The organism is Enterococcus sp. AZ177 (assembly GCF_050544585.1).
Classification (GTDB): domain Bacteria; phylum Bacillota; class Bacilli; order Lactobacillales; family Enterococcaceae; genus Enterococcus_L; species Enterococcus_L plantarum.
The window spans coordinates 2,589,240-2,646,910 of the sequence record NZ_CP172944.1 but is presented as its reverse complement, the minus strand read 5'-3'; the positions used below and the strand labels follow the sequence as shown (position 1 = coordinate 2,646,910).

Sequence of the window (57,671 nt, the reverse complement as noted above, 5' to 3'; positions counted from 1 at the left end):
TAAGGAAGCGGAGCTATTATGCAATACGTTATTTTTTATATAAAAAAGTCTGTTTAGAGGAGGAGATCGACATGACCGATGAAAATATTTGGAAAGCGCTAGACGATGATGTTTTGAAAGATAGTATTCGAAAACGACCAGGTATGTACATTGGTGGGATTGGTCAAACTGGCTTGGAAAGCATGGTCTTGCAAGTACTAGATCATTTATTGTACTTAGCAGTTGATCTAAAGCAGGCAGAACTTTCGATAGAACTTTCTAATACCCAATTTATTTTTTCTTTTTTCAGTAAAAAAGGGTTATTTTTAGATAAAATTCCAGAAGAACAGTACACCCCCCCGTATCTTTTTCTATCTGTAGTCAATGCCTTATCAGAACAGCTTGGTTTTGGTGTAGAGAAATTAGGCAAACGTACGATTCAAATTTATCAAAATGGGCAGTTGAACAAAAAAGCGTTGATTCCATCAGAAGACGAGGGACAACGGATCGAACTAGCTTTTACACCCGATGAACTGCTATTTGGCAATAAACCATTGTCTTATTTTATTTTATTCAATCGATGTCAAGAACTGGCGATGCTAAACAGTGGGTTGACCATTTCGTTGACTGACGGAAAAAAACAGAAAAACTTTTTCCATTATGAACAAGGACTTGTGGAATACATTTTTCAAAAGGATGATAGCATCACAAGAGGCGGTCAACCATTGATTATCAACACGATCAGTGAAGGGGTTTTGATTCAAGCCGTTATCTCCAAGAATGGCTCTACGAGCATTAAAGACAGTTTTGTCAACGGTCATTTACCATCTGATGGTGGCACACATCTTGAAGGGTTCATCCAAGGAACGGTAGATGCAATCAATCAATTTCTAGAAGAAACGAATCGTTTAAAGTATTTAACGATCGATAATTTTCCAGAACGCTATGACATGGTTCTTTCCGTCAGAGTCAAACGCCCTAGATACACTGGGGCCATCAAAAAGAAAATTAGAAATCCTGAGCTTTACAAAATTGTGAAAGAAGCTGTTTTTACTGAAGTATCAATCTTTTTAAAACGGCATCCGGCGTGGTACTTAAATTAAACGAATGGCTCATCATTGAAAGGTGCGGCGGTTATGAAAATTTTTATTGATGGTGATGGTTCACCAGTAAAAGAGACAACAATTGAAGTTGCACTAGCTTATTCGATCGACGTTGTCATTGTGACGAGTATCGATCATTATTCTTTAAAAGAGTATCCTCAAAATGTTTCTTTTGTCTATGTAGATAAAGGAGCTGATGCAGCAGATTATAAGATTGTTCAGTTGATTAAAATGGGTGATGTTTTAGTAACACAAGATTATGGGCTAGCTTCATTAGTTTTGCCGAAAGGTGCTCGAGTGATGCATCAATTAGGATATGAATATACAGGAGAAAATATGGACGGATTACTGGAACAACGTTATTTTAGTGCGAAAGTACGAAAAAGTGGTGGCCGTACGAAAGGGCCGAAAGCATTCACACAGGCAGATCGTGAAAAATTCAAAGCCAATCTTGTTGAGCTGATCAACGGATACATAGAATAGCAGGAAAAATACTCATCTTATTCGAAAGAACAAGAAAAAAAAATTCTTTGATTTCGTGATTTGTTTCTATTCGGACTAACGCTTTTATGCTAAAATATGAAAGAACTATTTTCAATTTATTTATTGGACGCAACAACCGTGTTAATTGAAGTTGAATATGTCCTTTTTACGTAAGAATATTTAGCATCAAGAGCTAGCCTTTGGGAAAAAAGAGAAAAACTGAATGCTACAAAAAAACTTCAGACATATATTCTTTTTCAAGGCAAAACGGGCTCTTTCAGCTTTAAAATTATCTAGCTTTACAGGCTAGCTCTTCGGAAAAAAGAGAAAATCTGATTGTGGCGAAAAGCACCACCTTCTTATTTTCCAATCAGAGCTACCAAGTCTGTTTAGCTTCAAAAATTAGGAGGAAAAGCATTTGAAGATTACATTGTTATATGGTGGTAGAAGTGAGGAACATGATGTTTCTATATTATCTGCCTATTCTGTTTTAAATGCGATCTACTATAATTATTATGAAGTTCAATTGGTTTTTATTAGTAAAGAGGGAGAATGGGTCAAAGGACCACTTCTATCAGAGAAGCCAGAAAGTCCAGATGTCCTGAAGCTAAATTGGTCTGAAAAAGGCGAAACAGATAAGTGGGGAGAATACAATGGACGTGTGATTTTACCGTGTGAAATCCAAGAAGAAGAGACGATTGTTTTCCCAGTGTTACATGGACCAAACGGTGAAGATGGGACGATTCAAGGCTTTCTAGAAACGATTGGTATGCCATATGTAGGAGCTGGCGTTTTAGCAAGTGCGAATGCAATGGACAAAATCATGACAAAATATCTACTGCAAACGGCAGGAATTCCTCAAGTGCCATTTGTTCCTGTCCTAAGAAGTGATTGGAAAGAAAATCCTAAAAAAGTCTTTGAACAGTGTGAAGGTTCATTGATTTATCCCGTTTTTGTTAAACCAGCTAACATGGGCTCAAGTGTAGGGATCAGCAAAGCTGAAAACCGTGAAGAACTACAAAATGCGTTGGAAGAAGCGTATCGTTATGATTCCAGAGCAATCGTCGAGCAAGGAATCGAGGCTCGTGAGATCGAGGTAGCGATTTTAGGTAATGAAGATGTTCGAACGACCTTGCCTGGTGAAATCGTCAAAGATGTTGATTTTTATGATTACAATTCTAAATACATCGACAATCAAATCACGATGCAAATTCCAGCTGAAGTGCCGGATGAAGTGCATCAAAAAGCACAAGAATTTGCTAAAAAAGCGTATACTATTTTAGATGGTAGTGGGTTAAGTCGATGCGATTTCTTTTTGACTAGTAAAAATGAATTATTTTTAAACGAATTAAATACGATGCCTGGTTTTACTGAGTTTAGTATGTATCCCTTGTTATGGGAAAATATGGGCTTAAAATACAGTGATTTGATCGAAGAATTAATTCAATTAGCTTTAAATCGTTTCAAACAAAGACAAAGTTTTTACGAAAGATAACACACCAAAAAAGGGAGGAGACAAAACATTGGAAGTTTTGTTTCAGCCCTTTTATGTATGAGTTCAATCTAAGTAGAAGCCTTGAATGGTGAAGAAACTATAGTTTACGTTTAAAAAGGAGAGAAACCGATGAAATTAACTTTTTGGGAAGCCGCTGAAGCGACAAAAGCTACGAATGATTGGCAACAATGGTCAGATTTTGAATTGACTGGAATTGAATTTGACAGCAGATTAATAACCCAAGGCAATCTTTTTGTTCCACTAAAAGGTGAAAATGATGGTCATTCCTTCGTTACCAGTGCAATAGATAACGGAGCAAAAGCTGCTTTTTGGAGTTCTTTAGAAACGGCGCCAGAACAATTTCCGATTTTAAAAGTCACAGATACCTTGAAAGCCATGCAAGACCTAGCTGCTTACTATCTAAAGAAAATGAAGCCTACGGTGATTGCGATTACGGGGAGCAATGGTAAAACCACGACCAAAGATATGACAGAAGCTGTTCTGGCTCAACAGTTCAAGACATATAAAACGCAAGGCAATTATAATAATGATATCGGGTTACCGTACACTATTTTACATATGCCAGATGAAACAGAAAAACTGATTCTAGAGATGGGCATGGATCATGCAAATGAAATCGATTTTCTATCAAGGTTAGCCCAGCCAGATGTGGCTGCAATTACAATGATTGGCGAGGCGCATATTGAAAATCTCGGTTCAAGAGCAGGGATCGCAAAAGCGAAAATGGAAATCACTGCAGGACTTGCAGGTAAAGGCTTGTTAATTATTCCAGCAGAGGAACCCTTACTAGTACCGTTAACAGTAGGATTCACTCAAACAATCCAAACATTTGGTTTGGAACAAGCGGATTGCAAAGCAGCAATTGTTGAAGCACAAAAAGACTATACATCGTTTAAGATCAACGGCTCAAACACTGTATTTACTATTCCTGTTCCAGGCAAATATAACGTTGGAAATGCATTGATTGCTATTTGTATCGGGCAATGGTTTGATATGGCGGAAGAAAAAATCCAAGCAGGTTTGGCTGATTTTCAATTAACCAAAAATCGGACCGAATGGTTGAAAAGTAAGACAGGGATCGAGATTTTAAGCGATGTTTATAACGCCAACCCAACAGCAATGAACTTAGTATTAGACAGTTTTAGCCAGATGCCTACACAAGGAAAACGAGTGGCAGTATTAGGTGATATGCTTGAATTAGGGCCAGATTCTGCAGCAATGCATATGTCTGTGAACGAGCATTTGGATCCAAACGAAATTACAGAAGTTGTCCTGTATGGCGCTGAAATGCGTGCCTTATATGATACACTTGCAAAAAAATATCAAAAAAAACAGCTTCATTACTTCAAAAAAGAAGAAAAAGAAGCATTGACAACTACGTTAAAATCAATTCTTGAACCCAAAGATATGGTCGTATTGAAAGCAAGCAATGGCATGGGATTAAAGGAAGTCGTGTCAAAACTTATTAAAATTTAGCAAGCTTTCATAAAACTTGCTGAAAATGTAAAACTATGCTAGAATAACCTATTGCCGAAAGATCGAAGTAGATAAAACGAAAGTACCTATTGAAGATACTTTTCTATCATATAAAGATTAAAAAAGCTGAACGAACTCGTTTGGCTTTTCTAGTGCCTGTAGCTTCATAAGGTGGATTTTTCGGTAACACTAATGAGAAAATAAACGAAACCTATGTAGAAGGTTTATTGACTCCATGAACATTTTCAAAATTAGTGAAAGTCAAATCACCTGTAACATCAATTTTAGAAGAATCTATTTCTTCTGCAACAAACACTATTTAGGAGGATATCATTTGAAATTTAAAGAACTAGGTTTAGAAACAGATTTATTAGCAGCAATCGAGCGCTCAGGATTTGAAGAAGCAACACCGATTCAGGAGGAAACAATCCCTCTAGCATTGCAAGGAAAAGACGTCATTGGACAAGCACAAACAGGAACTGGTAAAACAGCTGCTTTTGGGTTACCAATGTTACAAAAAATCGATACAAGCAAACGTATGTTGCAAGGAATCGTGATTGCACCAACTCGTGAGTTAGCAATCCAAACACAAGAAGAGTTATATCGTTTAGGCCGCGATAAAAAAATCCGTGTACAAGCCGTTTACGGTGGAGCAGATATCGGCCGTCAAATTCGTGGATTAAAAGAAAATCCACATGTTGTTGTCGGAACACCTGGACGTTTATTGGATCATATCAATCGTCGTACTCTAAAACTAGATACAATTGAAACGTTAGTTTTAGATGAAGCAGATGAAATGTTGAATATGGGATTCTTAGAAGATATCGAAAAAATCATCTCAAAAATTCCATCAACTCGTCAAACATTGCTATTTTCAGCAACAATGCCGCCAGCTATTAAAAATATCGGCGTGAAATTCATGAAAGAACCAGAACACGTGAAGATCAAAGCAAAAGAAATGACTGCTGATTTGATCGATCAATATTACGTACGTTCAAAAGATTTCGAAAAATTCGATGTAATGACGCGCTTATTAGACGTTCAAACACCAGAATTGACAATCGTATTTGGTCGTACAAAACGTCGTGTAGATGAATTAGCTCGTGGTTTAGAAGCGCGCGGATACAAAGCTGAAGGAATCCATGGTGATTTATCACAACAAAAACGTATGAGCGTTTTACGTTCATTTAAAAATGGAAACTTAGATATTTTAGTTGCGACAGACGTAGCAGCTCGTGGACTAGATATTTCAGGTGTTACGCATGTTTACAACTACGATATTCCACAAGATCCAGAGAGTTATGTTCACCGTATCGGCCGTACAGGTCGTGCTGGTAAAGGCGGAATGTCAGTAACTTTTGTGACACCAAACGAAATGGGTTACTTACATGTTATCGAAGAATTAACGAAAAAACGTATGACACCGTTACGTCCACCAAATGAACAAGAAGCCTTTAAAGGACAATTAGGTGCAGCAATCGAAACGGTTGAAGAAAAAATGGCAGAAAATGGTCTAGAAAATTATTTGCCTGCAGCTAAAGACCTTTTAGAAAAATATTCTGCTGAAGATTTAGCAGCATTATTACTAAAAACTATTTCTAAAGATCCATCAGATGCTGTGCCGGTAAAAATTACACCAGAGCGTCCATTACCATCAACTAAAAAAGGCTTCAACAAAAATAATCGTAGCGGTGGCGGTGGCAACAGCCGTAATCGTAATAAAAATGGCGGTGGCGGTTACCGTGGAAACAAAAATAACAAAGGTACTGGCGGCAGCGGAAACGGCGGCGGCTATAATAAGAGCAAAGACAATCGTTCAGCAAAACGTCACAACGATAAAAAACGTAGCTTTGTTATTAGAGATAACTCAAATTAATAAATTCAAAAAAAGTATAAATAAAAATAATCAACGTTCAATTTAACTGTTTATTGGATTTTAAGAGGGTAGAACAAAGCTTAAATGCTCTGTTCTACCCTCTTTTATTGAATTCTAGCTTTAAGAGCTAACACTGCATGTTATTTCAATGTTAATAGTCCCTAAAAAGTTGTGGTTCTGAGGATTAAAGAAGTTTGAAAAAAGAAAAAAATAGGAGTGGTAAAAAGAATCATAGTCAACTTTTCCTGTTTTTTTGGTAGTGAGGAGCGAGCTCTTTCAGCTTTTTATTAATTTTTACATTATTATGTGGAAAAATTGCTAAAATTTGATAGAATAAGAGTAATTTATAAAATAAAAAAAGAGGGCTCGGAAGAATGATTAAAGGAATTGGTATAGATATGGTAGAACTCTCAAGAATTGAAAAAATTATCGAAAACAAAACGTCCTTTGTAAGAAGAGTTTTGACTAATGATGAGCTCGCTCTTTTTCAAACATTACCTCATAAACGTCAAGTAGAGTTTTTAGCAGGTAGATTTGCTTGCAAAGAAGCTTTTTCTAAGGCGTGGGGGACAGGGATTGGAAGTGTTGGGTTAAAGGATGTTGAAGTGTTAAAAGAAGAGAATGGTGCGCCAAAAGTTACTAAATCTCCTCATGAAGGCAATGTATTTGTTTCAATTTCTCATACAGACACTTTTGCGGTTGCCCAAATCATTTTGGAAGTTGTATAAAGTGAAGCTGGATTTATCTATTAAATTTGAATAAAGGTTATGACAATGCGTTTGATCAGGTTTTGTTTCGACCTTAAAAGAAAGAAGGACACATATGGCTGTAGGATGGCATCGTCCCACAAAGTTAGTGATCGATACACAAGCAATTAAAGAAAATGTTGGCAACGAAGTAAAACGAATGCCGCAAGGAACAGAATTATTTGCAGTAGTTAAAGCAAATGGCTATGGTCATGGAGCTGTTCAAACGGCCAGAGCGGCTATTGAGGGAGGCGCTACGGGATTTTGTGTAGCAATCTTAGATGAAGCGATAGAACTGCGTGAAGCAGGCATTACAGAACCAATACTGATTTTAAGTGTCGTTGACGTTTCTTACATAGACTTGCTGTTGAAATATGATTTATCTGTCACGGTAGCAACTCAAGAATGGTTGGAACAAGCGATTGAGCAATTGAAGTATATAGAAACACCAACACCATTGAAAATACATATAAAAGTGGATACAGGCATGGGGCGCATTGGATTTACTACGCCAGAAGCGGTAAAGCAAACAGTTGATTTAGTTCGATCAACAAATGTGCTTATTTGGGAAGGATTATTTACCCATTTTTCTACAGCAGATGAAAAAGATATACGCTATTTTGAAAAACAAACACATCGTTTTCAAACAATTTTGGCAGTACTTGTTGACTTACCAAAATATGTTCATGTTAGCAATAGTGCGACAGCTTTGTGGCATCCTGAAAATGTGGGAAATATGATTCGTTTTGGTATAGCAATGTATGGATTGAATCCGTCGGGACATGCGTTACCAGAAACTTACCCATTAAAACCCGCACTGAGTTTGGTTTCAAAACTGATTCAGGTCAAAGAACTTTCAGCTGGAGAAGGAATTGGTTACGGTAATACCTATACCACAACCGAAAAGGAATGGATCGGCACAGTACCAATTGGTTATGCAGATGGTTGGCTGCGTCATCTACAGGGCTTTTCAGTGTTAGTGAATGGTGAGCGATGTGAAATCGTTGGTAGGATTTGTATGGATCAATGCATGATTCGTTTGCCAAAGCAAACAGCAATAGGGACGCAAGTTACATTGATTGGGCACGATCATGGAGAAGAGATTACGATGCAAATGGTCGCAGATAAACTAGAAACGATCCATTATGAAGTAGCATGCACATTTTCTGAACGTATGCCAAGGGAGTATAAATAGAATAGGAGGTTTAAAATGGTCAAAAGGGGTGACATATATTTTGCAGACTTATCCCCTGTTGTAGGATCGGAACAAGGGGGAGTACGTCCAGTACTAGTCATACAAAATAATTTAGGCAATCATTTTAGCCCAACGATCATTGTCGCTGCAATCACAGCGAAGATGGCTAAGCCAAAATTACCAACACATATAGGGATTAATTCTGAAGAAACTGGAATCGAACGTGATTCGGTCATTTTACTAGAGCAGATCCGTACTATTGATAAAATACGTTTGAAAGAAAAAGTTTGCCATTTAGGTATAGAAATCATGGACTCTGTTGACCGCGCGTTAGGTGTTAGTGTAGGGATCGTAGAAGCAGAGCTAGAAGAAGAAAATCTTGGTACATATCGCTAAATGTATTAGGTATTTTAATGGAGAACATAGGACATATCCTGTTTTGTTAATGTCGGGATAGTCATGTAGGACATTGTAATTCTAAAAAGAATCACCTTGTTTTTTACTTATACATTGTTATTTTTTGTTATTTGTTACTAAATACTAAAAATACTAATATCAGCAGCTGGAAACGAAAAATCAATCAATTAGAATCAATTTCCTTTATCTTAAATACTAAAAAAATAATAATTTGACATAATTGTTTCGTCTTGTATTAACGTTTTTTTGCATTATTATAAAAAAACGTTGGCAATGAGGGTGCGTAATGTTACAATAAACTATATATAATTGGGTGGAAAGTGGATAACTTTCAAAAAATAGATATAGTTAGTGTTTTTTTATTAAGGGTAAAGGAGTTTATATTTGATGACGATTTTCATGTTTGTATTAGTAGTAATACTGTTTCTTATTTTCAGTTATCAGCTGTATGTACGATTTCAACTGGAGACCTTAGATTCTGATAGTCCAAAAATGAAGCGCAAGATCAATTTTTATAAGTATCAAGAGAATAATCGCTCATTACTATTTTTGATGATTGGCGCTCTTGTTTTTTGCTTAGTACTCTTTGGGATACTTTATAATCAAGATGCTTTAAGAAAAGATAATAAAAATTTAGAGTTGAAGATTGACGAGATCAAAGACGCCAGAGGAGGAGCTTCTGGCGCTGAAATTGAGAGTTATAAAGAAAATGCGTTGAAATTGACCGAATTTCCTTGGAGAAAAGTGGTAGAAAGCAGAGATGCTCAAGCACTTGATAATTATGAACTTCAACTTCTAAGAGATTGGCAGCCCTTTTTTGGAGAAGCGAATGTGGCGATCATGATTAGTCAAAAAACGGAAACATTGACCGTGTCAGTTTTTCCAACAGCATTGACATTTAGTGATTTCCAAACAGCTGAAAAAAATATTGAAACCTTTATCAAAGAGTTACAGCCAGTAAAAGAGATAACAATGATTGATTTTAACTTTACATATCGAGATCAAACGAACAAGCTATCTAAAAAATCAATCGTTTATACAAGAGGAACTACAGACAGTAACTTAGAAAAAATAGTATTAGACAAGTAGAGTAGAGAAATAAAAGACGAGGTGTAAACACATGGCAAAGAGACGGTTAATTAAAAAAATTAACGAGGTTTCCGATGACGAATTAACACAAGAAGTAGATTTTAATTCGGTAGAAGAAAAACAACTAAATTCAGTAACGACGAACACTAATAGCAACTTACTAGCGGAACAAGAACAAGAGATTACACGCTTAAGAGAATTGATCAAAGAATACAGATTGCAAGAATCTGAATTCGAACAAAATAAAGAAGAAAATTTCCGACTATCTCAACAGAATAAGCAATTAGTTTTAAAGGTTGAAAATAGCCAAGAAGAACTTGAATCATTAAAAGAGAAAAATGACGATTTAGCGACACAGCTCAATCAAAAAGAAACAGAGATTTTTGAGCTGGAAGATGCAAATGAGACTGCGGATTCTACAGAAGAAATTACTCGTTTAAACGCACAAATCGAAGAATTAGAAAAAGAAAATAGTCGTAAGCAAGAACAAATTGCATACTTAGAAACAGCGCTTGTTGAGAAAGATAAAGCGTTGGAAACTCAAATTTTCGAAAAAGAAAAAGAAATACAACAATTACAAGCTGATTTAAGTGCCCGAGGAACAATCGGAGAAAAACAAGAAGCATTGGAGACGGTGAAGATGGAACTAGAATCATTGAATGAAAAACTTCAAACTACGGATAAAGAAAATCAAGAATTGACACAAAAACTTGCTGATCTTCAAGAACAAATGCGCCGTTTACAACAAGAAAACCAAGAATTAAAAGACAAGGAAATCACTTTAGCAACAGATAGTGATGTTTCTGTTGACAACAGTCGCGTGGATGAATTGAAAAAAGAATTGGAAACAGTTCTAAAAGAAAAAAGCGAGTTGGAAACAAGTCTAGGGCGTATCCAAGGGTTGAATGATAAATATTCTATCCAAAAAAATGTCTTTGAATCCGAATTAGCTGGTTTAAGAACGATTTACAAAGAAAAAGAAGAAGAATTAGAAACCTTAAATGCTGAACTTGAAACAATGCGTAGCATGTCTGCAACTGGAGAAGCGACAGGGAACCAATTAGCTGAACTATTGCAAGCAAAACAACAAATCAATGATTTATTGTTGAAAAATCAATCCTTACAAGAAGAGGCGTTGAAATCACAACAAGAGATCGGTGAAGTAATGGTTTCAGCCAAGAAAGAAGCAAATCGCATTATCAGTGAAGCGCAAGTTGAAGCGAAACACATGGTCAACTCAGCAGAACTTGAAATGTTGAATATTGGCAACCGTGCGAAAAATATTTCAAATGAAGTAGAAGAATCTAAAAATGAAGTAATGACGATTTACCGTGAATTAGAGGAACGTTTAAGCAAACTATCACGTTTGGATAAATCTGGAAACTAAACAATCACAAAACGAATGAAGGGAAGAACAATATGAAAAAACAAATCAATAAAAAAAATTCTATTCTGTTGATTTTTTCTGCAATATTGTTTAGTACTGTTATTTACTTTATGTCTAGTTCAATGGTTTTAGGAGCCTCAGCAGGTGGCGGTATGGAATCTGTACCAGTAACAGCAGACGGTGGAACAGCAATTGCGCCGCCCCCAACACCTGTAGTTCCACAAGCGGAACCAAAGAAAGAAACGACATCTGAAAATACCGTTGCTGAAGACAAGGAAAAAGAGGCACCTAAAGAAGTCTATATTGTAAAAAACGGTCAGACTTTATGGGAAATTGCTCAAGATTCAGGCTTATCGATCCAAACATTAATGAATAAAAATCAGCTTAGTAGTAGCATCATTGTTGAGGGACAGGAATTAGTATTCGATCAATAGTAAGCTTTAGGTGGGTGGAGCAAAACTTTTTAGAGTTTTGCCTCGCTCACTTTTTTCAATTTAAGAGTAGTCCTATTGTTGGGTTTTTATATGGAAAAATACATAGCAGTCTGTTATTCTTAACTAAGAGTATTAATTGGTATGATTGAGGTGCATCATGGATGAAATAAAAGAACGTTTTGAACGACTGATACGACAATTAAAAAGACAATTTAATAAAAACAAAAAAACAAAAAATAAAAGTAAAAACAAGAATAGAAAACATCCCCAGCCAGGACTAAAAAAGAAACGTCCTCGCCCTACAGAACAAGTGGAACCTAAAAGTGAAAAACCAAGAGTAAGACCAAGGCCAAAAGAAGAAATAGTCGGAATTTCAAAACCAATCAATAAAAAGAGGAAAAAGAGAAAGTTAACGAAAGAAGAAATTGAAAGACTAAGAAAGAAAAAAAGACAAGATAGTATCATTGAAATCATCAAGTTCATGTTACCCGTTGTAGTATTTGCAATCTTTGTTTTCTTCTTTATTTTAAATACTTCACCTCATATGGTTGATGGGGATTCAATGAAACCGACATTGCTAAATGGTGATCGGGTCATTGTACGTCGAACAAAAGAGCCTAGAAGATACGAAATCATCACATTTAAACCACCCGTAAAAAGCGAGTTTCAGTATGTGAAACGTGTCATCGGTATGCCAGGAGACTTAGTTTGGACTGAAGGTAGTGATTTATTTATTAATCATCAAGCGGAATCGTTACCAAAAGTTTCGGAATTATCTGCCGCAAGTGAACTGCCTGATGGAACAATCAAAGTCAATCTCTCTGAAGACAGTTTGGACCAGATGTCAAAATTGAAAAAAATTCCTAAAGGACATTATTTTGTATTAGGAGACAATCGAAATAATTCCAGTGATAGCAGAACATTTGGTTTAGTTGATGGTCTTGCAATCGAAGGAGTTGTTTCCTTTAGATTTGCACCGTTTAATAATGTCGGTTGGATAAAATAAAAAAAACGATAATATTTTATCGTTTTTTTATTTTCATTATTATAAAGAAAAAATATGATTTTGGTTGATGATTATCGTTATTAAAATAAATAAAAAGAAACAGAAATAAAATTTTTTTATTGCAATTTAATTACTATTCTCATTAAATTTAGTAGGTATAAAGAAAACAGAGAACATCAAGGGTCTGTTCTCTGCTATAATTTCAATTAGTGATAGAAATAATTATCTCGTATCAATCAGCTGAATAATCAATTTTTCAATTTCAGTCATATCATAACTATTACCAATATCAGAAAAAATATAGATAAGTTCTTGTTTTTCAGAAATCATGTCACTATAAATATTTGAAAGTAGGATGTCATAATGGCTATCCTCTTTAAAAGCTTCCGCCTTGATTGGGTATTTATGCCCTAAAACATTTGTTAAATGTTGGATAACTAATTCACCAATAAAAGGATTTAATGAATGATAAACACCAATCGAAATTTTCTCTTCATTTAATTCAGCAATGTGATTCAATATGATCGTATAATGAATTTCAGTGAATTTATTTTTGTAACTGTCTTTTTCACCATCTTGATCAAACTTTTTAGTCGCAATATCCATCAATTCAAAAACTTCATTACCGGAAAATGGATGACGATGCGCATTGACGATAGACTTTATGGTCCAACTATCAAAAGGCAAAATAAACCCATCGAAATAATATAGTTGAGAATGAAGCTGGAACAATAGATTTTCAATATACAATAATCGAGCGGATGACGCATAACTCGATAAATATCCTTGTTGCTTTAGATATTTTAAGATCACTTTGTTCATATAGTTTAAATAAGAACTTTGTCTACGTTGTTGTTCTGCTAATCTGAAAGCAAAAGAAGAATTAGGAGAAAAATTGTGCATAGAACAAAAGAAGTCATAAAACATGTATGCTTCATAAATAGTATATGGACGGTCGATTTTTTTCATATATGTATGTAAAGACAAATTGATCTCTTCAAATAACGGTCGGTCAGGATAATCGTAGTTTGGACTAATGACCGGATTAAATTCAGTCGTCTGTCGTCTAAAAGATATTTTCATCCATAATTTGATTTGTAGCACCTCGGTTGGATCAAAGACTAGATTAAGAGACTCTTTTAAAATATCTACAAAACCAAGATATTGATTAGCCGTTTCTTTTTCTAAACTTGATTTGTCTTCAAAAAGAAACCAGAAGAAACTAAAGAAAAAATAGCGAATCTGTTTTTCTTCACCGATTAATTTTCCGCGTTTGATTTGAAGTCGAAATTCCTTTAGCAGTTCATTTAATTCAGTAATTTTGCGATAATAAGTCGCTGAGCTGATTGCGTAGTTCAGCTGAAAATAATCACAGGTCAATTCCCCTTTATTGAACAGTTGATTGATCATTTGAAATTTAATTGATTTTTCTAGAAAAAGTACAACAACCTTCTTCAATGGGAATGTCGGTTGTTTTTTTAAAAAGATATTTTCACCTTGTAATGTTATTTCAACTTGCTCGCTTACTTGATTCTCTTCCAGAAAACTTTGGAGGAATGACAGATACTCATTCAATGTTGGTAAGCTAATTTGAAATTCGTTGACTAGCTCGTTTTTTGTTGCCTTGCCTTGATTGTTGTATAAAAATAATAATATATCATTCATATAATCGAAGGGCTTTTCTAAAAAATCTCGTTTTAGCATAATAGACACCTCACTTTAAGCATACTTGATTCATAAGAAAATGGCAATACGCATTGTATAAAAAGAAAGTAACTCTTTATTATTATTTCAAAAAAACGAAATTATATATATAATGAAGTGTAATAATTTTTTTAATTTATAATTATGTAATTGCAATGATGGTTTATTCAATTGAAGGGAGAAGAACCATAGTGAAAGTAGTAATTATCGGAGCCTCACATGGAGGGCTTCAAGCTGCGGTAACGATAAAGAAGTTAAATCCTCAAACAGAGGTTGTTTTAATTGAAAAAAGAGGTGAGCTTAGCTTTGTTTCAAGTGGGATTGTTTTGAAATTAAATCAATTAGTCAATGATTTGGACAACGTGAGATACCTTACCTCTGAAGAATTAGAAGAACAAGGTGTAGATGTCTTACTAAACGCAACAGTGACTACAATCGATCCTGATAAAAAAACCATTGCCTACTTGGATACCTCTAAAAAATCACATGAAATCAACTACGAGAAGTTAATCCTTGCAACTGGATCAAATCAATTTTCCACGAACCTAACATTACCAAGTAAAGACAAGGTTACTGTTTTTAAAAGCTATTCAAGCTCTAAGGAAGTGTTGGAAAAATTAGAACATGCAAAATCTATTTCGATTGTTGGTGGTGGATATATCGGTGTAGAATTGTGCGATGCTTTGAGAGGGCAAGGCAAAGAAATTCACTTGATTGAAAGTGCTGATTCAGTTCTATTTCGTTATTTAGATAAGGATCTATCTTCATTGATTGAACAAAAAATTCGAGACTCTGGCGTTAAACTTCATTTAAATGAGAGTGTTATTGGCTTTTCAGACACAGACAAAGAGTTGTTTGTCACGAAAACAACAAATGAAGAAATCAGAAATGATTATGTGATCGTAGCTGTCAATGCTCGACCAGATACTACATTAGTAAAGGATTTTCTAGATTTGAATGCAAACGGAACGATTCGTGTTAATGAGCAGATGCAGACAAGTGATCCTGATATTTTTGCTTTGGGTGATGTTATTTCTTATCCTGTCCACAATAGTTATCGTAAATCTTTTATTCCTTTAGTCAATAATGTTGTTCGCAGCGCAACAGTAGCTGCAATGAACGTAATAGGGTATCCGATGAAATATAATAAAACACAAAAAACAACCGCTGCTAACATTTTCGACTGCTACGTTGCAAGCACTGGATTAACCGAAATAGAAGCCAAATTTGAAGGCATCGAAGTTGAAAGTATCTTTTTGACAGTACCATGCCAATTGCCTTACCTTGAATTGCAGGAGGACGTGCATATCAAAATGGTTTTTGAAAAAGGGTCGCACAAATTAATTGGCGCTCAATTGATGTCAGAAAAAGATATTACGCAATCAATCAACACGTTATCTTTGGCCATCAACCAAGGAATAACACTTGAAGAATTAGTTACGATGGATTTTTATTTTAACCCAAGCATCAATCAACCGATGGGGATCATTAGTCGGGCAGCCTATGAATTTTTGATTGAAAAGTATAAGATTGAATAAATTTGAAGTAAGGTACTTTAATTTCTACTATTATTGCTATAATACTTAGAGAATGTGAGGAAGAGAAAGATTCAACTCATATTCCATGAGTAGAGTAAGGTCTGTTGATTAGACTTTACTCTTTTTTTATAAAAATGAGCTGTTACTTTTTTTGCTTTCCTAAAACGGATAAATTCTATAAAAAAGTCTGTAATGAATGACCGTAGGCATAATATTCGTTGATTTCTTTTTTCTTGTTGATTTATATGCAATTGGAAAAAATGGTTTAATAACCTTATTAAGAGGGCAAACGGTTGAGTAAATATTGAAAATTAGCAATATCTGCATAAGGAATTATTTTGCGTTTTGTGATTTTTTCGTTTCACAAAAAGTGAAAAATACAATTGTGTCTATATGTGTGCTTTGTTATACTTATCCGTATAAATTTAACAAGGAGTGAAAATATGGGGATAAAAAGCAGTCTATCTATAGCAGGGAATGTATCCGCTTCTTTTAGTCAATCAGCCAATGCTTTAAACAACATAAAAGGACCAACCAATATCGCGACGAGAACGAACGTGATGGGCAATGCGAAGGCGAAAGAAACAGCGACTAATTTTGGAAACGATATTAAAAAACTCTCAGCTAGTATTGTAGCTACTGGGAAAAATATACACTCTGTTGCAAAGGATTTTTCCGAAATCGACTTAAAAGCATCACATCAATTTCAAGCGAACACATCGCCAATGAGTAGGTGGTTCTAATGACAGAGGTGAGTGACCAAGCAACACTTAAAACGATTCAAGCAGAACAAGAGTTAGTCACAAGAGAAATCCGGACAATAGGTAAACAACTGGAGGACCTTCACTCTATCCATCAAGAAGAACAGCGCTTATATTCTGAAGTGGTTGCAACTTCTTCGCCGGAAGAACGACACTATTTTCAAGATAGAGGTCTGGATAGTCGAGATCAATCAACTAAAGCGCAACAGCGTCTAGCAGATAAAGAAAGAGAATTAAACAAAACGAAAAAGCAGTTGTTGGAAGCGGAAGAAGAAACCTATCGGAAACAACGGAATGCGCTATTGGAGGAAGAAAAGGAGAAGCAGTAAATGGGGTTGAAATTTTATGTTGGTGAAATGCAGGCGCAAGCAAGTGATGCTTCACGAATGAACCAAGAAGCAAATCAAGCGATCGCTTCGCTTCAAAAAAGTATCGCGCAATTTTTATTCGCACCGTTATCAGGAAAAGCCTATGACTCGGCGAAGCGTTATTTCAATGTGGTCTATACACCAATCTGTCGTTCTGTTACTATGACAGGAGAAGCAATGGCAAGTACCCACAAACGACTGATCAACGAGTATCAAAGTTCTGTTTCAAGTATCGATACAGACGAAGACCAAATCATGAGTCAAATCAACCGATTCGAACAGTTGAAACAACAGTTAGAGCATCAGATGACCGTGTCAAAAGAGGTCCAGCCAAGTTTAGAACGTCGCTATATCAACGCTTGTGAGAGTATTGCTAAAAAAAGAGAACAATTAGAGCAGTTTCATGCTTTTAACGCCCGCTCGGCCAGTTTCTTTTCAGAATACGAAGCTTGCCAACAAGAGCTGTCTCGAGGGATAGCACAAGTCAGTGGATGTAAAGCTTGGAATGGGGCTTCGGGGACATTTGACCTTGGGAAATTAGATATGACCTGGGCCACTTCGATCAATGAACGGTGGAAAAATCGCGCTGAAGCAATCGAAAACAAACGAGCAAAAGAATTTGCGGAAGGGATGAAAGGTCGTTACCATTGTCGTGTCCAACTTGCCACAGGCGCTTACGTATGGATGTGGGTGACCGATCCAAGTAAAGTCACACAAGCAGACGTTCAATTCAATGAAAAATATAAAGAATACCTAGATATATTGACGAAGCCAGAAAAAGGTTTGGTTGACGAGTATTTTCAAACAATTACAGAAGAATTGAAAACAGGGATCAATCAAAAAACAGGGAAACCATTAACGGATTTAGAAAAAGCACAACGTTGGTCGACCATCGCAAGTGCGATCGCAGCCGTAGCAATTGGTGCTTATTATGGAGGAAAAGGGTTTACTGGCAAAGGGACAAACGCACCTAAGACGCCTACTTTAAAGGGAAATAAAGGCGGTAAGAATTATACACTGGATCGAGGGAAGAATAAAGGGAAAACTGGGTATAAGAAACCTAGTGGGGCTAGAAATGTTATTAAAAATAACTTAGGTAAAGAAATAGATATAACCCCTTCTAAAGTTCATACTAAGGTGAATAAAAACCCGGGACCATTTGGTGAACCTAATAGTAGTGTAGATATTTTAGATTCTAAAGGAGAACTTACTACAAGACGATTTTATGATGAAACAGGAAAAGCTATACGTGATGTTGATATGACAAATCATGGTAATCCTAAAAGACATCCTGAGTACCCTCATGAACATAAGTGGAAGTACGATCCTAATGGAAAACCTACTAGAGAATAAAAAATATATATGGAATGTGGAGGTTCGTAAATTATGGACTATAAAGAAATGGAAGAAAGCGTAGGTTATGGAGAAGAATACAATTTTTATTATAAGGATAAAGAATTTTGGATTAGTCAAAATTCTGACGGGAATTACTTAACTGAAGTTGGTGGAGAAACTCAAGAGTTTAAAAACTCAGAAGATTTGTTGAAGAATGCACGAATAAATGGGAAGTCTATTAGTGAGATTTGGGAAGAAATAAAAGATCAGTTTTAAAATAAAAAGGCACTTTATCACGAGACTGTTAATCAAGCGATAAGGCCTAAACTCACTAATCAGGTTGCTGATAGCTAATAATATAAAAAAGTGTAATGTATTTGTTTAAAAATACGTTACACTTTTTGATGTTTGACAATTAAAAAATATCCCAGTCTCTTTTCTGAAATTTATGAACTAAATCACTAATCTCTGTTAGTTCATTTTTAGTCAAGTTAGGTAGGCTTTGAATAATTTCATACTCTTCCTCTGAAGTGATAGTATATTTGGTATCCACACCATTTTTAAAGTTCAATTTTGTATTATCTGAATCATCTAAAAAATAAAGTGTTGGTAAACAGAGCAAAAAATTAGAAGGTACTTGCAGTTTTTTCTCCATAGCTTTTAATTCGTCAAATTTTGGAATAGTAATACCTTCATATTCATACATGTCAAGCATATGCCCTAGTTGCTTTTCTTTGTTTACCGATTCTATATAATTTCTTATTAATGAAATAAATTTCACTTCATCGTCATAAGAAAAGTTATTTTTTTTCACTTCATTCACAATATTTTGAACGTTAGAATCGGCTAAAACAACTGCGGTAGAATACACATCATTTTACAGATGGAATCGGTTGTTGGTGGAATGGGATTGTCAAAGGAACAAAAGGGCTCAATACCGAAGGTTTTTTACTCTTAGAAACAGGCAAAGGCATTTTACTAGTTTTAGAATCTACGATAGGATTTGTAGGAGAGGGGATCAGTTCATTAGCGATTGGGAGTATACAAGTTGGTCAGCTATTAGGTGGAGGACTCGCTGCAGGGATCAATAATCGAAGAGGCGTAAAATCACCAGATTGGATTGGAAAAGATTGGTCAGGAGCTGTTAAGAATGTTCAGGCATTAACTCCTGAAGCCATTTTTGAAATGAGTAAAGCAGCGATAGGCGCAATGGCTGATGACTTTAAACGTGGAGATATCTATGATATGACGACAGATATTTTGACAGTGGGCACCATGTTATCAGCAGTAAACGGATTGAAAAACACGGCAAAGAATGTTACAACTAAGTTGAAAGCGCCAAAAGTAGGATCGGTCGTGGACGATGTAGCTAGGAAAGCTAGTGGAGCTAATATTCCTAAACTTTCTAGTTTGTCCGAAGCAGAAAAACTTAAAATTGCTAATCAATATAAGCAGACTGCACCAGTAGGTATTCCTGACAGTGCAAAATGAATGCTGGTTATGAACAAATTACTTATAAGTGGAATGATGGTCAATTTAAGTATGAAGTAAGGTGGCATACAAGAACTCCAGGAGCACCTGTAGAACAAGGTAATACATGGGTTGTTCAAAGAACAGTACCTGGAAATGGAGGAAACAAGCCACAAACATTCTTTAAAATTGGTGATAATGAATGGGTAGAAGGATATAAATGGTATGATGCTATAAATGCTAGAAAAGCAGGAAATGCTACTCCAGAACAAATAAAAATTTTAGATAAGGGTCATTGGAAGGAATGAATTAAATGATTGATAGTAGGTTTTATGAAGGTTTTCAGGGCGAAGCAGAGTTTACCTTTGTTGCTGATAATAATAAACTTGTAATTTGGAATGGCTATTTCGAGACTATTTTAGATAACTTATTAGATTGCAATGTAGAAAAAGAGGGAATTATGAATGAATATTTTAATCATGAAGGATGGTATGATGATTCACCATGGCTGATAAAAGATAATTCTCTTACTATTAATCAATTAAAACGTTTTGATATTAACAAAATTAATCAAACTTCAATGAAAGAAGATCTAGAAGAAGTAGTTCAAACGATTATTTCATTTTTAGAAATTAATCGTTTGAGTAAAATCTATATTGAATACGAATAATCAAAAAACAAAAAAGGCACTCAATCACAAGACTGGTAATCAAGTGATTGAGCCTTGACTAGTAAGGAACAATCTCACTAATCAAGTTGCCAATAGCTAACAAAAAGCTAGCTGTATTTATTGGACAAAAATTCAAGAGACTTTTCTAATCTTTTTGACTATTCTTTGATATACAAATCAACTAAGTTGTCGACTACGGAAACGGTATGAGTGGGTGAAAAACTACTGATCCGTTTTTTTCATATATCAAAAAATTGAAGTAGTAAAAAATATTCAAACAGAAAATAAATAAAAAGTTAAAGGGATAAACCATATAGTTATTTATACAGTATGCATTTAACCTCGAAAAATTAATTAGATATGACCTGGGCCACTTCGATCAATGAACGGTCGTTACCATTGTCGTGTCCAACTTGCCACAGGCGCTTATGTATGGATGTGGGTGACTGATCCAAGTAAAGTCACACAAGCAGACGTTCAATTCAATGAAAAATACAAAGAATACCTAGATATTTTGACGAAACCAGAAAAGGATTTGGTTGACGAGTGTTTTCAAACAATTACAGAAGAATTGAATACAGGGATCAACCAAAAAACAGGGAAGCCATTAACGGATTTAGAAAAAGCGCAACGATGGTCGGCCATCGCAAGTGCGATCGTAGCCCTAGCAATTGATGTCCATTCTAGTATAATGAACGTAGTTAGCTAAGATAGATTTTTTAAATTTCTTTCACATGATTCAAAAAATAGAAAGCAAATCACTTCTACTTATTGTTATTTAAGCTTATAATAAACTAAAATTCTAGGAGGCATAGCCGATGAAAGCAGACGAAAAAAAAGTTTATGACTTCATAATGGATCGAACGAAAGCTGGTCATCAAGAAGACATGAAACAGTTGCTAGCAGAACTGATGGAAAGAAGATCAACAGACAAGCTCGATAAAATGTACCTGATGAGTGTGGTTCCTAGAGCTCTTTCTTATTTAGACCATGATGCAGTTAATGAAGTAAAAAAAGTAGTGTCAGAGTTTACAGCAAAACGATAAGTTAAAAAATAAAGGCAAGCTGATTCAGGTGGATGAGTTTGTCTTTTTTTTAGGTGTAGGAAATTCCAGATGAAGAAATCAGAATCGAAAAATATCTTAATTCAATCGCATGCAGAAATACATAGAAGAAATCTCTACGACAGTTCAAGAAACCTGTCGTAGAAATAGACAAAAATTGGATTTTTCATTTGTTATTGATAAAATAATTATGCTAAAGTAAATCAGTCATTAAAAAGAGTGGGTGAGCAGGATGAAACATATAAAAAATACATTGAAGTTATTTAAATTAGATTGGCAACGCATTTTTAAAAACCCAATCGCTACATTTTTGATTATTGCACTGATGATTATTCCATCACTTTATGCATGGTTCAATATTGAAGCTTTATGGGATCCTTATGCAAACACAGGAGAGTTACCAATTGCAGTATACAGTGATGATCAAGCAGCATCATTCAAAGGTAAAAAAGTCAATATTGGTGAGGAAGTCTTAAAAAATCTTCATAAAAACAAACAATTGGGTTGGCGGTTCGTCGATTCTAAAGAAGAACTAGACAAGGGCGTACGATCAGGTAAATATTATGCTGGTATTTATCTACCCAAAGATTTCTCCAAAGATTTGTTAAGTTTTACGACAGGGGAAATCACTAAGCCTAAAATAGACTATTCAATCAATGAGAAGATCAACGCAATTGCACCAAAAATTGCGGAAAAGGGCGCGACTTCTTTACAAGCACAAATCACTGATGAATTTACTAAAACAGCTAGTGGGACATTGGTCAAGGTTTTTAATGATATTGGCTACAACTTAGATTCTAATTTAGTCAGTATCACAAAAGTAAAAAACATGATTCTTTCAACAGATGAAAACATGGCTCAAATCGATAAATACACACAAGAAGTTGTAGCATTACACGGGAAAATGCCAGAACTAAAAACAAAATTGGCGAAAGCAAATGAGTTTGTTGAATATTTGCCAGAAGTCGATGCATTAGGAGCGAAATTAGTTGATTTAAATAATAAGATACCGACAATCAAAGAACAAGCGAAAGTTATTTTAACGTTGCAAGAAAAAATTCCGGAAATTCAAAATGCTGGTAAACAATTAGCGATGATCGATGATGATTTTGCTTCTGTTGAACAAACGATGAATGAAGGGATCGAAGAAGCGAAACAAGGCTTAACGATTATTCAACAAGTTCAAACTGCACTACCAGACATTGAAAAACTTGGAAATCAAGCAGATCAATTAGCGACTGCCACGAGTGAAGGGGCAACGAAATTGCAAGAGGCACTACCAGGCATTACAAGTAGTATGAAAGTGACCTTACAAGCAATTGGAACAATCAGTTCTAGCGTTTCATCTGTTGTCGAGCAACTACGAGACAATCGTTTGACACCTGACGAGCGCGAAATGCTGAAACAACAATTGTCAGCTAGTCTAGGAAAACAGCAAGTGGTTGTTCAACAATTGATCCAAACGTTGACACAGATTCAAGAATCCGCTGGAAATCAAGAGTTACAGCCTACTATTGATAAGTTAACAACAATTAGTAATATGATTTCAGATTTAAAAGTCAAAGTGGATAATTTAGATGTAAATGCTATTACAGATGCTGACTTAGAAGCGATTCAAAATGCAGCCAATGAAATTGCTACAACCGCATCAAGTATTGATGTTGAGGCGGTTTCAACGATGGTCAATGATATCTTAACGAAACTGATCGCAACAATTAGTACCGCTCAAGGACTCCTTGATAAGGCAAAACAAATAGACTTTGCTTCATTATTAAACGCAACACAAGGTACTGTTTCAAATGCAATCGGCATTTTAGAAAAATACCAAGCAGAGTTACCTGCAATTAAACAAGAAGTTCATGATGCCAATGTTTTATTGAACGGCCATATGGATACAATCGTAAATGGGATCAACAAAGGTGCCGACCTTTACAATAACGAATTGCCTGTAATAGAAGATAAACTTGGATTAGCAGCAAATTTCATTCAAAATGATTATCTAGGAATCAGAAATAATATCACAGATACATTGAATACGGTCAATGACAAAATGCCGGATTTAGAGTCTGCATTAGATAAAGCCAATGACTTAGTTCAAAACGATTGGCCAACCATCAAAACTGGGGTGCGTAAAGCCGCTGAAGCAATCCGAAAAGGTGAAAAGGATGTAGACCTTGGTCAAGTGATAAAACTGTTTAAACTTGACGCCAATGCTGAAAGTGACTTCTTCTCGAAACCCGTAGAAATATCTGAAGATAAAATCTATCCTATTGCAAATAATGGCTCAGCGAGTACACCGTTTTATACAGCTTTGTGTTTATGGGTCGGCGCAGTGTTGTTTTCAAGCGTTGCAACAACCGATTTTTATTTAGACGAAAAGGACCGCACGAAATATTCTAAACGAGAACAATTTTCTGCAAGAATGTTGACATTCTTAGTCATGGGATTAGCACAAGCGTTGATTGTGACGTTAGGAAATTATTTCTTATTGGGTGTAGATGTAAGACAACCTTTTTATAGTGTCTTGTTTGCCTTATTGATCGCTTTCGCCTTTATGATGATTGTTTACGTTTTAGTAGCGCTGTTCGGAAACGTAGGAAAAGGAGCTGCGATCATTATATTAGTACTGTCTATTTCTGGCGGTGGCGGGAATTATCCAATACAAGTGTCTGGTAAATTCTTCCAGTTTATTAATCCGTTTTTACCATTTACCTATGCGGTGAATTTATTGCGAGAATCGGCAGGAGGAATTTACTGGCCAAACGCGTGGAAAGCAATTATCATTTTAAGTGGTATTGCGATCGTTTTCTGTGTATTAGGGATTTTCTTATATCCGTATGTCGAGGAAAAAACGAAGAAATTAGAGAAGGTCTCTCATGAGAGTCGTATCTTCCACTAAAATAGTGTAGTTATTTATAACAAAAGAGTGAGGCAACTTTGGAATAAGTTTGCTTCACTCTTTTGCTATTTTGTGATAAACAGGACATAATAGAGACAAGCTTCCTCTTTTCAAGGTGCCCCTAACAAAAAAGAAAAGACCTCCAAGCATTCAAATCGGGGCTTTCTAAACAATAAAAAGTCGCTAATAAAAGTCGTTTTTCACTATACAAATTTTTGAAATCATTTTATAGTTTTGAAATATGCTAAAAACGAGGTAGGGATTATGATGATAAATTTTTTAATTGGTCGTTTTGAAAAAAAGCAACAAAAAAGTTCAGATATTCGAACAGCATTTGGGATTTTTGCTGGAATCGTAGGATTATTATCTAACATGCTACTCTTTGTCAGTAAATTTTTGATAGGGTTGATTTCCGGTAGTGTGTCGATCATGGCAGATGCAATGAACAACTTGTCAGATACAGTATCATCTGTTTTGACCTTAGTCGGTTTTTATATTTCTGGTAAGCCAGCAGATGAAGAACATCCATATGGTCATGAACGATTCGAATACATCAGTGGTATGTTGGTTTCTTTACTGATTACATTTGTCGGTTTTCAATTTTTTATGACATCGATCGATCGGATCAAAAATCCGCAAAGTATTACAGTTACTCCAGTAATTTTGATTATTTTAGTTTTATCGATATTGATCAAAGTGTGGCAAAGTGTTTTTTATCAGCGTGTTGCTAAAAAAATTGACTCCAATACACTAGTTGCAACGGCTAAAGATAGTTTAAATGATGTATTTACGACGATTGCTGTATTAGTTTCAGCTACAGTTGAAGGAGTGACGGGATTAAAGATCGATGGAATCGTGGGATTGGTCATTGCTTGCTACATTATTTTTAGTGGCCTTCAGTTGATTCGAGAATTTGTAAATGAGTTGATGGGGTTACGCCCTAATCAAGCAGCAATCGATGAAATGAAGCTGTATTTATCATCTGTTTCAGAAATTGTAGGATACCATGATTTATTGATTCATCAGTATGGACCAAGTAAAATGTTTGCTTCCGTACATATTGAAATCGATGATCGTTGGGATTTAACAAAGGCTCATGAAACAATCGACGAGATCGAAAATAAATTTAAAAAGCAGTTGGGTGTAGAACTCGTTTGTCATATCGATCCGGTAAATTTACATGATCAAAGGCAACAGTTTATTCATCAAGAGCTGAAAAAGGTTATTAAAGGAATTAGTGACGAGTTAAAGGGACATGATATTCGTTTAGTGGATCATGGTGGAAAACCGCGCATTTTATTCGACTTAGTTGTCCCAAATCATTTTAAAGGAACCGATCAAGAATTAAAGATTCGTCTACAAGAGCAAGTCTATAGAAATATTGGCGATTATATAGTAGAAATAACGTTTGATCACAATTACCTATTGTAGAGGTCTCTATAATGACGAAAAAAAGAATATATTTATAATTTTTCTCAAAAATTATATAAATATAGTTATTTTATATAAAAAAATGAGAAAAACAAAAGCTCCTAACATGTTAATATAGATGAGGACTTGTTAGGGGGAAATAGAAAAATGGATACAAATTTATTGATGGTTCTATATTTTTTAGTGATAGTGATTGTTGTTTTAACATTAGTGATTATCAGAGACAAACAATTATTACAGAATTTGTTAGAAAAAAAAGAGAGAAAACAAGAAAAAATTACGGATTTGAAATTAGAAAAAGTTCGTTTAAAGCATATAATAAAAATGCAAGATGAAACAATTTCTCATATGTTGATGTCAAATACGCAGTATTCTAAACCAGTGGGACTGGGGTATCTGAATCGAGATGCTTCAGAAGAATCTGCTATTCAAGAATGGCACTTGGATGAATATGAAAGTATGAACCGAGAGTATTATCAATAAAACAGTGACGAAGAGCTGACGTAAAATGTTGTGAGGCGGATGGGACAGAAGCGCTTATTTCCGAAGGGATTGCTTCTTCTCCCACCATTTATTCGTATTTAGGGTGTGATACAAAAGTGATTTTTACTTTTGTATCACACCCTTTTTACTATGGCAAAATAGGATAGTAAATTTAAAATACCAAGTAGTTCAAGCGTATCTTCTTAATGAAGGAGGGACTCCTTTGGCAACGAAGTTGGTAATTGAAAAAATTTTAACAATATAAAAAGGGCGGATTTCTCCACACCTAAAACAGTCTAACTTTTAGAGCACACAACAAAATAGTTATCACTCAGTCGCTTTTTTACTTTTAAAGTCTGTACGAATATTGTTTAGACGTTTTTAGTAAGGTTTAAGAAATGGTTTGTTCTTTTTCTATTAACGCCGAGAAAAGAATGGAAGACGAACTATTTTTTTTAAAATAACACTCTTGTTATAATGAAGAAAATCAACGGACTGAGCGTTTCTTTAATGGATAAAGAAAGAGTGATAAATTTTTTAATAGTTTAACATGAAAATAATTGACAATCCCAATTTATGAGCGTAGCATATGTCATTGTTTGTGGAAAAAAATACAAATTTTTCCTACTAATAGGTTATAAAAAAATAGAGAAGGAGAGGGGAAAAAGTGGACTATTTAAAACGATTGTTCATCGGAAAACCATTGAAATCTACTGAAAATGATGAACATAAATTAAGTCGATTTGCAGCATTGGCTTTGTTGTCATCAGATGCATTGTCTTCAATTGCTTATGGTACAGAACAAATAGTTGTTGTACTTGTTACACTGTCTGCTGCTGCTATATGGTATTCACTACCGATTGCTGCTTTTGTTATTATTTTACTTATATCATTAACGTTATCTTATCGGCAAATCATTCATGCGTATCCTCATGGCGGTGGAGCTTACGTTGTTAGTAGTGAAAATTTGGGAAAAAATGCAGGTCTAGTGGCTGGTGGGTCACTGTTAGTTGACTACATGTTAACGGTTGCTGTTTCGGTTTCTGCAGGAGCTGAGGCGATCATTTCGGCGGTACCGGCTTTATACGGTCACCAAGTTGCAATTTCGATTGTCATTGTTTTGTTGATTATGTTGATGAATTTACGGGGATTGAGAGAATCCGCTAGTTTTTTGATGTTGCCTGTTTATAGTTTTATTGCCGTGATTACACTGCTCATTGCAACAGGTTTAGTTAAAATCTTTACAGGTGCCGTACCATTACATGCGACCGCAATTCCAGGAACCGTTGTACCAGGTATCACGATTGCGTTGATTTTACGAGCATTCTCATCTGGTTCATCTTCTTTAACGGGGGTTGAAGCAATTAGCAATGCCGTGCCATTTTTCAAAAAACCTCGAGCAAAAAATGCGGCTGGAACATTAACATTGATGGCGGCAATTTTAGGATTTTTCTTTGTCGGCATCACGTTCATAAACTATTGGTATGGAATCGTCCCACAAACTGAAGTAACTGTGCTAGCTCAAATCGGGAAAGCGGTTTTTGGACAGAATATTCTTTATTATGTACTGCAATTTTCTACAGCGTTGATTTTAGCTGTTGCTGCTAATACGGGATTTTCGGCTTTTCCAGTACTCGCATACAATCTAGCAAAAGATAAATTTATGCCCCATATGTATATGGATCGGGGAGATCGTTTGGGTTACTCAAATGGGATTTTGACTTTGGCAGCTGGATCGGTTGTTTTGTTATTGATTTTTCAAGGGTCGACGGAACGATTGATTCCGCTGTATTCCATTGGTGTGCTTATTCCGTTTGCCTTATCTCAGACAGGGATGGTTCTTAAATGGCGGAAAGAGACTGAAAAATGGTTATCAAAATCGATTGCTAATATTGTCGGTGCGTTTATTTCTTATGCGATTATCGTTATTTTATTCATGTATCGTTTAGGCGATATCTGGCCATTCTTTATTATTATGCCTGTTTTGATTTTTGTTTTTTACAGTATCCATGCTCATTATCAAAATGTAGCTGAACAATTGCGCTTAGAGGAAACTGTGAAGCAACAGGAATTTTATGGCAATACAGTCATCGTTTTAGTTGGGAATGCGACTCAGGCAAATGTGGGAGCTGTAAATTATGCTCGTTCGATCGGTGATTATGTGGTTGCGATGCATGTGTCATTAGATGAAAATATCGCAAAAGAAAAGGAAATTGAAGCAGAATTTAAGCGACATTTTCCTGATATTCGTTTTTCTGTCGTTCATTCATCTTATCGGTCGATTACGAACCCTATTCTTCGTTATGTTGATTTGGTGAGTAAAAATTCAGCGAAGCGACAGTATACGACGACGGTGTTGATCCCGCAATTTGTCCCTAATCGACGTTGGCAAAATATTTTGCATAATCAGACGAGTTTACGTTTACGTCTACGGTTATCTTGGCGAGAAAATATCGTTGTCGCAACGTATAGTTATCATTTGAAGAAATAGAAACAGAGCAAGTAAGAATAGTTAACATTCTTACTTGCTCTGTTTGTCAAATTCTAGGAATGTTTACTCGCTGGATCTAATCGGCGTTCGATCATGCCTAATATCCAGTCTGTAATGATAGCCATTAAAGCCGTTGGCAATGCTCCAACAAGGATAATTGCGGTACCATCTGTGGCATTTGTTCCACGAATAATAATATCGCCAAGACCGCCGGCACCTACAAAAGCACCAATTGCTGTGATTCCGATCGCCACAACTAAAGCATTACGAATCCCTGCCATAATTACAGAAACGGAGAGTGGCAATTCCACCATATAAAGTCGTTGCCATTTTGTCATCCCCATGCCTTTACCGACATCTAAAATATTTCGATCAACTTGAATCATCCCAGTATAGGTATTCTTAATGATCGGTAAAAGAGAATAGAGAAAGACTGTAACAATAACGGTATTCACTCCAAGGCCAAGACCTAGCATCAAAATAGAGAGCATTGCTAGGGAAGGAACTGTTTGAATTAAGTTTGCGATACTCACGACCCAACCAGCCATTTTTCTTCTTCGAGCAATGAAAATACCAATTGGGATTCCTACGATTGCAGCAAATAATACACCGTAGATGGAAATTAAGAAATGCCGAACAAATTGACTCAAAACATAACTACCGTTTTGCTCAAAGTAATAGAAAAACTGTTGTAGTAAATTCATATCTTGTAGATTCTGCATTATTTCCCACCTCCTTCAGATTCGAAGAAATGGTGTTCTTTTAAGAAGTTTTCCGCAACTGTTGCTGGTTCCATTAAATCGTTGTCTGCTTGATAATTTAGTTTTTGCATTGTTTCTGTCGAAATTTTTCCTGAAAGTTTAGCAATGACATCGTTCAATTCAGGATGTTTTTCTAAGAGTTCATCCGTTGCAACGGCACAGGCATCGTAAGGTGGGAAGAAGTGAAGGTCATCTTCTAAAATAACTAAATCATAACTGCCAATCCGGCCATCTGTTGAATACCCTAAAACAACGTCCATCTTATTAGCCGCAACAGCATCATAAACTAAACCGATTTGCATAGGAAAAACACGTTTGAAGTCAAAGCCATATGTTTCAGTAAATCCTTTATACCCATCGCCTTTACGGTCGATCCAAGAGGTGTCAACGCCAGCGGTCAATTGATCACCAACTTTTTTTAGGTCGCTGATGGTTTTTAAATTGTATTTTTTTGCTGTTTCTTGTGTGACCATAAATGCATAGGTATTAGCAAACCCATAAGAATTAAACCATTTTTGTTGGAATCTTTTTTGAAACTCTTTTTGCACGACATCAAACGCTTTTTTAGGATCTTTGATTGGGTCCATGTTTAAGGTAGTCGTCAAATCGGTTCCGGTATAACGAGCTGCTGAAATTTGAGCATCTCCGTTCATCATTGCTTGATGATTGATCGTAGTTGTTGCTAAATTGTTGATGATCGTCGTTTTTTCATCTGTATAATGTTCAATCATGCCAGCAACTAAACTTGCTAGTATTTGCGCTTCTGATGTAATTCCACCAGTAATGGAAATCGTAGAATCATCGGAATTAGAAGCAAGCCCAGGTAAAGAACAACCAGATAAAAGCAATGCGCTAAAAAATGTTATGAGTAATAATTTTAATTTACGTTTCATCATTCTGCCTCCCTTAATGCTTTAGGAGTTAATTTCTTCTCTAACAGACCCAATAATAAGTCTGCAGCTAAAGCTAAAATAGTAACAGGAATGGTTCCCGCAAAAATCAAATCAGGTTGATAATTATTTAATCCGCTGAAAATGAAGTCTCCGAGACCACCAGCACCAATGTAAGAAGCGAGCGTTGCCCATGCAATGACATACACTGCAGCTAGGCGAATTCCGGCCATGATCGTTGGCATAGCGATAGGTAACTCAACCATGAAAATCGATTGCACATTTGTCATGCCCATTCCTTTGGCAGCATCTTTATAATCAGAACTTACTTCTTTGATCCCAATATACGTATTTCTTAAAATAGGTAATAGAGAGTAGATAAGTAACGCAATGATTGCTGGAATTTTACCAACACCAAAGATCGGAATCATCAATGCAAGTAGTGCCAATGAAGGAACGGTCTGTAAGGCACTTGTTAAACCAATGACAATGGCAGCCGTTCTTTTTGTTCTCGTCAACAAGATTCCAATTGGGACAGCAAACAAAATTCCTAAGATAAGTGCAACACCAGAAATAAAAATATGTTCACCGATTTTAGTGACAAGTTCATTTCCTCTTTCTAAAAGAAACTGATTCATTTTGCTACACCTCCGCTTGAGGTTGTTTGACATCAGTTGATTCTGTTTCACTTGTAAATGGAGTGGTTTCTTCTGTTTCTTCTTCACCCCAGATAACATCATACACAATGTCTACTAAAGAAGCTCTAGTTAGAATTCCAACGACTTTTTGTCGGTCATCAACAACGGGAACATATTTTAGTCCACGTTTTAAAATTCGTTGCAGGGTATCGCGTAATAATGAGGATTTTTTTACAAAGAATACTTTAGGATTCATGATATCGCTGACACTTGTCGCGGTATTTCTACGGCGGTCAATCGTTTCAACGTCAACAAAGCCTTTTAAGACGCCTGCGCCATCTACCACTAAGAGTGTATCAACACGTTTTTCTCTCATTAGTTTGATTGCTTCTGACAATGATTTTTCCGGGGTGATCGTGATAGCGTTATTTAGCATGACTTCACCAACTGTGGTGATATCTGGTTTAGCCTGGATCAAGCGATCTTCACCGATCAACTCTTCGACAAATTCATTGGCTGGATGACGTAAGATATTGTCTGGTGTATCAAATTGAATGACTTTCCCTTCGCTCATGATGGCAATTCGATTCGATAATTTTAATGCTTCATCCATATCGTGGGTAACAAACACAATGGTTTTTCCTAAACGTTCTTGTAAATCTTTAACTAAATCTTGTAAAGAGTCTCTTGTGATTGGATCTAAAGCTCCAAAAGGTTCATCCATCAAGATAATATCCTGATTCGCTGCAAGAGCGCGGACAACACCGATTCGTTGTTGCTGACCTCCGGATAGCTCATTGGGATAACGATCTAGCATTTCTCTAGGGAGTTCAACTAAATCAATCATTTTTTCTGCGATTTTATTTCGTTCTTCTAGGTCAACTTTTAATAACTTCGGTACAAGAACGATATTTTCTCTAATCGTCATGTGTGGCATCAAGCCGATATTTTGAATGACATAGCCAATTTTTCTGCGTAATTCTACTGGATTGATTGTTTGAATATCTTCACCATTGATCATGATTTTTCCTTTTGAAGGATCAGTCATTCGATTGATCATCCGCATAGAGGTTGTTTTACCACTTCCGCTAGTTCCGATAAAGCAGATAAACTCCCCTTTATTAAAAGACAGATTGACGTCATCTACAGCGATTTTACCGCCTTTGTAAATTTTTGAAACATGTTGAAATTCGATCAACTTTCTCACCCCAAATTCTTTTTTCTGTGTCTCATTCTTTAAATGATTGCAGTGTTTCCTAACAAACGTTTCTACTACTAGTATGCTACAAAATAACGATTTGGACAAATCAGATGTTTTTTTTGTCATTTTAAATTAAAATTTGTGAGAAAATTATTCGATTTTACCAACGAATTTGGGAGTAAAGAATAGTGAGCGTGATTAGGGAACTATTATTCTATTGACAATAGTAAGGAACCTTAGTATATTGATGATGAGCATCTACTGTTTTATGAATAATAGAGTAGGGAAGGAGCATGAAATTTAAAGAAATAGTTTAAGATAGTTGGTGTGTAGGGTCATTTAATAGTAGTTAACCTGTAAAAATGGTTCGATTGCGTATGATTATGTTAGTGGGTAACGTTACGGTTACCTTTAAGATGCAGAACTTTTCACGTAAGCGTTACTATTATCATAAGGTAGATCTGATTTACTCAAAAATAGAAAAGATACAAAAAAAGACAGTAATTAATAGCATAAAAGGAGTTTATTAAGCACATGAAAATTAAGAGAATAGTTATAATCTTCGCTTTAATAGTTGTTATTTTGACTGGATGCGCAAAGGATGCAGATCCGAAAGATGTTGCCACAACTTTTATCAATAATGTCATTTATGATACAGATAATGAAGAGGCAGAAAAGTACTTCTATCAATTAGATGCGCCTAGTCAGAACGATCTGATTCAGGATTTCTCTGAATTATTCGATGTTTCAAAAGAACAAGCAAAGGACTTGGTAGAAATTTATCAAGAACGATTGGATGAAGAAACCAGCTTTTCTGTAAAAATGAAAGACAGTTCCTCAAATAAGTATAAAGCACAAGTAAAAGTGACGGGTTTAGATCAGAAAGCGTTTAATCAGACTTTGGATAAGAAGACAGATGAAGAATTAGTAAAGTGGTTAAGAGATAAAGGGTATGACACGGTCAAACATATAGAAGACATAGACAAAATTTCTGATGAAAAGCAATTAAAAGGCATTTTAAATGAATTAAACGAACTAACAGAGAAAGACCATAATCAACTTCAATTTGAGGCACTAAAAGAAGCGTTTAAAGAATTGAAAGCATCCAAAGAAACGAAGACGATTTATTTAGAATTGGAGCCGGATAAGAAAGAAAAAAAATATTGGATCATTGTAGATGAAGAGAAACGATACGGAGAACTATTGGATGCTTTTCAAGGATAATTTGATAAAAAATATAGTGATTAAGGGGAAATTAGAATGAAAAAATTTATAGTATTTTGTTTGGCTCTTTTTATCGTTGGTGTGGGAATGTCTCAGACAATCAATACCGCGAATGCTACATTTTCAAAAGATGAGGCAGTTAAGGAACGTTTTGCTTTAAAAAGAGAACATCTTGCTGAAGTCGTATCAAAAAAGATTACTCATGTTGAAAATTCAATTAAGAAAAAGTTAGAGGCAAAAGAAACAAAACGAGCCCAAAAAAAGCAACAAGAGGACGCGAAAAAAGTAGAAGAGGAACAAGCTGCTAATCAGAAAGCTCTGAAAGAGACAGAAAAAGAATCAGCGGCAAGTCAACAAGCAGTAGAGGAGACATCACCTCTATCGCCAGAAAATACAGAAGGAACCGAGGCCGTTTCTGGTGCGTCAGCTAATGGACAAGAAATAGGACGGAGAAACAGAGAGTGGGGCGAGCAGTTAAGCGATCCTAATTTGACACCGGAAGAACGTCAAGGTATCATTCAAGAGAAAAAGAATTACAACCGCTATAACCACTGATAGAAGGCCAAACCTTTTTTGTTCTAAAGCATAAATCATTTTGTAGCAGGACTGATTTTCAACGTTTTGAGAAGCTAGACTTTACTTATTAAGGAGAACGTTTTTTTCTAGAAGAATCGTAAAGATTGGCATCTTACTAACTGGTGTTGTAATCGGTTTATTTCAGTGGATACTTATAAGAGATAGCGGGTAATTTTGTCAATCAAAACTGTGATAAGGGGATTGAGCGATGAGGGCTTCTAGCCAGTTTAAAAAAGGTGCTTTAGAAATGTGTGTGCTTCATCTTATTCAAAAAGAAGATAGATATGGATATGAATTAACACAACGAGTGAATCAGTTTATACCTATTACTGAAGGCGCGCTTTATCCCGTTTTACGTCGATTAGTCAAGGAATCCTATTGTGATATCTATACAAAAGAATCACCCGATGGTCCATCCAGAAAATACTATAAAATGACTGACAAAGGAAAAGAATACTTGAAACTTTTAGAAAGTGATTGGGATGATTTCGTTGAACAAGTAAGTAAACTAAGGGAGGCAGAATAGTACAGACGATGGAAGACTATTTAAACCAACTAAAGGCTGCTTTTGCTGAAGAAGATATAGAACAGTTCAATGAGTTAAAAGAAGATTTATTGGAACAATTAGCTATTTGTTTAGAAGAGGGACAGACAGAGGCTGAGGTAGTATCTAGACTTGCGCCACCGGAAGAGATTGCCGCAGATTTTTATGCGGATCTCAGTTTATCTGCGGCAATCAATGCTAAAACTTCTGTTGTACCAAGAGAAGCAATTCAAGAGGTATTCATTCAAACACAGAAAAAAAGAATACACAAATGTGTAAAAACAGTATTGAATTTTTTCAAACCATTTATACTACTCATCCTATTAGCAACTCTTTCTTTCTTCTTGATATATCTATTTAAAGAGCTGAATGAAGAACAAAATCTTGCCGGAATTCCAACGATTTTGAGTCTACTATTGTTGGCAATTATTTTGCAAGTAGTTAAAAGTTGGATTTTAAAAAAACGTCGGTTGATCAATGGTTTATCGAGTGGATTGCTGGGATTGAGTTTATTGATGCTTCTGTTTTTTTCTGTAACCAATCAATTGCTGTACAGAGGTAGACCTTACTATAAGGAGATTCGTTTATCTTCTGAAAAACATGCTGCCTTTCGTTTTGATTCAGATGCGGATGTTGAGTTTACGACTGTAGAAGTATCTAGTGCGGAAAAGCCAAGCTTGATGGTCAAGGGGCGTTTTAAAGAAAGTGATATCCAAAAAATTGAACGTGGTTCATATGAAAATAAAATAAATTTGACTTTGGATCAAGAAAATATGTTTGATGTCTTTACTAAAACTGGACGATCTGAAGTGATTTTTTTCATTCCAAAAGGGGCAATTCTTGATGATTTTCATTTAGGCTTAAGCCGTGGAGATTTGCGTTTGTTGGATATTCAAACAAAGAATTTTGATTTAGAATTAATTACAGGTGATGTCTATGTGAAAAATATTATTGCAGATACGGGGACTATACGTAGTGCGTATGGTGATGTGATCATAGAAGAATCTGCAATGAATTTGAAAGTAAACAGTGATTCTGGCAAAACAATTATCACGGGCATGTTAGGTGATCTGAGCATTGAAGGGAATAAAGGACTGTCTATTTTAAAATTCCTACGCTCAGATAATGTTGTCCTAAACAATCGATCGGGCCGTACGATTTTAGAAGATTCTGAAACAAAGAAACTGAACGCTACTGCCACAAATGGCCAAGTCATTGTTAAGAGAACAAAAGGTGAGCTCATGATAAGCAATGAAACTGGTAAAATCATTTCAGAAGAAAATCAAGGTACATTAGCACTTGAAAATGGATCAGGTACCACGATTGCTATCCAGGAAAGCAAAGTAAATGCAACTGTATCTAGCCAGTCGGGCTTTATCAAATGGCTGCAAGGCCCCAGTCAACCCGTAACTATTAAAGCAAATACAGATACTGGTGAGATGAGGAATGATTTTGCTGATCTGCAAGATAACACAAACTATTTAATTGATGTAAAATCAAAAAGCGGAGATGTCAAAATTTTAGAAAAAGTTGAATAACATTTTCAGTAGCTTCAAATCTTATAGAAATATAGAGTCTAGAGGGAAACTATTTTTTAGTTTTAGCTCTAGACTTTTTATTTAGTTTCATTGATAGTAAAAAGAGCCCTATCAATTAACTTATCACCAAAGAAGAAATGAACTTCATAGCCAGATAACCTAAAAAATGGTAGAATAGCCAAGACAAATCAAGTAGAAAGAGTGACAAATATGCTTAGTACAGAAGATTTTGATTTTGATTTACCAGAAGAACTGATTGCCCAAACGCCTTTAAAAGATCGAACAAGTTCAAGACTTTTAGTTTTAAATCGAGAAACCAAGGAAATAGAAGATAAACATTTTCACGAGATCATTGATGAATTAACTCCTGGTGACGCACTGGTCATGAATGATACAAGAGTGCTGCCGGCTCGCTTATATGGTGAAAAACCTGAAACAGGTGGGCATTTAGAAGTACTTCTTTTGACCAATACAGATGGAGACACATGGGAAACACTGATAAAACCAGCCAAACGCGCAAAAGTTGGCACCAAAATCAGCTTTGGCGATGGTCGTCTGACGGCAACTGTTGTGGAAGAATTAGAACATGGTGGTCGGATTGTGACGTTTAAGTATGAAGGAATCTTTTTAGAAATTTTAGAATCTCTTGGAGAAATGCCTTTGCCGCCGTACATTAAAGAGCGTTTAGAAGATCCAGATCGGTATCAAACCGTCTATGCCAAAGAAAATGGGTCTGCAGCAGCCCCTACAGCAGGTTTGCACTTTACGCAGGAACTACTTGCTAAAATTCAGTCAAAGGGCGTGAAGCTTGTTTATTTGACCTTACACGTCGGATTAGGAACTTTCCGTCCCGTTAGTGTGGATAATATTTCAGAACATGAAATGCATAGTGAATTTTATCGTTTAACAGAAGAAGCCGCCGCTCAACTGAATAACGTTCGTAAAAACGGAGGGAAAATTGTTGCAGTAGGAACAACATCGATTCGTACGTTAGAAACAATCGGAACCAAGTTTGATGGACAAATCAAAGCAGATAGTGGCTGGACAGATATTTTTATTACGCCAGGATATGAATTTAAAGTCGTACAAGCTTTCTCAACGAATTTTCATTTGCCTAAGTCAACCTTAGTAATGTTAGTCAGTGCATTCGCTGGTAAAGAATTAACACTTGCGGCGTATCAGCATGCAATTGATGAACGTTATCGGTTCTTTAGTTTTGGAGACGCAATGTTTGTGAAGTGATACAAAATAAACGTCTAACAAAAAACTCATTCTATCTCTAAGTGAAGTGAGTAGGAAATAAGTGCAATCTGGTTCGCAGATTGTGCTTGTCCTATTTGTTCAAACTTAGAAATGAATGAGTTTTTTATTTTTTGGATTCGAGGTAGTAGCAATTATAAACCGCTTAAAAGTAATGTTTGGGACAATTCTTTTTTACGGACTGATCTTGGTAAGAAACAACGAATTTCATCTTCGTTGAAACCAATCTGTAATCTTTTTTCATCAATCATAATTGGACGACGAAGTAGTCCAGGATTATTTTGGATAAGTTCTAATAATACGTGCAAAGGGAGCTCATTAATATCTGTATCTAACTTTTGGAAGACTTTAGAACGAATCGAAATGATATCTTCTGTTCCTTCTTCCGTAAGGATTAATATATTTTTTAGTTCATCTAATGTAATAGGAGTAGTGCCAAAATTCTTTTCTTCAAATGGAATATCATGATCGATCAGCCATCTCCGTGCTTTTCTACATGATGTACAGCTATTTGTTGTATACAATTTTAACATAAATTTCAGATCCTTTCGAAAATATTGGTACATACCTCTTAATAACTATAATATACTAAAAGTAAAAGATTCACAAAATAAATGCTTACGAAATAGCTGTTTGTTTTTATCAAAAGGTAAATATAAATGAAAATTCACAAACTTTTGTTATTTTTTTGGGTCATTTCAATACCAATTGTGACATTAAGAAATCGGGCTTGTTATGTAAAGGCTTTATTTTAATGAGCGATTAAAAATGTCGCTATTCCTTTGACAAAGAAATACTGGATTTCGAGAGGTTAATTGTTGGAAATCATCATTTTTATGTTGTTAGAATTAATAATGAAATAAACTTATGATAGTATTTTTCCTACTTTTTTATTATGATTATAAAGAAGACAGAAAATGTCAAAGGAGAGGGATCGCTGATGGAAGAATTAACCTATAGTTACGCTACAACAATATCAGAAAGAATCCAGTGTTGGAAAGACTTAGATATAGAATCCGAGGATTATTTAAAACAGTGGCAAGCACGTAAAAGTTTATTGAAAATAGCCGATTATGATAAAATAGTTCAACATTATCATGTAGATAAACGAACGTTTGGCATGGGACTATTACCTTTTACTGAAGAACGTGCGACATTATTAATGCCGACTGTTGAAAAAAGTGAGTGGTTCCAACTTCACAGACAGCTATTTTCAGTTGAAATCCCAATAAAAGAAATGACATTAGTCACTGCATTGCGTTTTCATTTGCATTATTACGAAGAACATATCCGAACTATTTTACAAAAATTTCCGTCGCTTCACATACCAGAAAAAGTAGTGACAGAGCTAGTCGATCAATTATCCAATGAGTTCTTTTTTATTGCGCAAAAAACATTAGTCTGGGATGTCCATCAGATGATTGAAGAATATCAGCTTCAAGCTGAATCTAAAGAAGCTGAGTTCACTAAATACATCGAAGAATTTCTTGGTGATAAGGAACGAACCTATCTTTTTTTTGGAGAATATCCTACACTGGCTAGAATTCTTGCGGTCAGGTTGACTTTTGCGTGTGAAGTAATCGAGGAGTTTATCTCTTCTGTAAACGCTTCATCAGACTCTTTAACTGAAACGTTTGCTATCTCTACGCCGATGGAACTCACTAAAATTGAACTCGGACAAGGAGATAGTCATAATCGTGGGAGAACAGTGATCCAGTTTCAAGTGCAAGGTACACCGCTGATTTTTAAGTTTAAGAATCTAGAAATAGGAGAGCGTTTTAATGCTTTATTGACCTATCTTGAAAGCTTAGATTCAACGTTGTCCTTTTATAAAATCAAGCGAATCATTCGCCCGACATTTACCATTGAGGAAAAAGTCGCATATCAGGAATGTAAAAATGAAGGGAATGTGACTGATTTTTATCAAGAGTATGGCCAGTTACTGGCAATCGTCTATTGGTTAGGGGCAACGGATTTACATATGGAAAACGTGATTGCTCATGGGCCACATCCTGTGTTGATCGATGTTGAGACGTTGATTCGGCCTGAAATGTTCAGCTTGACTCAACCAATATCGAAACAAACGCGAATAGAAAAACAATCTGTACTTGTATCAGGTTTACTACCGCAAAAAAAACAATGGAAACGTGAATTGGAAATGGACGCGTTATCTGGTACCAAGCAAAAATTACCAAAAAAGGTCAGAAGATTGAGAAATGATCGTTCTAGCGATATTGCTTTTCAATTAGAAGAAGCCTATATGGACGGCGCCCAGAATATTCCGCGTCTAGCTGGAAAAGAAGTTGATTATCTACTTTACCGTCAGGTGATCCAAACGTCGTTTGAAAAAATGAATCAACTATTACTAAAAAACAAAGCTAAATTTATTGAACAAGTCAAAACATTATTGGCAAATACAACGATCCGACTCATATACAGAGATACACAACAGTATGGGAATTTATTGAATTTTACTTTACACACAGATTGTATGTCTAATTATATTGAACGTGAAAAGGTCATTGAAAGTCTATGGAGGAGCAAAATTGTTCCAGAACCATTGATTCCTTTCGAAATAAACGCGATGTTAGATCATGATGTGCCTTTAGTGACAGCTAACACCTCATCAACAACGATTGGCATAAACGGTCATGAGCTAGAGCATTTATTAATACAGACCCCGTTAGAAGATACGGTAAAGCATATGGAGCAGATAACAGAGAAAACCAGTCATTTTTCGTATCTGTTACTAAAGGAAAGTCTAGGTACTCTAGAATATAATACGCAAGAAATAGTGATTCCAACAGAAAACGGTTCAATTGACTCCTCATTATTACAAAAAGCGGCTGATATTGGTGATAAAATCGTTGATCAGATGATGGTAGATCCAGAATATGGCGATGTAACTTGGATGTCTGTTTTTCCAGAATCAGATGATGAGATAGGAATCGTGTATCCTGGAACAGACCTTTATGAAGGTAGCGGGGGCATGTACCTGTTTTTAGTATATTTGAACTACTTTGTTCCAAAAAAGAGCTACCAAGAAATGATTGATTTATTGGAAAAAGAAATTTTTCTAATTGAAAACGAATCAAAGACTTACCAAAGTGCTTTCTTCGATGATGGAATGCGTCTGACCGTTGCATTTTATGTGACAAGACTGCTCAAGGATGACAAGCATCGTTTATACATGGAAAATAGCTTAGCAACGTTAGAAAAATCTCAGATAGAAGAACAAAATAAATGGAATGAATGGATTTATGGTAAAGCTAGCTTATTAACAGTTTTAGCAGCGGTCTATCAAACATTCCAGGAGCAAAAAGCCTACGAACTACTTGTAAAATATGTACAAGCAGTGACTTGTGACGAGATGGATGACAATAGCTTTGCTCATGGTTATGCGGGAGTATGTTATGGTTTGAGTAGAGCAGACCAAGTTCTTAATGACAAGAAGACAAAAGAAAAACTAGCTTGGTATCAAGAGAAGTTTGAAGAAAGGCTTGAAAAAGACGTAATTGTAACTAAATCATGGTGTCGAGGAACATTGGGCATTATGGAAGTAGGAAAAGTATTGAACCTCACTTTTACGAAGGAAATTCTTGAAAATGTAGAGGATGATTGTTTATGCCATGGAAATTTTGGAAATAACGATAATTATTTAAATGATATTAATTTATTAATGGGTAATGTCATTAAATTAAAATCTGATCCAGAATGCATTCCCATTGGTCTTTTTTGCGGCTTAGCAGGGATAGGGTTTCAATTGTTAAGAGCGTATGACTCGTTCAATGTTCATTCCTTGTTATTCGTTAAGTGAAACAATCTGAAAAAAGAACTTTACTTATTCGTGAGAACGTTTTATAATTTATGTATTGAAGTAAGGGGAGGAATATTATCATGAGAAAATTATCTATTGAAAAAATGGAAACTACAAAAGATTCAAAAAAAGTTGATGTAGTAGTAGGAGCTTCGTTTGAAAGAAGTAAGAACTCTGAAGATACTATGGATAGATCAGAAACAATCGTTGCAAATACTGTGGGCGGTTGGTCTCGGTTAGTTTGTTGGCCATAAACATGAATAGATAAAAAAAAGAACTAACAAGAGTTAGTTCTTTTTTTTATCTATTAAATTGATTTCTTTAAAATCATAATACAAATAGCTTCAGTACCAGATATAATTAATACAGCAAAATTCAAAATCCATGAATATGCTAATTCATTGTAAGATGCAATATCGTAGAATAAGTTACTTAAAGCAAATAGTATAATTAAAGTGATAATAAAAGAAATAAAACTTGCTGCTGAAATAATTTTCTTTCCACGTTCGTCTTTTCCTTCTTTACTAAAGAAAAAGTAAACAGAATATACGATAAACACAATGGATAGTGCAATAACCACTAGGCTAGACCAGTGATTGACAGGCAAGTTATCAAAAAAAGATTTAAGTGATTCAGTCATAATTTATCCTTTCCTTCCGTTAGTCGGTTTCTTCGTCTGTTTGCTCGTCTTCGGTTAATTTCTTGAAAGTGAAAATCTGTTCAATCGGCACTTCGAAAACGTCTGCTATGTCGTGAGCCAGTAAAAGGGAAGGATTGTATCTATTTCTTTCTAGTTGAATAATTGTTTGTCTAGATACTCCCACTTTGTCAGCAAGTTCCTGTTGGGTCATGCGTTTCATGGCTCTGTAGACGTGAATGGAACTCTCAAAAGATGAGTTCTTCTTTTTTGGCAATGCAAATCCCTCCAATAGTCTAATTTATGTATTAAATAAAAAGCGCATAGTCAATATACCATATCTTACTTTCACTTACAAATATCATGCAGATAAAATATAGAGAAAAAAGCCAAGCTTCTCGATTAGCCTGGCTTTCGTTTCTGGAAGGAATCAGTGTATCGAATGAGTTTTTTTTACTTTTCGTTATACATGCAAAGTAATTAGTTGAATTTCTTGTTCATAAACCAAATCTTGTCTTCATTACATTTTCTACATTTCGTTGCTTAAATTTTTTTTTTGATTAAACAATCTTTATATGTGTTTTTTGATTTATTTGGATGAATCATCCAACCTTTTACACATACTCACTATTTGTAAAGATGTTTTTATGATCTTTATACTCTACATAGACACACTGTTTTGAAAGGTGAATCCTGTTCTGCTAACAATTTTGTGTTTATTCGTTTCGTGCTTCGAGAAATTCTTCAATCCAACTGATTAATCCTCCTTCCTTCTACAAGTATAATAACACGGATAGAAAACGTTTTCAAATAAAAGAATTTTATTTTTCACTTTCTCTAATTATTTAATGGCTGAGTGAGTAATCAAAAAAAGTGTGAAGAAAAAATAAAAAATTAGCCATATTTATTGAAGTTTGAAAAAAAAACATGGTATAGTGAATGTAGATACTATATTAATAGAAGGAAAAAATAAGAATGGGGGGATAGGATGGAAGCATACAAACAACCTATCGAGACAATTATCAAAGAAGTGAACACAAATAAAGAGCAAGGATTGACGGAACAAGAGGTAAAGAGAAGCCTTAATGAACATGGCGCTAATAAGTTTCAGGAAGCTAAAAAAGAATCGATCCTGAAAAAGTTTCTTCACAGTTTATCTGATTTCACCACAATGATTTTATTAGTTGCAGCAGCTATTTCGTTTTATACAGCAATTGCTACGGATCATGGAGATTATTTTGAAGGGATTCTGATTATCGCAATTGTGATCATCAATGCGGTATTGGCCATTGTTCAAGAAGGAAATGCTGAAAAATCGTTAGCAGCATTGCAGGATATGAATAAGCAAAGCAGTTCTGTTTTACGTGATGGCAAAGTAGAGACCATCGATGCAGAAGATGTTGTTGTTGGCGATATACTTGTACTAGAATCAGGCTCGATGATTACAGCAGATGCTCGTTTGATTCAAGCATCGCAACTTAGAGTGGAAGAATCTGCCCTTACCGGGGAAAGTGAACCTATTGAAAAAGATTCAGAGTACATAGGGAAATCTGATGCACCAATCGGGGATCAAATCAATATGGTATTTAAAGGTTGTACGGTTTCAAACGGTCGTGGTCGAGCAATCGTTACAGCAACTGGTATGCAAACTGAAATGGGAAAAATCGCTGGATTATTGAACGATGACGTGACACAGCAGACACCGTTACAAAAACGTTTGAATCAGTTAGGTAAGCGTATCAGTTTCATTGCGTTAGGTGCTGCAGCATTAGTGTTTATCATTGGTGAATTACAAGGTGAGCCAATGTTGGAAATGTTCATGACAGCAGTATCGCTAGCAGTAGCAGCGGTACCTGAAACGTTGATGGTGATTGTAACATTAACACTCGCTTATGGTGTGCAGAAAATGGCTAAAAAACATGCAATCATTCGCCGTTTGCCAGCTGTTGAAACACTTGGAACTGCAAACGTTATTTGTTCTGACAAAACAGGAACGTTAACACAAAATAAAATGCGTGTTAGACGTGTCTGGTCTCGTGGAGACGAAGTAACGGATACCGAAGATGCAATGACAGATGAAGCGATGGAAGTTTTAAAAATGGCTTCTTTATGTACGGATGTTATTGTGGACAAAGAAGGAGACGACTTGGTTATCCAAGGGAATCCAACGGAGGCTGCAATTGTACGCGCAGTGGAAGAAAATTATCATACAAAAGCTGAATTAGAAGAAAAATACCCAAGAATTGGTGAAATTCCATTTGATTCAGAGCGTAAAATGATGACAACAGTCCATAAAATGGGGAAAAAATATATCTCTGTAACCAAAGGTGCGTTTGATGTTTTATTGACACGTTTCCGTTTTGGCGATTTAGATCAAGCAGCTGTAGTGAACGACCGATTTGGAAAACGGGCATTACGCGTTATTGCAGTTGGTTATGCAATCTATGATGAAGAACCAACTGAAATCACTTCAGAGGCTTTAGAGAAGAATCTGCGACTGTTAGGATTGATTGGTATGATCGATCCGCCGAGACCGGAAAGTAAAGGTGCTATTGCTAGAGCTAAAAAGGCTGGAATCAAAACAGTTATGATCACAGGGGACCATGTAGTAACAGCAGGAGCGATTGCGAAAGAATTAGGGATTTTAACAGATAAGAGTGAAGCTTTGACAGGATCAGAGTTGCAAAAAATGTCTGATGAAGAACTAGATTCACGAGTGAAATCACTTTCTGTTTATGCTCGAGTGACACCAGAGGATAAAATTCGTATTGTTAAGTCTTGGCAACGTACAGGAGCGGTTGTTGCTATGACGGGTGATGGAGTCAACGATGCACCAGCTCTAAAAGCAAGTGATGTTGGATGTGCCATGGGTATTACAGGAACGGATGTCGCTCAAGGAGCTGCGGATATGATTTTAACGGATGATAATTTTGCAACCATCGTTGATGCAGTAGGACAAGGCCGAGCCGTCTATCGAAATATTCGTAAAGCGGTAAACTTTTTACTGAGCTGTAATATCTCGGAAATATTCATTGTATTGATCGCGATGTTGTTAGGTTGGGGTGCACCATTTACGGCGGTTCAATTATTATTTGTTAACGTTGTGGCAGATGGTCTTCCAGGGTTTGCTTTAGGGAAAGAGCCAGCTGAAAAAGGGATCATGGATGAAGCGCCAATTCCAAGAAATGAAGGAATATTTGCCCGTGGTTTATGGCAGAAAATTGGGATCAATGCGTTTGTCTTCACGGTAATCACCTTGTTTGGTTTTTACTTGGGTGCAAATGTTGATTCAGTGTCATACTTTTTCGAAGCAAGTCATGAAATTGGTCAAACTGTTGCATTCTTGATTTTAGCTTATTCATCGATTTTACATGTCTTTAATGTTAGAAGTACAGAATCGATTTTTAGAGTAAAATTATCAACGAATAAATCACTGTTTGAAATGGCTGTGTTGGCTGTTATTATTACGACAGTTATTGCTTTATTACCATTCACACAAGATCTGTTCGGATTAGTTCCAATTGGAATGAATCACTGGTTATTAGTAATGGGCTTATCGATCGTGCCAATTTTTGTAAATGAGATGATCAAATTCCATTATTCAACAGAAGAAGAAACTGAATAAAAATAGAATAACTGCAACGCTTGATGTACTGATTCCTTAATAGAATTTAGTACTTCAGGCGTTTTTTTTGTAAATATTTAATTATGTGAAAGGGCGCTGTGAAAAGACTATTGAAATTATTTACATAAAAGGCTTGCTAAAATGGTAAAGGAGTATTATAGTTGTTATCAAAATCAGTTGTTTTGATTTTTTAGCGATGTTTTTTTAAATTAATTATAACTAAACAACCGATATTTTTATTTGGATGCCCAAATAAAAATCTTAGGGGAGTAGCAACATAGTTTATCTATGTTTTTAGATCAACAGCAAGTGTGAAAACACTGGTCTAAGAATGAAATTGCGAGACCTAAGTGTAAGGGCCAAGTGTCGTTTCACTTAGGTCTCTTGTTTTATTTAAAAATGGAAATTTTGGTACTGTGTTTTCATGCTGAAGCTGAATAAATACTTTGGCTTTTAACAACATCTAGCTTCGCAAGCTAACTCTTGGGAAAGAGAACGAACCCTTTTAGTGATAAAAAATGTCACACATAAAGGTCCCTATTCTTTAGTCCGAGTTATACAAGCCTGCCTAGCTTTTAAATTGGAGGAGAATCTTGTGGTAGAGAAGTCAAAAGTTTCGCATCATCAGAAATTGACGGCTGCTGGTCTTTTAGTAGCGATGGGTGTCGTTTATGGAGATATCGGAACAAGTCCGCTTTATGTGATGAAAGCGATCGTGGGAGACAATGGTGGTCTTCAAAATGTTTCAGAGAATTTCATTATTGGTGCGGTATCATTAATCTTTTGGACATTAACGATTTTAACAACAATCAAATATGTTGTGATTGCTTTGAATGCGGACAACCATGGTGAAGGGGGGATTTTCTCTTTATACACGCTTGTGCGCAAAAAAGGAAAATACTTGATTATTCCAGCCATGATTGGTGGTGCAGCGTTATTAGCCGATGGCGTATTGACACCTGCGGTAACGGTGACTACTGCGATTGAAGGATTGCGGGGAATACCAGTTTTCTTTGATCGGTTCGGGAGCAATCAAAACATTATCGTGATGATTACCTTAGTTATTATTCTTATCTTATTTTCTGTTCAGCGTTTCGGAACGGATGCGGTTGGAAAAGCTTTTGGGCCGATTATGTTTGCATGGTTTACATTTTTAGGTGTCATGGGGTTAATTAATTTTGGGCAAGATTGGACCGTTCTTCGTGCGTTGAATCCATACTATGCAATCCATCTGCTTTTTAGTCCTGAAAATAAACTAGGGATCTTTGTTTTAGGAAATGTATTTTTAGCCACAACAGGTGCAGAAGCACTGTATTCTGACTTAGGACATGTTGGTAAACACAATATACGTGCAAGTTGGCCGTATATCAAAATTTGTTTGATTTTAAACTATTTAGGACAAGCAGCTTGGATCTTGAACGCAAAAAATGATCCATCTATTTTAGCGATTGAAAACCTAAACCCATTTTTCCAAATGATGCCAAATAGTATTATGTTTATCGGTGTTGTTTTTGCTACAGTGGCAGCAGTAATTGCATCACAGGCCTTAATTTCAGGTTCATTTACTTTAGTTTCAGAAGCAATTAAATTAAAGTTGTTTCCAAGATTGAAAATTATTTATCCAGGTGCGAATATTGGTCAAATGTATATTCCAGCAGTCAATATGATGTTATGGATTGTCTGTTCATTGATCGTAATCACGTTTAGAACCTCTACGCATATGGAAGCAGCGTATGGTCTTTCAATCACTGTAACGATGCTGATGACAACTATTTTATTGATGTTTTATTTACTACAAAAAGGTGTACCAAAATGGGTTGCCTATCTGGTTACCTTATTCTTTGGGAGTATCGAATCGATTTTCTTTGTCTCAAGTATTGCGAAATTCTTCCATGGTGGTTATGTTGCTGTCGGAATCGCGTTGTTGATCTTAGCGGTAATGACGATATGGGAATGTGGCAATATTATCAAAGAGAAAACATCGGATACCGTTCCGCTTAAACAATATGTTGAACAATTACGGCAATTAAAAGACGATACAAGCGTTCCGAAATCTCAAACAAATGTTGTTTTCATGACACCAGATACGATTGGGGACGAGATTGGACGACAAATCATCTATTCAATTTTAGATAAACAACCAAAAAGAGCAAATGTCTATTGGTTTGTAAATGTTGAAGTAACCGACGAACCGTTTACGAAGGAGTATTCTGTGGATATGATGGGTACAGATTTTATTGTGCAAGTACAGCTTTACCTTGGTTTCCATGTGGCGCAAGAGGTCAATGTTTATATTCGACAAATCGTTCACGATTTAATGAAAGAAGGTCGTTTACCTAAACAACCACAGAAGTATTCATTGACACCAGGTCGTGAAGTCGGAGATTTCCAGTTTATTATTATTCGTGAAGAGCTATCTAAAGTGACGGAGTTAAAGAAATGGGACCGTCAAATCATGCAATTAAAATTGGCAATCAAAAAAAGAACGACAACGCCAGAAAACTGGTTTGGTTTGGAATATAGTGAAGTAAAATATGAATCTGTTCCGTTGATTATTGGTGATACGCGGAAGACTAGATTAAGGGAACGAAAAGGGTTATCCTAAATAAAAATAGCTTAAATTAAACGGCGAGAAAAAAGTAGCTCTTTCGAATAAAAGTCGAAATTGTCGGAGCTAAATGCTTTTTTCTCTGCCTTTTTTCATTCGATAGTTCCTATTCGCGCTATTTCTAAAGGACAAGTATAATAAGTAAAGAGAATAAAAATGAGGTGTAAAAGATGCTTGCAATAAATTTTTTTATATTATTTTTAATGATTGCGATTACGGCTTTTTTTGTCGCGAGTGAGTTTGCTCTAGTAAAAATTCGTATGTCTAGATTAGAACAATTGAAAAAAGAAAATGTCAAAAATGCTGAGTTGGCGATCCATGTGACACATCATTTGGATGCTTATTTATCTGCCAGTCAATTAGGTATAACTTTAACAGGATTGATTATTGGGTGGGTTGGCGAAGGTTCGGTAGCGACATTGTTGCATCCGCTGATAGGAAACTTACCAGTCAGCGCTGCGCTTAGTCGGACGGTCTCAGTGATTTTAGGATTTGCAATTGTCACATATGTGGATGTTGTGGTCGGTGAGTTACTGCCCAAAAGTTACAGTATTGCCCAAACTGAAAAGGTTGTTTTAGCCATTGTAAAACCTCTGCATTATTTTTATAAAGTGATGTATCCTTTTATTTGGTTGTTGAACCATTCTGCAGCGAAGCTTGGGAAAATATTAGGGATAAAATTAGTTTCAGAAGGCGAAGAAACATTGACGCAGGAAGAATTGTTATATGTAGCCGTTGATTCGTATAAAAAAGGGGAACTGACTAAAGAGGAATATCATTATATGGAAAATGTGTTCGAATTCGATGATACCCTTGCTAAAGAAATTCAGGTCGATCGCACCTCAATGGAGGTTTTTGAAGCAGATGAAACGGTGGCGCAGGCTATTCAACACTCTTTGAAAAGAGGACATACTCGCTATCCAGTCATTGATGAATCGAAAGATAATGTATTGGGGTATGTAACGTTGCCCGCCTTAATCAAAGAATCGTTTATCAACGATCAAAGAAAAGTCGGCGAATTAGTAGAGGAGCCAATCATTGCTTTGGCTACTATCCCAATCAAAAGTTTGTTAACGATGATGCGAAAAGAAGGAAAACATATTGCGATTTTAAAAGACGAATATGGTGGAACAACAGGAATGGTCACGATTGAAGATATTTTAGAAGAGCTAGTTGGAGATATCAGGGATGAGACAGATTTAGAAAATGCGTTGATTGCAAAAGAAGCAGATAATTCTTATATCGTCTCAGGGAAAATCACGTTGGATGATTTTGAACGCTATTTCAATGTTAAAATTCCATTGTTTGAAAACTCTGAAATGTCTACGATAGCAGGCTTTATCGTGGAGCAAAAAAACAATCAAATTGTTGTAGGAGATCAAATAAAAATCGATCGTTTTACTTTTGAAGTGATGGATTATGAGCATGCCCATATTGATTACTTTAAGGTAATAAAATCAGCCGAATAACAATAGTAACACACGGAGAAAAAATAAATTCTCCGTGTGTTTTTATTCATTTTGTACTTGTTGAGAAAACCCAAAAAGATGATTGACGTAAAGTCGTTATTCAGCTAGGATTAAGGAAAGTGAAATCAGAAATGATTGACGTAGATGCACAAATCTTTTTAACGAATAAACAAAAATTAAAAAACGAACGGGTTTACATAACGTTTTATTATATGGAGGCAATTCATTGATAAATGTAACAGAAATAACGGAGAAAATGTCTCCGAATCAGAAAATCAATTATGATCGTGTTTTGCAAAAAGTGATTGCAGAATGGGAAAAATTGGAGGTTCGTCCAACTATTTTGCTTCACAGCTGTTGTGCGCCGTGCAGTACCTATTCGCTTGAGTATCTAACGAACTATGCGAATGTTACGATTTTTTTCGCTAACTCCAATATTCATCCAAGAGCAGAATATCAACGCCGCGAAATCGTGCAACAAAAATTTGTAGAGAAATTCAATGAGCAAACCAATAACCAAGTTCAGTTTTTAGCGGCACCTTACGAACCAAATAAATTCATTCAGATGGTGCAGGAAAATAAATTGACAGAAGAACCCGAAGGCGGAAAAAGATGCTCTGCTTGTTTTCAAATGCGCTTAGACATTGTTGCGGAAAAAGCACAAGAATTAGGCTATGATTACTTTGGGAGTGCACTAACACTCTCTCCGAAAAAAAATAGCCAATTGATCAATGAAATTGGCATTGATATTCAAAAATTTTATGCAACCAATTATTTACCTAGTGATTTCAAGAAGAATAACGGATATAAGCGTTCAATCGAGTTGTGTAAAGAATACGATGTATATCGTCAATGCTATTGTGGCTGTATGTTTGCGGCAACAAAACAAGGTGTTGACTTAAAAGTGGTGAATAAAGAAGCAAAAGGATTTTTAGTGGAGCAATCAAAACAGTAAAATAGAACAAGGATGGGAGAGCAATGCTTAACTCCGAGAAATAAGAGAGAGTTGTTTATTCTCCTACCGTTTATTCGGATTCCTTGAGGCTGAGATATGACTGTAGAGTTATGTCCCAGCTTATTTTTTTTGAAAGATGCAACGCAAGTGTATAGTTTTAAACTATATAAACTGATAGAAAATAAATGTTATTCTATATTTCTTTCACGTGGTAAAGTAGATTCAATACCTTATAGGAGGAGGAAAAGTATGAAAACATCTATTATCGGGTTTCCACGTGTGGGAGAGTTGAGAGAATTGAAATTTGCAACAGAAAAATATTTTAGAAAAGAAATCTCAGCAGACGAATTAGAAGCAAAAGGAAAAGAATTGCGTAACAAACATTGGCAATTGTTAGTCGATCAGGGAATCGATTTTATTCCAAGTGGTGATTTTTCATTTTTTGATACAACATTAGATGCTGCAGTCTTACTGAATATCGTACCAGAAAAATATCAAGCGCTGCAATTATCCCCTTTAGAGACTTACTTTGCGTTGGCTAGAGGCTATCAAGGAGAAGCGGGTGATGTTACAGCTTTAGCCATGAAAAAATGGTTCAACACTAATTATCATTATATGGTTCCAGAACTCGATGATGAGACAGAACTTAAGCTGGTTGGAGATAAGCTTTTCACCAACTTTAAGGAAGCAAAAGAAGCAGGGATCATTACTCGTCCAACTATAGTAGGTCCCTTTACGTTATTAAAATTAGCTACGTATCACGGATCAAAACAAGCACATGATTTTTATGAAGCAGCGATTATTGCCTATGCACAAATCTTTGATCAGTTAAAAGAACTAGGAGGTGAATGGCTTCAAATCGATGAACCAGCTTTAGTTTTGGATCTATCACCTGCTGAAGTTAAACAATTTAAAGAATTGTACCAAAAATTATTAGCGAAAAAAGGCAACGTAAAAATAGTAGTGCAAACGTATTTTGGAGACGTCCGAGATGCGTATCAGGAATTGATTGAATTACCTTTTGATGGAATCGGCTTAGATTTTGTTGAAGGAAGGAAGACACTAAGTTTACTTGAGGAACATGGATTTCCAGAAGATAAAATATTATTCGCAGGAGTCGTAAATGGGAAAAATATCTGGAAAAACAACTATCAAGCTACGTTGGCATTACTTGAAAAAATACAATCATTTGGCAATAGTGTGTTAAACACATCTTGTTCACTGCTTCATGTTCCTTTTACGTTAGCCAATGAATCAGCATTGACCAAAGAGGTGACAAATTATTTTGCTTTTGCTGTAGAAAAATTAGCTGAACTGACCGATTTAAAGAAAATAGTTGAGAATAAAAAAGACAATCAAGAGCTGTTGGATGCTAACACTGCGCTATTCGAGCAAGAACGCTTTTCTAGAAATAAACAAGTAGCACAGCAAGTTGAATCATTAACTGAGAAGGATTTTATTCGTTTACCCATCTTAGCGGATCGTGCAGCGATTCAAAAGGATAAATTAACACTACCCATTTTACCGACGACGACGATTGGTTCATTCCCGCAAACAAATGAAGTCAAACAAAATCGGGCGAAATTTAAAAAAGGTGAAATTACTGAAATTGAATATACTGCTTTTAACCAAGCAAAAATTGCGGAATGTGTCGCTTTTCAAGAAAACATCGGGTTGGATGTTTTAGTTCACGGTGAATTTGAACGCAATGACATGGTTGAGTACTTTGGTGAAAGTTTAGCAGGTTATTTGTTTACTGAAAAAGCTTGGGTTCAATCGTATGGAACTCGTTGTGTAAAACCGCCAATCATCTGGGGGGACGTTTCACGCTCAAATCCAATCACAGTTGCTTATTCTAAGTATGCTCAAACTTTAACGGACAAACCGATGAAAGGAATGTTGACAGGTCCTGTAACGATTTTGAATTGGTCATTCCCTCGTGAAGATATCAGCTTAAGAGAATCAACGCTTCAGTTAGCATTAGCGATTCAAGAAGAAGTATTGGATTTAGAGGCTAACGGAATTGAAATTATTCAAATCGATGAAGCAGCTCTGCGGGAAAAATTGCCATTACGTCAAACAGATTGGCACTCTGAATATCTAGATTGGGCGATTCCCGCTTTCCGTCTCGTTCACAGCAAAGTACAGCCGACAACTCAAATTCATACACATATGTGTTATAGCGAATTTGCTGATATTATTCAGGATATCGATAATATGGATGCGGACGTTATTTCATTTGAAGCTTCTCGTTCAAATTTAGACATTTTAGATGCATTAAAAGCAATTGACTTTCAAACTCAAGTTGGACCAGGAGTATATGATATTCACTCTCCGCGTGTTCCTTCAGTGGAAGAAATCGAAGAAACCATTCACAATATTCTCAATAAACTACCGACTGAAAAAGTTTGGGTCAACCCTGACTGTGGTTTGAAAACAAGAGGAGTACTAGAAACGGAATCCAGCTTGAAAAATTTAGTACTTGCGGCAAAAAAGGTACGTGGAGGGATTTAGATGAGAACGGATATCTTGTTCAAAAAAAAGACCGTCTTTTCTTATGAAATTTTTCCGCCTAGACGAACAGCACCCATTGAAACGATTTACCATACATTGGATCGTATGAAAGGACAACAACCTGATTTTATCAGTGTGACGTTAGGTGCGGGGGGAACTGGTGAAAACTTGAGTACCGCAGAGATTGCTCAGAAAATACAAGAGGAACAATTTTTGCCAAGTGTGGCACATTTGCCTGCTGTGAATTTTTCAAAAGATGAGATTCTTATTATTTTGGAAGAACTAAAAGAAAAAAAGGTAGAAAACATTTTAGCTTTAAGAGGCGATATTTTACCAAACAAAGAGCCCAAGAAAGATTTTTCCTATGCCAGTGATCTGGTCGCGTTTATCCAAGAACAAGGAGATTTTAATATTATCGGTGCTTGCTATCCCGAAACGCATGGAGATGCAGAGAGTTCTGTTGAAGATATTCGGAACTTAAAACGTAAAGTTGATGCGGGTGCTAACCAGCTGATTACACAATTATTTTTTGATAATAACTATTTTTATACATTTAAAGAAAAGTGTGATATTGCCAATATCAATGTGCCGATTCAAGCTGGTATTATGCCTGTAGTGAATAGAAAGCAAATCGAGCGTATGATAAAGATGTCGAGTGTTACCTTACCAACAAAATTTTTAAAAATGATGGAACGCTACGAGCACAATCCAGAGGCTATTCGTGATGCAGGAATTGCCTATGCCATTAATCAAATTGTAGATTTAGTTGCCCAAGGAGCAGATGGAATCCATTTGTATACGATGAATAATCCTTATGTCGCACAAAAAATTAGAGACGCAACACGCAGTTTATTTAATGCTTAGTTGAAAAATATGAAATTCAAAGAACTATACAATTCACCTGCCTTAGATAGGTGAATTGTGTGGTTTTTTTATATATTCAGATGTTAAATTTTTATTTTTTTGATATTTTAAGGGTTATTCGATTCTTTTTATTTACTTTGTTTTATTTTTTATAAAATAACAAAAACGAATTTTGTTATTTTGTTTATTTAAAGATTAGATAATTGTCTTTTTTACCTTTTTTTTAAACGTTTATTATATGTTTTTTTTGCAAAAATGTTTATATATGAGAATAAAGCCTTTTCAACCTGTTTTTTTATTTTTTTATTTTACATATAGATTAGTTTGAGTTCTTAATAGAAATTAAGTTTCCTCATTTAGTAAAAAATATTACAAAGAAATTTTCATATACTTATTGACATAAAAATAACAAGTGGTTATAGTTTTATATAGATGAGAAAATTATTATTTTAGTATATTTTTTAATTAGTTGCTGAAAAGTATGAATTTTATTTTTTTACAATAGAAAGTAGCCGTTAAGAATATCCAACTAAATGAAAGGAGCATATATATGCCGAGAAAAACGCCTGTCAGAAAGAGTGTACGTACTAAAGACGAAAAGGCTAGGCAGAGTACTCCGGAAAAGCGTTCGCGTGGATATACAGAATCTAAGAGATTATATTCGGAAAAGGTGAGAGAGGGACAGCCTAGAAAAAAGCCAAGATTACGGCCGGTAGCGCAAGGCTCCCGCGGTAAAATTTCTGAAAACCCTAGAGGCTCAAGCTATCAAGAATCTCCTCGTCAAGTAAGACCTCGTCGAACAGCTCAAGAACGAAAGGTGAGGGAGAACTATAGAGGCAAGCTCCCAAATCAGGCTCCTAAAAGTCCAGGACTATTGGTATTTGCTTACCTAGGTAATCTAATTTTTTATGTTGTTATCATTGGCATTATTTTGATGTCTGTAATGTTTTCATTTAGCTCAAAGTCGACAGCATCGATTTTTGGTTATCGATTTTACACCGTTTTGACTAATTCTATGGTGCCACAAGAAAATGGACCAAAAGGTGGTTTTTACGCTGGAGATATTGTTGTTGTTAAATTGATGGATGGCGATAAGGTAAAAAAAGATGATATTGTCACATTTGGTGTGGGCGATGGTTCACGGTATCTGACTCATAGAGTAGTAGAACGCAAAGGTGAGTTAAATGGAGAAAAAGGAGATTACCTTATTACCAAAGGAGATGCCAATAAAACCAATGATCCACCCGTAGAAGCAGATCGAGTACTTGGAAAAGTAGTATTTGCAGTGCCAAAAGTAGGGAGCGTTATAGAATTTGCTCGTGAAGAATTTTGGGCTTGCTTGGTTTGTATTTTGTCATTATACGGCTTTTTCTTAGTGCTTAAAGCCTATTTATTTTCACCCAAAGAAGAACCTGTTAGGCGAAAAAACAGAAGACGCCCAGCATATGAACGATGATATTACCACTTTGCCTTATCTAATAAGGTAAAGTGAGAATATATATATTATATTTTTATAGGAGGATTATTTAAAATGAAAAAAAACAAAAAGAAAAAGCTGGTAGCTGCAGCGTGTCTAGCATTATTAGCTGCAGCTGCAGGTACCTTTGCGTGGATCAATTCTCAAGACCAACGAATTAACCGTGTGAAAACTGCCGCAATTAAAGATGGTAGTGTCAGTGTTGAAGAAAATTGGAAGCCAAAACCAATCGTTCCAGGTACGGATGCCACAAAAGAAGTAGCGGTTACGAATTCTGGTGATACTCCAGTGTTTGTGCGTGTTTCATACGAAGAAGTATTAAAACATTTAACAGAAAAAGGCGCTGTAACGAATCGTACGACAGGTTGGAAAGCGAATGAAGTCTTGTCTTTATCTGATGATATTCCAGTCGAATATGATGGAGAAAAGTATACGGGTCCAGAGAGCGACTACATAGATGTTACAGCTAAGGTAAAAGATGGCTCTAATGCCGCTTTACCAGCAGGTGTTAAAGTTTATGCAAAAGGTTCAGTTACTAAAGATCCTGTAACTGGTACTGAAAATACAACATTCAGTTATTCTGCATTCTTTGAATACGCTAGTGGTAAATACCAAGCGATGGAAACAGAAGTATCTGTGGCAGGCGGAAATGCTGTTGGGTCACAAATCGAAGATTGGAACTTTGTGATGTCAAAAGCTGAATATTCAGTTTATAAAGGTGGCTATAGCAATATGGCAACAAACTGGGCTGCTTCTTCTTTAGAAGGTGCTTCAGCAGATGCGACTACAGCTAAAGCTTCACTTTTAGGTAGTGCAGGCAAAAAATATGATGTTGATTACGATTACACAAGCAAAGCTTTAGGATTAGATGCACTTCCTGCAGTAACACCAGCAACAGATGGTGATCAAATTCCAGTTGCAAATTCAGAGAAAAAAGGCGTTCAAGCGGATAAAGTAGCTCTAGGAGTGAGTGGAATCAGAGTAGAATATGGTACAGATATGGTGACAACTGCTGCATTAGCTAAAGATAAATGGGCTTACAACAAAGAGGATGGCTATTTCTACTTCACGAGTCCAGTTATCTCAGGTGCGACAACACCGCATTTGTTGAAAAAACTAATTTTTACAAGCGATATTGGAACAGAGTATACAAATGCAACATATGATTTAATTGTAAAAATGGAAGCTATTCAAGCAACTAAAGAAGCGTTAACTGATAGCACTGGTTGGAACTTAAATGGAGCAGACGACTCAGAAACTAAAAAAATTACAGCTTATTTAGATGAACAAGCAGCAAGCTAAATTCTAGTTATGAAAAAGTAAAGGGAAGGGGATAAAAAGATGCAGCAATATCAAGTACAAAAACGTCTACTATTATTGGTTTTATACAGTTTATTAAGTGTTTTTATCACTTTCACAAGTGGAACGTTACTAGCTATTGCCAGTCAAACCCTTCCTCCAGGGGTGGTCATTGGCGATGAAACAGGAATATCTGCCTCTTCGGAAGGAGAATATTATGTTGATTTGCCGAATGTCTTACCTGGAGAAAGCTATGAAAAAACGATTACGATTCGTAGTCTGGATGTAAAAGAACCGTTTGAATTAGGAATCTTAGTAACCCCAGATAATAAAAAAGGGGTGATTGATTTTGACAAATCGATCACATTGACCTTGTCCATTGACGGAAAAAAAATTTATCAGGGACCGTTATTAGGGAATGGAGAATTTGATTGGACAGTTCAACCATTGATAGTAGGAACATGTGAATATGGTAAAGATCAAATTTTAAATGCAGTGTTCGAGGTTGATAAAGACTTGAACCAGGCAGATTATAAAGAAGAAAGCCAGTTGTTGTATCACTGGACTTTTGTCGCAACTAAAAATCAGCCAAAAACGTCAGAGACTAAAGATAGTAGTACAGATCGACCAAGTAAACCAGCATCTAAAGGGATGTTCCCGATGACTGGCGAAGAAATTAAAAATTTGATTTATAAAACATTGGCAGGACTTTTATTGATGTTAATTGCAATTTTATTATGGAAAAAACGTAAAGAAGAACAAGAAAATGTAGAGTAGAGGAAGGGGGAGACAATTGAGTAGAAAGAAAAAATTGTTGAAAATAATCAATCAAAATAAACCTTTTTTGGCTGTA

52 protein-coding genes (1 of these 52 only partly in view) are annotated in these 57,671 nt (G+C 35.7%); 43 read left to right on the top strand and 9 right to left on the bottom strand.

The features are described 5' to 3' along the window. Nucleotides 1-71: 71 nt before the first annotated feature. From IGJ34_RS13035 to lepB, 12 genes are all read left to right on the top strand, one after another. On the top strand, nt 72-1,082 hold the full coding sequence (locus tag IGJ34_RS13035; protein WP_111247638.1) for a hypothetical protein: 1,011 nt from the start codon (nt 72-74) through the stop codon (nt 1,080-1,082). A 33-nt stretch (nt 1,083-1,115) separates the two neighbouring features. Further along, entirely contained in the window at nt 1,116-1,565 is a 450-nt protein-coding gene (locus IGJ34_RS13030) for a YaiI/YqxD family protein (RefSeq protein WP_430597619.1), read from the top strand. A gap of 418 nt (nt 1,566-1,983) precedes the next feature. Further along, nucleotides 1,984-3,060, top strand: a complete 1,077-nt coding sequence (locus tag IGJ34_RS13025) for a D-alanine--D-alanine ligase (RefSeq protein WP_069653639.1) — start codon at nt 1,984-1,986, stop codon at nt 3,058-3,060. Nucleotides 3,061-3,189: 129 nt separating this feature from the next. Then, nucleotides 3,190-4,557, top strand: coding sequence for a UDP-N-acetylmuramoyl-tripeptide--D-alanyl-D-alanine ligase (locus IGJ34_RS13020; protein ID WP_069653640.1), 1,368 nt, complete (start codon nt 3,190-3,192; stop codon nt 4,555-4,557). Between the two features lie 334 nt (nt 4,558-4,891). Continuing rightward, the gene (gene cshA, locus IGJ34_RS13015; protein ID WP_069653641.1) at nt 4,892-6,433 is read left to right on the top strand and encodes a degradosome RNA helicase CshA; all 1,542 of its coding nucleotides are present in this window, start codon (nt 4,892-4,894) and stop codon (nt 6,431-6,433) included. A 374-nt stretch (nt 6,434-6,807) separates the two neighbouring features. Further along, nucleotides 6,808-7,161 carry a holo-ACP synthase gene (gene acpS, locus IGJ34_RS13010; RefSeq protein ID WP_069653642.1) on the top strand — a complete coding sequence of 118 codons (354 nt, stop codon included), beginning with the start codon at nt 6,808-6,810 and terminating at the stop codon, nt 7,159-7,161. 94 nt (nt 7,162-7,255) lie between these two features. Beyond that, complete coding sequence (gene alr / locus IGJ34_RS13005) at nt 7,256-8,374, top strand: alanine racemase (RefSeq protein ID WP_430597618.1); 1,119 nt, start codon at nt 7,256-7,258, stop codon at nt 8,372-8,374. A 15-nt stretch (nt 8,375-8,389) separates the two neighbouring features. Continuing rightward, nucleotides 8,390-8,770: a type II toxin-antitoxin system PemK/MazF family toxin gene (locus IGJ34_RS13000; RefSeq protein ID WP_069653644.1), complete on the top strand. Its 381-nt coding sequence runs from the start codon at nt 8,390-8,392 to the stop codon at nt 8,768-8,770. Nucleotides 8,771-9,178: 408 nt separating this feature from the next. Continuing rightward, on the top strand, nt 9,179-9,880 hold the full coding sequence (locus IGJ34_RS12995) for a hypothetical protein (protein ID WP_069653645.1): 702 nt from the start codon (nt 9,179-9,181) through the stop codon (nt 9,878-9,880). Nucleotides 9,881-9,911: 31 nt separating this feature from the next. Then, complete coding sequence (locus IGJ34_RS12990; RefSeq protein ID WP_430597617.1) at nt 9,912-11,267, top strand: hypothetical protein; 1,356 nt, start codon at nt 9,912-9,914, stop codon at nt 11,265-11,267. Between the two features lie 32 nt (nt 11,268-11,299). Continuing rightward, nucleotides 11,300-11,701, top strand: a complete 402-nt coding sequence (locus IGJ34_RS12985; protein WP_206836227.1) for a LysM peptidoglycan-binding domain-containing protein — start codon at nt 11,300-11,302, stop codon at nt 11,699-11,701. Nucleotides 11,702-11,858: 157 nt separating this feature from the next. Then, nucleotides 11,859-12,707 (top strand): signal peptidase I, encoded by an 849-nt coding sequence (gene lepB, locus IGJ34_RS12980; RefSeq protein WP_430597616.1) that lies wholly within the window; start codon nt 11,859-11,861, stop codon nt 12,705-12,707. Between the two features lie 222 nt (nt 12,708-12,929). Here lepB and IGJ34_RS12975 read toward each other — a convergent pair whose 3' ends face one another. Further along, entirely contained in the window at nt 12,930-14,411 is a 1,482-nt protein-coding gene (locus tag IGJ34_RS12975; RefSeq protein WP_069653648.1) for a helix-turn-helix domain-containing protein, read from the bottom strand. 191 nt (nt 14,412-14,602) lie between these two features. Here IGJ34_RS12975 and IGJ34_RS12970 point away from each other — a divergent pair, with 191 nt between their 5' ends. The 5 genes from IGJ34_RS12970 (at nt 14,603) to IGJ34_RS12950 (ending at nt 18,689) form a co-directional block, all read left to right on the top strand. After that, nucleotides 14,603-15,949, top strand: a complete 1,347-nt coding sequence (locus IGJ34_RS12970) for an FAD-dependent oxidoreductase (protein ID WP_069653649.1) — start codon at nt 14,603-14,605, stop codon at nt 15,947-15,949. A gap of 443 nt (nt 15,950-16,392) precedes the next feature. Further along, entirely contained in the window at nt 16,393-16,692 is a 300-nt protein-coding gene (locus tag IGJ34_RS12965) for a TIGR04197 family type VII secretion effector (RefSeq protein ID WP_430597615.1), read from the top strand. Next, complete coding sequence (locus IGJ34_RS12960; protein WP_069654925.1) at nt 16,692-17,039, top strand: DUF3958 family protein; 348 nt, start codon at nt 16,692-16,694, stop codon at nt 17,037-17,039. The genes IGJ34_RS12965 and IGJ34_RS12960 overlap by 1 nt, the downstream gene beginning before the upstream one ends. Continuing rightward, nucleotides 17,040-18,431 (top strand): T7SS effector LXG polymorphic toxin, encoded by a 1,392-nt coding sequence (locus IGJ34_RS12955; RefSeq protein WP_430597614.1) that lies wholly within the window; start codon nt 17,040-17,042, stop codon nt 18,429-18,431. Between the two features lie 33 nt (nt 18,432-18,464). After that, nucleotides 18,465-18,689 (top strand): hypothetical protein, encoded by a 225-nt coding sequence (locus IGJ34_RS12950; RefSeq protein WP_069653872.1) that lies wholly within the window; start codon nt 18,465-18,467, stop codon nt 18,687-18,689. 139 nt (nt 18,690-18,828) lie between these two features. On the opposite strand, the gene IGJ34_RS12945 is transcribed toward IGJ34_RS12950, so the two are convergent. After that, nucleotides 18,829-19,284: a hypothetical protein gene (locus IGJ34_RS12945; protein WP_069653871.1), complete on the bottom strand. Its 456-nt coding sequence runs from the start codon at nt 19,282-19,284 to the stop codon at nt 18,829-18,831. Between the two features lie 314 nt (nt 19,285-19,598). Between IGJ34_RS12945 and IGJ34_RS12940 the strand changes: the two genes are divergently transcribed. The 9 genes from IGJ34_RS12940 (at nt 19,599) to IGJ34_RS12900 (ending at nt 28,921) form a co-directional block, all read left to right on the top strand. After that, complete coding sequence (locus tag IGJ34_RS12940) at nt 19,599-19,904, top strand: hypothetical protein (protein ID WP_069653870.1); 306 nt, start codon at nt 19,599-19,601, stop codon at nt 19,902-19,904. After that, on the top strand, nt 19,901-20,191 hold the full coding sequence (locus tag IGJ34_RS12935) for a hypothetical protein (RefSeq protein ID WP_069653869.1): 291 nt from the start codon (nt 19,901-19,903) through the stop codon (nt 20,189-20,191). The genes IGJ34_RS12940 and IGJ34_RS12935 overlap by 4 nt, the downstream gene beginning before the upstream one ends. Nucleotides 20,192-20,196: 5 nt before the next feature. Next, nucleotides 20,197-20,553: a hypothetical protein gene (locus IGJ34_RS12930; protein WP_069653868.1), complete on the top strand. Its 357-nt coding sequence runs from the start codon at nt 20,197-20,199 to the stop codon at nt 20,551-20,553. Nucleotides 20,554-20,935: 382 nt separating this feature from the next. Beyond that, nucleotides 20,936-21,262 (top strand): hypothetical protein, encoded by a 327-nt coding sequence (locus IGJ34_RS12925; protein ID WP_069653867.1) that lies wholly within the window; start codon nt 20,936-20,938, stop codon nt 21,260-21,262. Nucleotides 21,263-21,371: 109 nt separating this feature from the next. Continuing rightward, a complete protein-coding gene (locus IGJ34_RS12920; RefSeq protein WP_430597613.1) occupies nt 21,372-21,599 on the top strand; it encodes a hypothetical protein in 228 nt (75 codons plus the stop codon). A 250-nt stretch (nt 21,600-21,849) separates the two neighbouring features. After that, nucleotides 21,850-24,516, top strand: a complete 2,667-nt coding sequence (locus IGJ34_RS12915) for a YhgE/Pip family protein (RefSeq protein WP_430597612.1) — start codon at nt 21,850-21,852, stop codon at nt 24,514-24,516. A 267-nt stretch (nt 24,517-24,783) separates the two neighbouring features. Further along, nucleotides 24,784-25,947: a cation diffusion facilitator family transporter gene (locus IGJ34_RS12910; RefSeq protein WP_181429537.1), complete on the top strand. Its 1,164-nt coding sequence runs from the start codon at nt 24,784-24,786 to the stop codon at nt 25,945-25,947. 147 nt (nt 25,948-26,094) lie between these two features. Then, nucleotides 26,095-26,430 carry a hypothetical protein gene (locus tag IGJ34_RS12905; RefSeq protein ID WP_069653863.1) on the top strand — a complete coding sequence of 112 codons (336 nt, stop codon included), beginning with the start codon at nt 26,095-26,097 and terminating at the stop codon, nt 26,428-26,430. Nucleotides 26,431-27,097: 667 nt separating this feature from the next. After that, entirely contained in the window at nt 27,098-28,921 is a 1,824-nt protein-coding gene (locus IGJ34_RS12900) for an APC family permease (RefSeq protein ID WP_430597611.1), read from the top strand. Nucleotides 28,922-28,974: 53 nt separating this feature from the next. Here the strand turns inward: IGJ34_RS12900 and IGJ34_RS12895 are convergent, their stop codons facing one another. Genes IGJ34_RS12895 through IGJ34_RS12880 form a run of 4 tightly spaced genes read right to left on the bottom strand, consistent with a single transcriptional unit; the run spans nt 28,975 to nt 32,408 of the window. Then, a complete protein-coding gene (locus IGJ34_RS12895) occupies nt 28,975-29,643 on the bottom strand; it encodes an ABC transporter permease (RefSeq protein ID WP_069653861.1) in 669 nt (222 codons plus the stop codon). Continuing rightward, nucleotides 29,643-30,578 carry an osmoprotectant ABC transporter substrate-binding protein gene (locus IGJ34_RS12890; protein WP_430597610.1) on the bottom strand — a complete coding sequence of 312 codons (936 nt, stop codon included), beginning with the start codon at nt 30,576-30,578 and terminating at the stop codon, nt 29,643-29,645. The genes IGJ34_RS12895 and IGJ34_RS12890 overlap by 1 nt, the downstream gene beginning before the upstream one ends. Next, complete coding sequence (locus tag IGJ34_RS12885; protein ID WP_069646389.1) at nt 30,575-31,210, bottom strand: ABC transporter permease; 636 nt, start codon at nt 31,208-31,210, stop codon at nt 30,575-30,577. Before IGJ34_RS12885 ends, IGJ34_RS12890 begins: the two co-directional genes overlap by 4 nt. 4 nt (nt 31,211-31,214) lie before the next feature. Beyond that, nucleotides 31,215-32,408, bottom strand: a complete 1,194-nt coding sequence (locus IGJ34_RS12880) for a betaine/proline/choline family ABC transporter ATP-binding protein (protein ID WP_430597609.1) — start codon at nt 32,406-32,408, stop codon at nt 31,215-31,217. Between the two features lie 537 nt (nt 32,409-32,945). Here IGJ34_RS12880 and IGJ34_RS12875 point away from each other — a divergent pair. From IGJ34_RS12875 to queA, 5 genes are all read left to right on the top strand, one after another. Next, nucleotides 32,946-33,635 carry a hypothetical protein gene (locus IGJ34_RS12875; RefSeq protein WP_430597608.1) on the top strand — a complete coding sequence of 230 codons (690 nt, stop codon included), beginning with the start codon at nt 32,946-32,948 and terminating at the stop codon, nt 33,633-33,635. A 36-nt stretch (nt 33,636-33,671) separates the two neighbouring features. After that, on the top strand, nt 33,672-34,190 hold the full coding sequence (locus IGJ34_RS12870) for a hypothetical protein (RefSeq protein ID WP_430597607.1): 519 nt from the start codon (nt 33,672-33,674) through the stop codon (nt 34,188-34,190). Between the two features lie 229 nt (nt 34,191-34,419). Further along, entirely contained in the window at nt 34,420-34,737 is a 318-nt protein-coding gene (locus tag IGJ34_RS12865) for a PadR family transcriptional regulator (protein ID WP_069653855.1), read from the top strand. Nucleotides 34,738-34,745: 8 nt separating this feature from the next. Next, nucleotides 34,746-36,293 (top strand): DUF4097 family beta strand repeat-containing protein, encoded by a 1,548-nt coding sequence (locus IGJ34_RS12860; RefSeq protein ID WP_430597606.1) that lies wholly within the window; start codon nt 34,746-34,748, stop codon nt 36,291-36,293. 210 nt (nt 36,294-36,503) lie between these two features. Further along, nucleotides 36,504-37,535 carry a tRNA preQ1(34) S-adenosylmethionine ribosyltransferase-isomerase QueA gene (queA, locus tag IGJ34_RS12855; protein WP_069653854.1) on the top strand — a complete coding sequence of 344 codons (1,032 nt, stop codon included), beginning with the start codon at nt 36,504-36,506 and terminating at the stop codon, nt 37,533-37,535. A gap of 152 nt (nt 37,536-37,687) precedes the next feature. Here queA and spx read toward each other — a convergent pair whose 3' ends face one another. Then, nucleotides 37,688-38,086: a transcriptional regulator Spx gene (gene spx / locus IGJ34_RS12850; protein ID WP_430597605.1), complete on the bottom strand. Its 399-nt coding sequence runs from the start codon at nt 38,084-38,086 to the stop codon at nt 37,688-37,690. A 407-nt stretch (nt 38,087-38,493) separates the two neighbouring features. On the opposite strand from spx, the gene lanM reads away from it, so the two are divergent. Beyond that, nucleotides 38,494-41,370, top strand: coding sequence for a type 2 lanthipeptide synthetase LanM (gene lanM, locus IGJ34_RS12845; RefSeq protein WP_430597604.1), 2,877 nt, complete (start codon nt 38,494-38,496; stop codon nt 41,368-41,370). 80 nt (nt 41,371-41,450) lie between these two features. Further along, nucleotides 41,451-41,624 (top strand): hypothetical protein, encoded by a 174-nt coding sequence (locus IGJ34_RS12840; RefSeq protein ID WP_167351504.1) that lies wholly within the window; start codon nt 41,451-41,453, stop codon nt 41,622-41,624. Between the two features lie 53 nt (nt 41,625-41,677). On the opposite strand, the gene IGJ34_RS12835 is transcribed toward IGJ34_RS12840, so the two are convergent. Both IGJ34_RS12835 and IGJ34_RS12830 read right to left on the bottom strand, forming a co-directional pair. Beyond that, nucleotides 41,678-42,010 (bottom strand): hypothetical protein, encoded by a 333-nt coding sequence (locus IGJ34_RS12835; RefSeq protein ID WP_069653852.1) that lies wholly within the window; start codon nt 42,008-42,010, stop codon nt 41,678-41,680. Nucleotides 42,011-42,029: 19 nt separating this feature from the next. Next, nucleotides 42,030-42,284, bottom strand: coding sequence for a helix-turn-helix transcriptional regulator (locus tag IGJ34_RS12830; protein WP_069653851.1), 255 nt, complete (start codon nt 42,282-42,284; stop codon nt 42,030-42,032). Between the two features lie 711 nt (nt 42,285-42,995). Here IGJ34_RS12830 and IGJ34_RS12825 point away from each other — a divergent pair. From IGJ34_RS12825 to IGJ34_RS12780, 10 genes are all read left to right on the top strand, one after another. After that, the gene (locus tag IGJ34_RS12825) at nt 42,996-45,632 is read left to right on the top strand and encodes a cation-translocating P-type ATPase (protein WP_430597603.1); all 2,637 of its coding nucleotides are present in this window, start codon (nt 42,996-42,998) and stop codon (nt 45,630-45,632) included. Between the two features lie 658 nt (nt 45,633-46,290). Continuing rightward, entirely contained in the window at nt 46,291-48,237 is a 1,947-nt protein-coding gene (locus tag IGJ34_RS12820) for a KUP/HAK/KT family potassium transporter (protein ID WP_181429552.1), read from the top strand. A gap of 173 nt (nt 48,238-48,410) precedes the next feature. Beyond that, nucleotides 48,411-49,709: a hemolysin family protein gene (locus IGJ34_RS12815; RefSeq protein WP_206834790.1), complete on the top strand. Its 1,299-nt coding sequence runs from the start codon at nt 48,411-48,413 to the stop codon at nt 49,707-49,709. 226 nt (nt 49,710-49,935) lie between these two features. Continuing rightward, nucleotides 49,936-50,664, top strand: coding sequence for an epoxyqueuosine reductase QueH (locus IGJ34_RS12810; protein WP_430597602.1), 729 nt, complete (start codon nt 49,936-49,938; stop codon nt 50,662-50,664). 249 nt (nt 50,665-50,913) lie between these two features. Next, nucleotides 50,914-53,178: a 5-methyltetrahydropteroyltriglutamate--homocysteine S-methyltransferase gene (gene metE / locus IGJ34_RS12805; protein ID WP_430597601.1), complete on the top strand. Its 2,265-nt coding sequence runs from the start codon at nt 50,914-50,916 to the stop codon at nt 53,176-53,178. After that, nucleotides 53,179-54,042: a methylenetetrahydrofolate reductase [NAD(P)H] gene (metF, locus tag IGJ34_RS12800; RefSeq protein WP_069653845.1), complete on the top strand. Its 864-nt coding sequence runs from the start codon at nt 53,179-53,181 to the stop codon at nt 54,040-54,042. Between the two features lie 550 nt (nt 54,043-54,592). Next, the gene (locus IGJ34_RS12795; RefSeq protein WP_430597600.1) at nt 54,593-55,498 is read left to right on the top strand and encodes a signal peptidase I; all 906 of its coding nucleotides are present in this window, start codon (nt 54,593-54,595) and stop codon (nt 55,496-55,498) included. A gap of 75 nt (nt 55,499-55,573) precedes the next feature. After that, complete coding sequence (locus tag IGJ34_RS12790; protein WP_430597599.1) at nt 55,574-56,821, top strand: hypothetical protein; 1,248 nt, start codon at nt 55,574-55,576, stop codon at nt 56,819-56,821. Between the two features lie 39 nt (nt 56,822-56,860). Then, nucleotides 56,861-57,595, top strand: coding sequence for an LPXTG cell wall anchor domain-containing protein (locus IGJ34_RS12785; protein WP_206850692.1), 735 nt, complete (start codon nt 56,861-56,863; stop codon nt 57,593-57,595). 16 nt (nt 57,596-57,611) lie between these two features. Then, nucleotides 57,612-57,671: the 5' portion of a BsaA family SipW-dependent biofilm matrix protein gene (locus IGJ34_RS12780; RefSeq protein WP_111248541.1), read on the top strand. The gene runs 783 nt beyond the window's last position; 60 of the gene's 843 nt are visible here — the first part of the coding sequence; its start codon is at nt 57,612-57,614; the stop codon falls past the right edge of the window.

Bases quoted from the DNA above. Each gene is read 5' to 3' on its own strand.
- IGJ34_RS13035 (WP_111247638.1), top strand. From the start codon at position 72: ATGACCGATGAAAATATTTGGAAAGCGCTAGACGATGATGTTTTGAAA.
- IGJ34_RS13030 (WP_430597619.1), top strand. From the start codon at position 1,116: ATGAAAATTTTTATTGATGGTGATGGTTCACCAGTAAAAGAGACAACA.
- IGJ34_RS13020 (WP_069653640.1), top strand. From the start codon at position 3,190: ATGAAATTAACTTTTTGGGAAGCCGCTGAAGCGACAAAAGCTACGAAT.
- acpS (WP_069653642.1), top strand. From the start codon at position 6,808: ATGATTAAAGGAATTGGTATAGATATGGTAGAACTCTCAAGAATTGAA.
- alr (WP_430597618.1), top strand. From the start codon at position 7,256: ATGGCTGTAGGATGGCATCGTCCCACAAAGTTAGTGATCGATACACAA.
- IGJ34_RS13000 (WP_069653644.1), top strand. From the start codon at position 8,390: ATGGTCAAAAGGGGTGACATATATTTTGCAGACTTATCCCCTGTTGTA.
- IGJ34_RS12995 (WP_069653645.1), top strand. From the start codon at position 9,179: ATGACGATTTTCATGTTTGTATTAGTAGTAATACTGTTTCTTATTTTC.
- IGJ34_RS12990 (WP_430597617.1), top strand. From the start codon at position 9,912: ATGGCAAAGAGACGGTTAATTAAAAAAATTAACGAGGTTTCCGATGAC.
- IGJ34_RS12985 (WP_206836227.1), top strand. From the start codon at position 11,300: ATGAAAAAACAAATCAATAAAAAAAATTCTATTCTGTTGATTTTTTCT.
- lepB (WP_430597616.1), top strand. From the start codon at position 11,859: ATGGATGAAATAAAAGAACGTTTTGAACGACTGATACGACAATTAAAA.
- IGJ34_RS12975 (WP_069653648.1), bottom strand. From the start codon at position 14,411: ATGCTAAAACGAGATTTTTTAGAAAAGCCCTTCGATTATATGAATGAT.
- IGJ34_RS12965 (WP_430597615.1), top strand. From the start codon at position 16,393: ATGGGGATAAAAAGCAGTCTATCTATAGCAGGGAATGTATCCGCTTCT.
- IGJ34_RS12960 (WP_069654925.1), top strand. From the start codon at position 16,692: ATGACAGAGGTGAGTGACCAAGCAACACTTAAAACGATTCAAGCAGAA.
- IGJ34_RS12955 (WP_430597614.1), top strand. From the start codon at position 17,040: ATGGGGTTGAAATTTTATGTTGGTGAAATGCAGGCGCAAGCAAGTGAT.
- IGJ34_RS12950 (WP_069653872.1), top strand. From the start codon at position 18,465: ATGGACTATAAAGAAATGGAAGAAAGCGTAGGTTATGGAGAAGAATAC.
- IGJ34_RS12940 (WP_069653870.1), top strand. From the start codon at position 19,599: ATGAGTAAAGCAGCGATAGGCGCAATGGCTGATGACTTTAAACGTGGA.
- IGJ34_RS12935 (WP_069653869.1), top strand. From the start codon at position 19,901: ATGAATGCTGGTTATGAACAAATTACTTATAAGTGGAATGATGGTCAA.
- IGJ34_RS12930 (WP_069653868.1), top strand. From the start codon at position 20,197: ATGATTGATAGTAGGTTTTATGAAGGTTTTCAGGGCGAAGCAGAGTTT.
- IGJ34_RS12925 (WP_069653867.1), top strand. From the start codon at position 20,936: ATGAACGGTCGTTACCATTGTCGTGTCCAACTTGCCACAGGCGCTTAT.
- IGJ34_RS12920 (WP_430597613.1), top strand. From the start codon at position 21,372: ATGAAAGCAGACGAAAAAAAAGTTTATGACTTCATAATGGATCGAACG.
- IGJ34_RS12915 (WP_430597612.1), top strand. From the start codon at position 21,850: ATGAAACATATAAAAAATACATTGAAGTTATTTAAATTAGATTGGCAA.
- IGJ34_RS12910 (WP_181429537.1), top strand. From the start codon at position 24,784: ATGATAAATTTTTTAATTGGTCGTTTTGAAAAAAAGCAACAAAAAAGT.
- IGJ34_RS12905 (WP_069653863.1), top strand. From the start codon at position 26,095: ATGGATACAAATTTATTGATGGTTCTATATTTTTTAGTGATAGTGATT.
- IGJ34_RS12895 (WP_069653861.1), bottom strand. From the start codon at position 29,643: ATGCAGAATCTACAAGATATGAATTTACTACAACAGTTTTTCTATTAC.
- IGJ34_RS12890 (WP_430597610.1), bottom strand. From the start codon at position 30,578: ATGATGAAACGTAAATTAAAATTATTACTCATAACATTTTTTAGCGCA.
- IGJ34_RS12885 (WP_069646389.1), bottom strand. From the start codon at position 31,210: ATGAATCAGTTTCTTTTAGAAAGAGGAAATGAACTTGTCACTAAAATC.
- IGJ34_RS12875 (WP_430597608.1), top strand. From the start codon at position 32,946: ATGAAAATTAAGAGAATAGTTATAATCTTCGCTTTAATAGTTGTTATT.
- IGJ34_RS12870 (WP_430597607.1), top strand. From the start codon at position 33,672: ATGAAAAAATTTATAGTATTTTGTTTGGCTCTTTTTATCGTTGGTGTG.
- IGJ34_RS12865 (WP_069653855.1), top strand. From the start codon at position 34,420: ATGAGGGCTTCTAGCCAGTTTAAAAAAGGTGCTTTAGAAATGTGTGTG.
- IGJ34_RS12860 (WP_430597606.1), top strand. From the start codon at position 34,746: ATGGAAGACTATTTAAACCAACTAAAGGCTGCTTTTGCTGAAGAAGAT.
- queA (WP_069653854.1), top strand. From the start codon at position 36,504: ATGCTTAGTACAGAAGATTTTGATTTTGATTTACCAGAAGAACTGATT.
- spx (WP_430597605.1), bottom strand. From the start codon at position 38,086: ATGTTAAAATTGTATACAACAAATAGCTGTACATCATGTAGAAAAGCA.
- lanM (WP_430597604.1), top strand. From the start codon at position 38,494: ATGGAAGAATTAACCTATAGTTACGCTACAACAATATCAGAAAGAATC.
- IGJ34_RS12840 (WP_167351504.1), top strand. From the start codon at position 41,451: ATGAGAAAATTATCTATTGAAAAAATGGAAACTACAAAAGATTCAAAA.
- IGJ34_RS12835 (WP_069653852.1), bottom strand. From the start codon at position 42,010: ATGACTGAATCACTTAAATCTTTTTTTGATAACTTGCCTGTCAATCAC.
- IGJ34_RS12825 (WP_430597603.1), top strand. From the start codon at position 42,996: ATGGAAGCATACAAACAACCTATCGAGACAATTATCAAAGAAGTGAAC.
- IGJ34_RS12820 (WP_181429552.1), top strand. From the start codon at position 46,291: ATGGGTGTCGTTTATGGAGATATCGGAACAAGTCCGCTTTATGTGATG.
- IGJ34_RS12815 (WP_206834790.1), top strand. From the start codon at position 48,411: ATGCTTGCAATAAATTTTTTTATATTATTTTTAATGATTGCGATTACG.
- metE (WP_430597601.1), top strand. From the start codon at position 50,914: ATGAAAACATCTATTATCGGGTTTCCACGTGTGGGAGAGTTGAGAGAA.
- metF (WP_069653845.1), top strand. From the start codon at position 53,179: ATGAGAACGGATATCTTGTTCAAAAAAAAGACCGTCTTTTCTTATGAA.
- IGJ34_RS12795 (WP_430597600.1), top strand. From the start codon at position 54,593: ATGCCGAGAAAAACGCCTGTCAGAAAGAGTGTACGTACTAAAGACGAA.
- IGJ34_RS12790 (WP_430597599.1), top strand. From the start codon at position 55,574: ATGAAAAAAAACAAAAAGAAAAAGCTGGTAGCTGCAGCGTGTCTAGCA.
- IGJ34_RS12785 (WP_206850692.1), top strand. From the start codon at position 56,861: ATGCAGCAATATCAAGTACAAAAACGTCTACTATTATTGGTTTTATAC.